General features: G+C 55.3%; 44 protein-coding genes and 7 pseudogenes (1 of these 51 running past the window's edge). 28 read left to right on the top strand and 23 right to left on the bottom strand.

The annotated features are described in order from the left end of the window. Positions 1 to 108: 108 nt before the first annotated feature. The 8 genes and pseudogenes from SJY10_RS16120 to SJY10_RS16155 all read left to right on the top strand — a co-directional run bounded on the left by SJY10_RS16120 (position 109) and on the right by SJY10_RS16155 (position 14,325). Positions 109 to 4,926 (top strand): hypothetical protein, encoded by a 4,818-nt coding sequence (locus SJY10_RS16120; protein WP_386684810.1) that lies wholly within the window; start codon positions 109 to 111, stop codon positions 4,924 to 4,926. Between the two features lie 203 nt (positions 4,927 to 5,129). Beyond that, the gene (locus SJY10_RS16125; RefSeq protein ID WP_386684813.1) at positions 5,130 to 6,311 is read left to right on the top strand and encodes a TolC family protein; all 1,182 of its coding nucleotides are present in this window, start codon (positions 5,130 to 5,132) and stop codon (positions 6,309 to 6,311) included. Further along, positions 6,308 to 8,467: a type I secretion system permease/ATPase gene (locus SJY10_RS16130; RefSeq protein WP_386684817.1), complete on the top strand. Its 2,160-nt coding sequence runs from the start codon at positions 6,308 to 6,310 to the stop codon at positions 8,465 to 8,467. The genes SJY10_RS16125 and SJY10_RS16130 overlap by 4 nt, the downstream gene beginning before the upstream one ends. Further along, on the top strand, positions 8,464 to 9,645 hold the full coding sequence (locus SJY10_RS16135; protein WP_386684820.1) for an HlyD family efflux transporter periplasmic adaptor subunit: 1,182 nt from the start codon (positions 8,464 to 8,466) through the stop codon (positions 9,643 to 9,645). Before SJY10_RS16130 ends, SJY10_RS16135 begins: the two co-directional genes overlap by 4 nt. After that, positions 9,635 to 11,362, top strand: a complete 1,728-nt coding sequence (locus tag SJY10_RS16140) for a hypothetical protein (RefSeq protein ID WP_386684823.1) — start codon at positions 9,635 to 9,637, stop codon at positions 11,360 to 11,362. The genes SJY10_RS16135 and SJY10_RS16140 overlap by 11 nt, the downstream gene beginning before the upstream one ends. After that, positions 11,363 to 11,752 (top strand): annotated as a pseudogene (locus tag SJY10_RS16145) (IS5 family transposase); the annotation flags it as partial. A 154-nt stretch (positions 11,753 to 11,906) separates the two neighbouring features. After that, positions 11,907 to 13,097 carry an NADH:flavin oxidoreductase/NADH oxidase family protein gene (locus tag SJY10_RS16150; RefSeq protein WP_386684825.1) on the top strand — a complete coding sequence of 397 codons (1,191 nt, stop codon included), beginning with the start codon at positions 11,907 to 11,909 and terminating at the stop codon, positions 13,095 to 13,097. Between the two features lie 229 nt (positions 13,098 to 13,326). After that, positions 13,327 to 14,325: a tyrosine-type recombinase/integrase gene (locus SJY10_RS16155; protein ID WP_386684828.1), complete on the top strand. Its 999-nt coding sequence runs from the start codon at positions 13,327 to 13,329 to the stop codon at positions 14,323 to 14,325. 878 nt (positions 14,326 to 15,203) lie between these two features. Here the strand turns inward: SJY10_RS16155 and SJY10_RS16160 are convergent. Further along, positions 15,204 to 16,160, bottom strand: coding sequence for a PAS domain-containing protein (locus tag SJY10_RS16160; RefSeq protein ID WP_386684831.1), 957 nt, complete (start codon positions 16,158 to 16,160; stop codon positions 15,204 to 15,206). A 696-nt stretch (positions 16,161 to 16,856) separates the two neighbouring features. On the opposite strand from SJY10_RS16160, the gene SJY10_RS16165 reads away from it, so the two are divergent. Together SJY10_RS16165 and SJY10_RS16170 are read left to right on the top strand one after the other, a co-directional pair. Continuing rightward, positions 16,857 to 18,743 (top strand): PAS domain S-box protein, encoded by a 1,887-nt coding sequence (locus SJY10_RS16165; protein ID WP_386684834.1) that lies wholly within the window; start codon positions 16,857 to 16,859, stop codon positions 18,741 to 18,743. Between the two features lie 345 nt (positions 18,744 to 19,088). After that, the gene (locus SJY10_RS16170) at positions 19,089 to 19,340 is read left to right on the top strand and encodes a DDE-type integrase/transposase/recombinase (protein WP_386684934.1); all 252 of its coding nucleotides are present in this window, start codon (positions 19,089 to 19,091) and stop codon (positions 19,338 to 19,340) included. 183 nt (positions 19,341 to 19,523) lie between these two features. On the opposite strand, the pseudogene istB reads toward SJY10_RS16170, so the two are convergent. Next, positions 19,524 to 20,318, bottom strand: a pseudogene (gene istB, locus SJY10_RS16175) (IS21-like element helper ATPase IstB). Then, a pseudogene (gene istA / locus SJY10_RS16180) lies at positions 20,308 to 21,881 on the bottom strand (IS21 family transposase). Before istA ends, istB begins: the two co-directional pseudogenes overlap by 11 nt. A gap of 417 nt (positions 21,882 to 22,298) precedes the next feature. On the opposite strand from istA, the gene SJY10_RS16185 reads away from it, so the two are divergent. The 3 genes from SJY10_RS16185 (at position 22,299) to SJY10_RS16195 (ending at position 24,517) form a co-directional block, all read left to right on the top strand. Next, positions 22,299 to 22,478 carry an integrase core domain-containing protein gene (locus SJY10_RS16185; protein ID WP_386684936.1) on the top strand — a complete coding sequence of 60 codons (180 nt, stop codon included), beginning with the start codon at positions 22,299 to 22,301 and terminating at the stop codon, positions 22,476 to 22,478. A gap of 198 nt (positions 22,479 to 22,676) precedes the next feature. Then, the gene (locus SJY10_RS16190) at positions 22,677 to 23,150 is read left to right on the top strand and encodes a hypothetical protein (RefSeq protein ID WP_386684837.1); all 474 of its coding nucleotides are present in this window, start codon (positions 22,677 to 22,679) and stop codon (positions 23,148 to 23,150) included. After that, complete coding sequence (locus tag SJY10_RS16195; RefSeq protein WP_386684840.1) at positions 23,120 to 24,517, top strand: sensor histidine kinase; 1,398 nt, start codon at positions 23,120 to 23,122, stop codon at positions 24,515 to 24,517. Before SJY10_RS16190 ends, SJY10_RS16195 begins: the two co-directional genes overlap by 31 nt. A gap of 316 nt (positions 24,518 to 24,833) precedes the next feature. Here SJY10_RS16195 and SJY10_RS16200 read toward each other — a convergent pair. The 6 genes and pseudogenes from SJY10_RS16200 to SJY10_RS16225 form a co-directional block, all read right to left on the bottom strand. Next, positions 24,834 to 24,989, bottom strand: a pseudogene (locus tag SJY10_RS16200) (ATP-binding protein); the annotation flags it as partial. Positions 24,990 to 25,010: 21 nt separating this feature from the next. Next, positions 25,011 to 25,124: pseudogene (locus SJY10_RS16205) on the bottom strand (transposase domain-containing protein); the annotation flags it as partial. 13 nt (positions 25,125 to 25,137) lie between these two features. Then, entirely contained in the window at positions 25,138 to 25,548 is a 411-nt protein-coding gene (locus SJY10_RS16210; RefSeq protein ID WP_386684843.1) for a hypothetical protein, read from the bottom strand. Next, positions 25,545 to 27,042 (bottom strand): annotated as a pseudogene (locus SJY10_RS16215) (IS66 family transposase). The gene SJY10_RS16210 and the pseudogene SJY10_RS16215 overlap by 4 nt, the downstream one beginning before the upstream one ends. A 61-nt stretch (positions 27,043 to 27,103) precedes the next feature. Continuing rightward, positions 27,104 to 27,451 (bottom strand): IS66 family insertion sequence element accessory protein TnpB, encoded by a 348-nt coding sequence (tnpB, locus tag SJY10_RS16220; RefSeq protein ID WP_386684846.1) that lies wholly within the window; start codon positions 27,449 to 27,451, stop codon positions 27,104 to 27,106. Further along, on the bottom strand, positions 27,448 to 27,828 hold the full coding sequence (locus SJY10_RS16225) for a transposase (RefSeq protein WP_386684848.1): 381 nt from the start codon (positions 27,826 to 27,828) through the stop codon (positions 27,448 to 27,450). The genes tnpB and SJY10_RS16225 overlap by 4 nt, the downstream gene beginning before the upstream one ends. 92 nt (positions 27,829 to 27,920) lie before the next feature. Between SJY10_RS16225 and SJY10_RS16230 the strand changes: the two genes are divergently transcribed. The 5 genes from SJY10_RS16230 (at position 27,921) to SJY10_RS16250 (ending at position 33,309) form a co-directional block, all read left to right on the top strand. Beyond that, positions 27,921 to 28,412, top strand: coding sequence for an IS6 family transposase (locus tag SJY10_RS16230; protein WP_386684938.1), 492 nt, complete (start codon positions 27,921 to 27,923; stop codon positions 28,410 to 28,412). A 347-nt stretch (positions 28,413 to 28,759) separates the two neighbouring features. Next, complete coding sequence (locus SJY10_RS16235) at positions 28,760 to 29,818, top strand: LacI family DNA-binding transcriptional regulator (protein WP_386684851.1); 1,059 nt, start codon at positions 28,760 to 28,762, stop codon at positions 29,816 to 29,818. Further along, on the top strand, positions 29,815 to 31,332 hold the full coding sequence (locus tag SJY10_RS16240) for a sugar ABC transporter ATP-binding protein (protein ID WP_386684854.1): 1,518 nt from the start codon (positions 29,815 to 29,817) through the stop codon (positions 31,330 to 31,332). The genes SJY10_RS16235 and SJY10_RS16240 overlap by 4 nt, the downstream gene beginning before the upstream one ends. Beyond that, the gene (locus tag SJY10_RS16245; protein ID WP_386684856.1) at positions 31,332 to 32,333 is read left to right on the top strand and encodes an ABC transporter permease; all 1,002 of its coding nucleotides are present in this window, start codon (positions 31,332 to 31,334) and stop codon (positions 32,331 to 32,333) included. The genes SJY10_RS16240 and SJY10_RS16245 overlap by 1 nt, the downstream gene beginning before the upstream one ends. A 28-nt stretch (positions 32,334 to 32,361) precedes the next feature. After that, positions 32,362 to 33,309 (top strand): ABC transporter substrate-binding protein, encoded by a 948-nt coding sequence (locus tag SJY10_RS16250; protein ID WP_386684859.1) that lies wholly within the window; start codon positions 32,362 to 32,364, stop codon positions 33,307 to 33,309. A gap of 198 nt (positions 33,310 to 33,507) precedes the next feature. Here the strand turns inward: SJY10_RS16250 and SJY10_RS16255 are convergent, their stop codons facing one another. From SJY10_RS16255 to SJY10_RS16265, 3 genes are all read right to left on the bottom strand, one after another. Continuing rightward, positions 33,508 to 34,917 (bottom strand): hypothetical protein, encoded by a 1,410-nt coding sequence (locus tag SJY10_RS16255; protein WP_386684862.1) that lies wholly within the window; start codon positions 34,915 to 34,917, stop codon positions 33,508 to 33,510. Continuing rightward, complete coding sequence (locus SJY10_RS16260) at positions 34,914 to 36,794, bottom strand: hypothetical protein (protein WP_386684865.1); 1,881 nt, start codon at positions 36,792 to 36,794, stop codon at positions 34,914 to 34,916. The genes SJY10_RS16255 and SJY10_RS16260 overlap by 4 nt, the downstream gene beginning before the upstream one ends. A 106-nt stretch (positions 36,795 to 36,900) precedes the next feature. Beyond that, on the bottom strand, positions 36,901 to 37,359 hold the full coding sequence (locus SJY10_RS16265) for a helix-turn-helix domain-containing protein (protein ID WP_386684868.1): 459 nt from the start codon (positions 37,357 to 37,359) through the stop codon (positions 36,901 to 36,903). Positions 37,360 to 37,664: 305 nt separating this feature from the next. On the opposite strand from SJY10_RS16265, the gene SJY10_RS16270 reads away from it, so the two are divergent. Then, entirely contained in the window at positions 37,665 to 37,958 is a 294-nt protein-coding gene (locus SJY10_RS16270; protein WP_386684871.1) for a hypothetical protein, read from the top strand. A gap of 653 nt (positions 37,959 to 38,611) precedes the next feature. On the opposite strand, the gene SJY10_RS16275 is transcribed toward SJY10_RS16270, so the two are convergent. From SJY10_RS16275 to SJY10_RS16285, 3 genes are all read right to left on the bottom strand, one after another. Next, a complete protein-coding gene (locus tag SJY10_RS16275; protein ID WP_386684873.1) occupies positions 38,612 to 39,838 on the bottom strand; it encodes a hypothetical protein in 1,227 nt (408 codons plus the stop codon). A gap of 601 nt (positions 39,839 to 40,439) precedes the next feature. Then, positions 40,440 to 40,856: a hypothetical protein gene (locus SJY10_RS16280; RefSeq protein WP_386684875.1), complete on the bottom strand. Its 417-nt coding sequence runs from the start codon at positions 40,854 to 40,856 to the stop codon at positions 40,440 to 40,442. A gap of 219 nt (positions 40,857 to 41,075) precedes the next feature. Then, positions 41,076 to 43,325 (bottom strand): hypothetical protein, encoded by a 2,250-nt coding sequence (locus tag SJY10_RS16285; protein ID WP_386684877.1) that lies wholly within the window; start codon positions 43,323 to 43,325, stop codon positions 41,076 to 41,078. A gap of 953 nt (positions 43,326 to 44,278) precedes the next feature. Here SJY10_RS16285 and SJY10_RS16290 point away from each other — a divergent pair. Together SJY10_RS16290 and SJY10_RS16295 are read left to right on the top strand one after the other, a co-directional pair. Continuing rightward, positions 44,279 to 44,788 carry a hypothetical protein gene (locus SJY10_RS16290; protein ID WP_386684879.1) on the top strand — a complete coding sequence of 170 codons (510 nt, stop codon included), beginning with the start codon at positions 44,279 to 44,281 and terminating at the stop codon, positions 44,786 to 44,788. A gap of 202 nt (positions 44,789 to 44,990) precedes the next feature. Further along, positions 44,991 to 45,491: a hypothetical protein gene (locus tag SJY10_RS16295; protein ID WP_386684881.1), complete on the top strand. Its 501-nt coding sequence runs from the start codon at positions 44,991 to 44,993 to the stop codon at positions 45,489 to 45,491. Between the two features lie 115 nt (positions 45,492 to 45,606). Here SJY10_RS16295 and SJY10_RS16300 read toward each other — a convergent pair whose 3' ends face one another. Continuing rightward, positions 45,607 to 46,017, bottom strand: coding sequence for a hypothetical protein (locus SJY10_RS16300; RefSeq protein ID WP_386684883.1), 411 nt, complete (start codon positions 46,015 to 46,017; stop codon positions 45,607 to 45,609). A gap of 316 nt (positions 46,018 to 46,333) precedes the next feature. Between SJY10_RS16300 and SJY10_RS16305 the strand changes: the two genes are divergently transcribed. After that, positions 46,334 to 46,696 (top strand): hypothetical protein, encoded by a 363-nt coding sequence (locus SJY10_RS16305; RefSeq protein ID WP_386684885.1) that lies wholly within the window; start codon positions 46,334 to 46,336, stop codon positions 46,694 to 46,696. A gap of 122 nt (positions 46,697 to 46,818) precedes the next feature. On the opposite strand, the gene SJY10_RS16310 is transcribed toward SJY10_RS16305, so the two are convergent. From SJY10_RS16310 to SJY10_RS16320, 3 genes are all read right to left on the bottom strand, one after another. After that, entirely contained in the window at positions 46,819 to 47,142 is a 324-nt protein-coding gene (locus SJY10_RS16310) for an H-NS family nucleoid-associated regulatory protein (RefSeq protein ID WP_386684887.1), read from the bottom strand. Between the two features lie 236 nt (positions 47,143 to 47,378). After that, positions 47,379 to 47,555 (bottom strand): hypothetical protein, encoded by a 177-nt coding sequence (locus tag SJY10_RS16315; RefSeq protein WP_386684889.1) that lies wholly within the window; start codon positions 47,553 to 47,555, stop codon positions 47,379 to 47,381. Between the two features lie 264 nt (positions 47,556 to 47,819). Next, complete coding sequence (locus SJY10_RS16320) at positions 47,820 to 49,361, bottom strand: phospholipase D-like domain-containing protein (RefSeq protein ID WP_386684890.1); 1,542 nt, start codon at positions 49,359 to 49,361, stop codon at positions 47,820 to 47,822. Positions 49,362 to 49,756: 395 nt separating this feature from the next. On the opposite strand from SJY10_RS16320, the gene SJY10_RS16325 reads away from it, so the two are divergent. Continuing rightward, positions 49,757 to 50,467 carry an IS6 family transposase gene (locus SJY10_RS16325; protein WP_386684892.1) on the top strand — a complete coding sequence of 237 codons (711 nt, stop codon included), beginning with the start codon at positions 49,757 to 49,759 and terminating at the stop codon, positions 50,465 to 50,467. A gap of 55 nt (positions 50,468 to 50,522) precedes the next feature. Here SJY10_RS16325 and SJY10_RS16330 read toward each other — a convergent pair. After that, a pseudogene (locus SJY10_RS16330) lies at positions 50,523 to 50,860 on the bottom strand (transposase); the annotation flags it as partial. A gap of 184 nt (positions 50,861 to 51,044) precedes the next feature. On the opposite strand from SJY10_RS16330, the gene SJY10_RS16335 reads away from it, so the two are divergent. Genes SJY10_RS16335 through SJY10_RS16345 form a run of 3 tightly spaced genes read left to right on the top strand, consistent with a single transcriptional unit; the run spans position 51,045 to position 53,298 of the window. Continuing rightward, complete coding sequence (locus SJY10_RS16335; protein WP_386684894.1) at positions 51,045 to 52,022, top strand: YHYH protein; 978 nt, start codon at positions 51,045 to 51,047, stop codon at positions 52,020 to 52,022. Further along, complete coding sequence (locus SJY10_RS16340) at positions 52,010 to 52,618, top strand: YbhB/YbcL family Raf kinase inhibitor-like protein (protein ID WP_386684896.1); 609 nt, start codon at positions 52,010 to 52,012, stop codon at positions 52,616 to 52,618. Before SJY10_RS16335 ends, SJY10_RS16340 begins: the two co-directional genes overlap by 13 nt. Before the next feature lie 32 nt (positions 52,619 to 52,650). Beyond that, positions 52,651 to 53,298 (top strand): PEBP family protein, encoded by a 648-nt coding sequence (locus tag SJY10_RS16345; protein WP_386684898.1) that lies wholly within the window; start codon positions 52,651 to 52,653, stop codon positions 53,296 to 53,298. Positions 53,299 to 53,509: 211 nt separating this feature from the next. Here the strand turns inward: SJY10_RS16345 and SJY10_RS16350 are convergent, their stop codons facing one another. Both SJY10_RS16350 and SJY10_RS16355 read right to left on the bottom strand, forming a co-directional pair. Continuing rightward, on the bottom strand, positions 53,510 to 54,220 hold the full coding sequence (locus SJY10_RS16350) for an IS6 family transposase (protein ID WP_386684900.1): 711 nt from the start codon (positions 54,218 to 54,220) through the stop codon (positions 53,510 to 53,512). 187 nt (positions 54,221 to 54,407) lie between these two features. Continuing rightward, complete coding sequence (locus SJY10_RS16355) at positions 54,408 to 55,337, bottom strand: LysR family transcriptional regulator (protein ID WP_386684902.1); 930 nt, start codon at positions 55,335 to 55,337, stop codon at positions 54,408 to 54,410. A gap of 118 nt (positions 55,338 to 55,455) precedes the next feature. Between SJY10_RS16355 and speB the strand changes: the two genes are divergently transcribed. Together speB and SJY10_RS16365 are read left to right on the top strand one after the other, a co-directional pair. Then, positions 55,456 to 56,514: an agmatinase gene (speB, locus tag SJY10_RS16360; protein ID WP_386684904.1), complete on the top strand. Its 1,059-nt coding sequence runs from the start codon at positions 55,456 to 55,458 to the stop codon at positions 56,512 to 56,514. Positions 56,515 to 56,519: 5 nt separating this feature from the next. After that, on the top strand, positions 56,520 to 56,864 hold the full coding sequence (locus SJY10_RS16365) for a RidA family protein (protein WP_386684906.1): 345 nt from the start codon (positions 56,520 to 56,522) through the stop codon (positions 56,862 to 56,864). Positions 56,865 to 56,934: 70 nt separating this feature from the next. Here the strand turns inward: SJY10_RS16365 and SJY10_RS16370 are convergent, their stop codons facing one another. Then, positions 56,935 to 57,671, bottom strand: partial view of an ABC transporter ATP-binding protein gene (locus tag SJY10_RS16370; RefSeq protein WP_386684908.1) — the 3' portion only. The gene runs 322 nt beyond the window's last position; the window shows 737 of its 1,059 coding nt (coding positions 323-1,059); its start codon lies beyond the right edge, outside the window; it ends in the stop codon at positions 56,935 to 56,937.

Consider the following 57,671-nt stretch of genomic DNA (forward strand, 5'->3'; position numbering starts at 1 on the left):
TCTGCAAAGTCTTTGCTGAAAATATTCGCTTGATTCACAGAAAATGTTCTCAATACTAGAGGCGAGTTGTATAGTTAGTTTAACCTACAGGTTGCAAAGGACATTGTTATGGCAGTCTTCACACGCACTCCCGACACCGTGAATATCTCCGAGCAAGGCAGTGTAACCACTGTCGTTGTTAGCGGGCAGGGGGACGTCATAGTCCAAGGTAGTTCCGTGTCGATTGGTAGCGTTGAGCGCCAGGGCAACGACCTCATAGTCGGCCTTTTGAACGGCGAAACCTTCCGGATCGTTGGCTACTTCGGCAATGAAGAGAGCATCACGGTATTTTTCGAGGACCCGGACGGGGCAGTGGCGGTGCTGTCAGATGTGCGCGGCGGCGGTGATGATCCACTTTTGCTGTATCTCGTGGATGCCAGTGAGGTGACGGGATCGATGGTCGGCGACGTCGGGGCGTTAGGTATTCTTGGTGCACTCGGCGGTGTCGGCGCCGCGGCAGCGTTTGCCGCTGGCGGGTCCGCGGACGCCGACGCAGATGGCGATGCTGACGCGGATGCTGACGCCGACGCAGATGCCGATGCCGATGCCGATGCTGACGCGGATGCGGACGCGGATGCTGACGCAGATGCCGACGCGGACGCCGATGCAGATGCCGACGCGGATGCGGATGCCGATGCAGACGCCGACGCAGATGCCGATGCAGATGCCGATGCTGACGCGGATGCGGACGCGGATGCTGACGCAGATGCCGACGCGGATGCGGATGCCGATGCAGATGCCGACGCGGATGCGGATGCAGATGCAGATGCAGATGCCGACGCGGACGCCGATGCAGATGCTGACGCGGATGCGGACGCGGATGCTGACGCAGATGCCGACGCGGACGCCGATGCAGATGCCGACGCGGATGCGGATGCCGATGCAGATGCAGATGCCGACGCGGACGCCGATGCAGATGCTGACGCGGATGCGGACGCGGACGCCGATGCAGATGCCGACGCGGATGCGGATGCCGATGCAGACGCCGACGCAGATGCCGATGCTGACGCGGATGCTGACGCAGATGCCGACGCGGACGCCGATGCAGATGCCGACGCGGATGCGGATGCCGATGCCGACGCGGATGCCGATGCAGATGCCGACGCGGATGCCGATGCAGATGCCGACGCGGACGCCGATGCAGATGCTGACGCGGATGCGGATGCCGACGCTGACGCCGACGCGGATGCGGATGCCGACGCTGACGCCGACGCCGACGCGGATGCAGACGCTGACGCCGATGCTGACGCGGATGCTGGTCCCACGGTAACCATCGGTACGGTGACCTCGGATGCGGCAGGCTTCGTGACAGTTGCGGGAACCGCCTCCGAGCCTAGGGCATCTGTTGCAGTGACCTTCCCGGACGGCACGACAGGAACGGTAACGGCGGATGCTGCGGATGGTAGCTTCAGCCTGACCTCGCAGGCCGGTGGCCAGCCCGATGCTGAAGCGAACGAGATTTCAGTTGTTGCGACGGATACAAACGACGTCGCCGGCGCGCCGGTCACGGCCGACTACATTGATGCAACCGGTCCTACGGTCACCATCGCGGCGGTAACCTCGGATGCGGCAGGCTTCGTGACAGTTGCGGGAACCGCCTCCGAGCCTGGGGCATCTGTTGCAGTGACCTTCCCGGACGGCACGACAGGAACGGTAAGGGCGGATGCTGCGGATGGTAGCTTCAGCCTGACCTCGCAGGCCGGTGGCCAGCCCGATGCTGAAGCGAACGAGATTTCAGTTGTTGCGACGGATACAAACGACGTCGCCGGCGCGCCGGTCACGGCCGACTACATTGATGCAACCGGTCCTACGGTCACCATCGCGGCGGTAACCTCGGATGCGGCGGGCTTCGTGACAGTTGCGGGAACCGCCTCCGAGCCTGGGGCATCTGTTGCAGTGACCTTCCCGGACGGCACGACAGGAACGGTAACGGCGGATGCTGCGGATGGTAGCTTCAGCCTGACCTCGCAGGCCGGTGGCCAGCCCGATGCTGAAGCGAACGAGATTTCAGTTGTTGCGACGGATACAAACGACGTCGCCGGCGCGCCGGTCACGGCCGACTACATTGATGCAACCGGTCCTACGGTCACCATCGCGGCGGTAACCTCGGATGCGGCGGGCTTCGTGACAGTTGCGGGAACCGCCTCCGAGCCTGGGGCATCTGTTGCAGTGACCTTCCCGGACGGCACGACAGGAACGGTAACGGCGGATGCTGCGGATGGTAGCTTCAGCCTGACCTCGCAGGCCGGTGGCCAGCCCGATGCTGAAGCGAACGAGATTTCAGTTGTTGCGACGGATACAAACGACGTCGCCGGCGCGCCGGTCACGGCCGACTACATTGATGCAACCGGTCCTACGGTCACCATCGCGGCGGTAACCTCGGATGCGGCGGGCTTCGTGACAGTTGCGGGAACCGCCTCCGAGCCTGGGGCATCTGTTGCAGTGACCTTCCCGGACGGCACGACAGGAACGGTAACGGCGGATGCTGCGGATGGTAGCTTCAGCCTGACCTCGCAGGCCGGTGGCCAGCCCGATGCTGAAGCGAACGAGATTTCAGTTGTTGCGACGGATACAAACGACGTCGCCGGCGCGCCGGTCACGGCCGACTACATTGATGCAACCGGTCCTACGGTCACCATCGCGGCGGTAACCTCGGATGCGGCGGGCTTCGTGACAGTTGCGGGAACCGCCTCCGAGCCTGGGGCATCTGTTGCAGTGACCTTCCCGGACGGCACGACTGGAACGGTAACGGCGGATGCTGCGGATGGTAGCTTCAGCCTGACCTCGCAGGCCGGTGGCCAGCCCGATGCTGAAGCGAACGAGATTTCAGTTGTTGCGACGGATACAAACGACGTCGCCGGCGCGCCGGTCACGGCCGACTACATTGATGCAACCGGTCCTACGGTCACCATCGCGGCGGTAACCTCGGATGCGGCGGGCTTCGTGACAGTTGCGGGAACCGCCTCCGAGCCTGGGGCATCTGTTGCAGTGACCTTCCCGGACGGCACGACTGGAACGGTAACGGCGGATGCTGCGGATGGTAGCTTCAGCCTGACCTCGCAGGCCGGTGGCCAGCCCGATGCTGAAGCGAACGAGATTTCAGTTGTTGCGACGGATACAAACGACGTCGCCGGCGCGCCGGTCACGGCCGACTACATTGATGCAACCGGTCCTACGGTCACCATCGCGGCGGTAACCTCGGATGCGGCGGGCTTCGTGACAGTTGCGGGAACCGCCTCCGAGCCTGGGGCATCTGTTGCAGTGACCTTCCCGGACGGCACGACTGGAACGGTAACGGCGGATGCTGCGGATGGTAGCTTCAGCCTGACCTCGCAGGCCGGTGGCCAGCCCGATGCTGAAGCGAACGAGATTTCAGTTGTTGCGACGGATACAAACGACGTCGCCGGCGCGCCGGTCACGGCCGACTACATTGATGCAACCGGTCCTACGGTCACCATCGCGGCGGTAACCTCGGATGCGGCGGGCTTCGTGACAGTTGCGGGAACCGCCTCCGAGCCTGGGGCATCTGTTGCAGTGACCTTCCCGGACGGCACGACTGGAACGGTGACGGCGAATGCTGCGGATGGGAGTTATAGCGCGACATCTGTTGAAGGTAATCAACCTTTTGCCGAGATTAATGAACTACAGGCTATAGCAACCGATCTGAATGGTGTCATAGGGGTTCCAACAGTTGCCGATTATAGCGGCCCTGCCATTCAAGCGGTCGACGATCAGGCTTCTGTTGGCTTGGAGGTTACGCCAGTCCCGACACCTCAAGATTCGTTGAATGGATCAGTCGGTAGCTTGCTGAGCCTTGGTGTGCTGGGGAATACCGTGCAAGTCAGCGTACTATCCAGTGTAACAGCATTTGTTGTGGAAGATATTCCCGCTGATGCGACGCAACAAATCAGTGTAACTGGAGGTGGTGGCCAAATTCTTGGCGTTGATCTGATCGGCGATGCCGACCTTGATTTGTTTGTCTTCCGTCAAGAGGCAGGCAGTTCCGAAGCAACGCTAGTTTTTGTTGAGAAAGATTGGCTTCAATACACTGCGGGTTTCACTATTCCTGTCACGGGTATTTCTGTCGCAGGAAGTTGGAATGGCGCAGAGCTCGCGTTGCCGGAACTGCCCGGTGGGGCAAGCTACATCGTTGCTGTAGGCAACAATGGCGGCTTGCTTAATGTCGGCCTTGCGGGAGGCATTGAGGTGCAAACGACGTCCAATGTCCTCAATGACTTTGGGACCCCGGCAGAGGTCAGCGGTACTGTAACTGGCAATGTCATTGATGGTGGTCCGAACGGCGGCGGGGATACCGTGCCAGAAGGAACACTCGTCACGGCGGTCAACTTCGACATTGTCAATGGGGCGACCGATATCGATGGTTTGTATGGAACTTTGACGATCAACCCGGATGGCAGTTATAGCTATGTCGCTGACGAAACGTTCACGGGTAACTATGGCGACACCGATGATTTCGCCTATACGATCACTGCGCCGGGCGGTGAAACAGGTATGGCCAATCTGAGTATTTCCCTTGATTTCGAGGTGGGTACGATTGATCCGATTTCGGATACTGCGGGAAGTCAGGATTACGACTTTGGAATTGGTCTTGATGTGCTGAACTATGATATTCTTGATGTGAGTGTGGACACGGTTAACAACTTTAACCTTCCAGAGGGCGATGCGATAAATCTGTCCGCGCTTATTCCCGAAGCGACGTCGGCGGATCTGGATTTGTTCGTTGAGGTTGAGGTTCTTGATGGCGATACGGTCATCTCTGTCGATCTGACGGGCAGCGGTAGTTTTGAACCGCTTGTGACGTTGACCGACGTTAGCCATACGCTGGACGAACTTCAGGAAGGCATACTAGGGACCTCATTGGTGTAGCGTTGACTGCTTTCATCGTCCGCCCCGCGGGCTCCAGGGTCGCAGGCTTTGCCTGCGGCCTTTGGGTCGCCTCAGTTTTAACAGCCTGTAGCACACAATCGCCGCAGGAATTGGTTGCCATATCGCCGGGATTGAATGTGCAGCAGACCGATACGGCCATCCCTGCCGGGGACGTAGCGCAGGCCACTGATGTCGCACCAATTGTGCTGGCAACGCTGAAAAATCAGGCCTCGATCGCAGGCGCGGCAGAGCGGGTCAAATCGCGGTTTGCCACTGTCAAAGTACAACAGTCAGGTTTTTATCCTCAGATTTCTGCCGGGATCGGTTCTAACCTCGTCGGAAACGACGATCCCACACCACAATTGCGTCTGACCGGCTCACAATTGCTGTATGACTTTGGCCGGACTGGGCGCGGAGTGTCGCGTGAGGTCCTGCTCGCCCAGAAGGCACACCTTGATTTTCTTGAGGTCGTCGACGACGATCTGACAGAAATGCTGCGTTTGATGGTGGAATACGACAGCCAGTCAGAGCAGGTCAGTCTTGCCCGTGACAGGCTGACGCGCATGCGGGAATTGCGTAGTCTGGTCGAGAACCAAATCATTGAAGGAGCCACGACCGGCAGCAGCCTGATCGAAGCGGAGCGCCGCGTACAGACTGCGGAAACGTTGTTGCTGCGCACCGAACTTGCACAGGCCGGCATTCGCCGTGCCATTGAAGCCGAAACCGGCGTCGCAAACGCTGGAACAGGTCCGGGGCTGAACCTTGACAGCTTAAGCTGCGGCAACACGCCTTTTGACGTAGGTCTAGTCGCAGCAGTCCGGATGGCGCAGGTTGATATCGCAGTAGCGCAGCTTGACTTACAAACTGCACAAACCACACGGCTACCCGCAATTTCCTTGGAAGCAGCGTCAAACCACGACTTTTCAAACCTGTCGGACACCAGCAATGTCGGCATAAATGTCAACGTCGACACGACTGTGTTCAATGGTGGCGCAATGCAGTCGCGCAATGCGGCCGCAGCCCGTAACGCGGCGGCTGCCGAAGCCACGTTCAATGGAGAACAGCAAATGGCTCTGCGCAGTTTCAATAACGCGCAGGATGCTGTCAGGTCGCAGATGGTTTTGGCGGACGCGCTGCGCGATCAGTCGGATCTGCTGGACGAAACCCGAACGCTCTATCTTCAGCAATTTGTTGAACTAGGAACCAAGACGCTCGATGACGTTTTGGATGTTGAAGAAGAATACCACCAAAACCTGCTCGATATCGCACTTGCGCGTCAAAATACAAAGCTGGAACAGGTCACTTGTCTGGCTGCCCAAGGGCTGCCGCGGCGTTTTGTTGGGGTCGATGACACCCTACTTTATGGATTGGCATTGGGGCCATGAAAACAAAGCTTGTTGACCTGAAGACAGTTGAACCGCAAGGCAAGACTGCCGGAAGTAAAGGCTCGCTGTTGCAAGCCTTACTGTCAGTTGGCCGCAGCTATGGCCTGAAGTCGTCGCACGAAACGGTCCGGATTGCTTTGGAGTGGGCTGACAATCAGGGAACGCCGCTCGGACCAGAAGAAGTTGCTGAACGGTTGGGGCTGGATATGCACGCGGTCCGTATGAACCCGGCAAAGTTCGATCATCTGGATCCGCCAATCCTTATCGTACCACACACTGCCGAACCTATGGTGATCGATACTATTACACAAACTGGAATTGCGGCATTCCGGCGGTTCGAAGGGGATCGCGTGTATCCCAATGAACGTCGCATTGAGGATCTGATCGAAGCAAATTCCAGGGTCTTCCTTGTGCGGCCCCGGCGCGGACTGTCGGATGCACGGATTGACAGCTATATCGCGCCGGTCAAGGAAAACTGGCTACGCAAGACGCTGTTCCCGAAGCTGACACCATATTGGTCTGTGATCGCGGCGTCGTTTATGACTAATGTTCTAGCGCTGACCGGTATCGTGTTTTCAATGCAGGTCTATGACCGCGTCATTCCGGCGCAATCCTATCCCACACTTGCGGTATTATTTAGTGGTGTCGTGCTGGCCTTCGTTTTCGAGTTCTTTCTAAAGCAATCGCGGATCGTGTTGCTGGATGCTTTAGGCCGAAAGGCGGGGTTACGGTTGTCGGAAACAGTGTTCGGACGCGCATTGCGGGTGCGATCCGATCACCGCCCGACATCAACCGGGAGTTTTATTGCGCAAATCCGGGACATCGACACGATGCGAGAGGCCATGACATCAACTTCTGTTGGTGTGCTGATGGATTTGCCATTCTTTCTTATGTTTACGGCCATCTTTTGGTGGATTGCCGGTCCACTGGTGCTGATCCCGCTTTGCGCGTTGATCGCTATCATTCTGCCAGGTCTGCTGGTTCAGCCGAAACTTCGAAAAGTAGCGCAAAGTGCGCAACGCGAGGCAGCATTACGCAATGCTATTCTGGTCGAAACGATCCAGGGGGTGGATGATATTAAAGCCATGCAAGCTGAACATCGGTTCGAGGGGATTTGGCAGCAGACGTCGGCCAGCACGGCAGCGGCGCAATCTTCGGAACGGAGGATCGTTGGGGGGCTGACATCATGGACCCAAATTGTCCAGCAAAGCGTTTATGCGATCACAGTAGCGATTGGCGCACCGATGGTCATGAATGGTGATATCACGACCGGAACACTAGTCGGCGCATCCATTCTCGGATCGCGAATGATCGCCCCCATGAGTCAGGTTTCTGGTGTGCTGTCGCGTTTGCAACAGGCGCGCAGCGGGGCGCAGGGGTTGAATAACATTATGAAGATGCCGATCGATCACCCGGATGCGGAAAGTCGTGTGTCCTGTGCTCGGCTTGGCGGCAACTTTGCGTTCGAGGATGCGATCTTCAAACACAGGGTCGATACCGCTAATGCCCTGATGGTCAGAAGACTGCAGATCTCACCTGGGGAACGGATCGGGCTGATTGGCCGGAATGGGGCCGGAAAATCAACCTTGCTGCAAGCCCTGTCAGGCCAGTTATTTCCGACCACCGGACAAATGCGGGTCGATTCCCTATCGATCGATGTCATCGACCCGTCTGACCTGCGGCGCGACATAGCCTTGTTGTCGCAAAACGCGCGTTTGTTCTATGGCACCCTGCGGGACAACCTGATGCTGGGCAAACCCTCTGCCACGGAAAAGGAGCTGCTGGCGGCCTTGGATATGGCCGGCGGAAACGCTTTCCTTAGCCGGTTTGAGCGCGGATGGGACTATCAGATTATGGAAGGTGGTGGGGGACTGTCGGGCGGTCAGAAGCAGTCGATCCTGTTGGCCAGATTGATGCTGCGTCGCCCCTCTGTCCTGCTGCTGGATGAGCCGACATCTGCAATGGATGATATGACTGAAAAGCGGTTTATCGAAAAGCTAGGGAAATTGACCATCGGTCGCACGCTAATCGTCGCAACGCATCGGCATCGGATCTTGCAACTGGTGGATCGGTTAATCGTTTTGGACAAGGGTCAGATCATTCTGGACGGGCCGCGCGACGACATTCTGGCAAAAATGCGCGGGGGCAACTCATGACTTGGCAAGCAATACAAGACGGATCGTTCTATGAGGACGATCGTGACCTTCGGCAGCAACGCAGGATCATCTGGTTAATCGGATTGGTGTTTCTGGTCGGCTTTCCGTGGGCCTACTTCGCAATTCTTGATGAAGTCACAACCGCCGACGGTGTCGTAATTCCAATCCGCAATGAGCAGGTAATCCAGTCACTGGAGGGGGGACTGGTGCGAGAGCTGAATGTCCGCGCCGATCAAGTTGTTGAAGCGAACGAGGTTCTCGTCCGGCTAGATCCAACGCGCATTGAGGCCGCCGTCGAGGAAACCGCTGTTAATCTTTTGGCCCACAGTGCCCGTATCACTCGGTTGCGGGCAGAGGTTGCGGATCTGCCGCTGCAGTTTCCGCAGGAGCTTGAAGGACAAAACGATCTAATTGCGGCAGAGACTGCGCTGTACGAGGCGCGACGCCAGAGCTTTTTAAGTTCTATCTCCCTCATTGAAGAGTCCCGAGCCCTGATGGAGGATGAGCTGGCAACGATGACACGACTTGCCGAAGCTGGGGCGTCGTCACGAATGGAAGTTGTGCGCCTAAACCGTCAAATCGTCGATCTGAACATGAGGGAAGATAATACGCGTCACGACTATTACGTCATTGCCCGCGAAGAACTAAGTGGGGCCGAGTCTGAAGCTAATGCGTTACGAGCGGAACTGCGCGGACGGCAGGACCAGTTGACGCGTGTAACGCTGCGGTCGCCGGTGCGGGGTATCGTCAAGGACATTGCCGTTTCCACCGTCGGTGGCGTAGTACCGCCAAATGGGCAGCTGATGACGATCGTGCCGCTGGATGACGAGCTTTTGGTTGAAGCGCGCGTTCAGCCGCGCGACATCGCCTTTATCCGTCCAGGGATGCGCGCCACGGTCAAAGTTACGGCCTATGATTACTCGGTTTACGGCACATTACAGGGCGAGGTGATGTCGATCTCCCCTGATTCCATTCGCGATGAAATTGACCCGCAACGGTTATACTACCGGGTTTTTGTGCGCAGCGACAGGTTCGAGCTGACCAATAAAACGGGCCAGTCGTTTCCGATCACGCCCGGCATGGTGACCGCTGTCGACATCCACACTGGTGCCAAGACTGTGCTGCAATACCTGATCAAACCCTTCAACCGTGCGGCGGAGGCTCTGCGTGAAAGATGAGGAGTTGAACGAGATCGCGGAGCCAGTTGCGGCAACCGTTCGCACAATGCTGGACCAACTACGCGACAGAATCGTGAGGCTTCCGGCACCTTATCCGCGGTACGTGATCTTTCTCTCCGCGAGCGATGGGACTGCACGGGCGCGGGTCACTACGGTTACTGCCGACAGCCTGGATGATCTGGAGGTGCAACTGACTGGACAGCCATTACGGCCGCAGATGTCGGCCGGCTATTTGCGGCTGGATTGGGCAACCTCGGTCCGGGCGCTTGCGTTTGGGGATTACTGTGCTGCCCTGCGAGTTGTTAAGCGCAATTACAGTCGCAAGGGTCTGGCGTTCGATCCTAAATTTCAACATGCGGTGACAGAAGCAGAGATTAATGCCAGCGCCTTGCTGTATCGGGGGGCAGCGGTGCCGCATTGCGCTATAAACCAAAAGAATTTTCAGGTGTTCTGGAAGCGACGCTTTGGTCAGGTGGTTCAGATGCCAGCGGCATCCGATATCATCTATTTGTTCAGTAGCGAAGGCCTGTTTCGGGACCGCGCCGAACCAACCGTTCACCGCCTGCTGCCAACCGGAAAGGATACTGGAAGACGGGCGTTTGACATGACCGACACCGATCAGGTTGAAAGCCTAATCCGGAACGGGGCGGATTATCTTGCAAAAGAGATTCATCCGGACGGCACGTTCAATTACGGCTGGCACCCCAGCTTTGATCGTCCGATCCAACATTATAACACCCTCCGCCACGCTAGCAGTACGTATGCCCTGAGCGAGGCCTATGGTCTTTTAAAGTCGCCGCATTTGCGCAACGGGGTTGAACGGTCGCTGGCGTATTTGAAAGCTGAGCGGATTATCACGCCAGACGGAACAAATGGTCCAGCCTATCTGACCGACCTTGCGAATGAGATCAAACTGGGTGGTAATGCTGTCGCGATCCTCGCAATCTGCAAACACGCAGAAACGACAGGTCATTGCGGAGACCTGCAGTTGGCCGTGCAGCTGGGCGAAGGTATAATTGCGATGCGCCGGGTCAGCGGCGATTTCAACCATGTCCTTCATGCGGATAGTCTGCAGGTCAAAGATGCGCGGCGCACGGTCTATTACGACGGTGAGGCCGCATTTGCCTTGATGCGGCTATATAAGGCCACGGGTGATCCCCATTGGCTGAACGCAGTACGGCAGGCGGTAGATCGCTTTATTGTTCAGGATTATTGGACGAATAATGACCACTGGCTGGCCTATTGCACCTCTGAACTAGCCCGGCATGATCCGAACCCGGCCTATATCCGGTTCGGGGTACAGAACGTCAAAGGTTATCTGAATTTTATAGCCAATCGGATCACGACTTTTCCGACGCTGCTTGAGCTCTGCTGCGCGACACGTTTGTTGCTGCAGCAGGCACTGACTGATCCAACCTTGCGCCCGGCGTTGGAAGGCTTGGACATTCCGGCCTTTGTGGACGCGATGGAAACCCGCGCGCAATATCTGGCAAACGGCGTGTTCTTCCCAGAAGTCGCGATGCATTTCCGCAATCCTAATCGGATTGTCGGCAGCTTCTTTATTCGGCACCATGGGTTCCGGGTGCGGATTGATGATGTAGAACACTACCTATCCGGCTTGATTGCCTACCGGGCCTATCTGAATGAACGCAACGCGTTTTTTAAATTAATCGAAAACAACGGTATGCCAAACCAGACAGAAGAGCTTAAAAAATGATTGAACACCAAGCTGCATGCTGTGACCGACGCACTAGGGCGACCTATCCGGTTCTTCATGACGGCCGGTCAGGTCAGTGACTATACCGGGGCGAGGGCATTGCTGAGCAACCTTCCGACCGCTGACTGGCTCTTGGGCGACCGGGGATATGACGCGGACTGGTTCCGCGAGGCCCTTGTAGACAAGAAGATAACGCCCTGCATTCCAGGACGGAAGTCACGCGAGAAGCCCGTCAAATACGACAAGCGCCGCTACAGAAAGCGCAACCGGATCGAAATCATGTTCGGACGTTTAAAAGACTGGCGGCGCGTGGCCACGCGCTACGACCGAAGTCCAAATGTCTTTCTCTCAGCCATCGCTCTCGCCGCAACCGTGATCTTCTGGTTATGAGTCCTGAGCCTAACCGTTCAGAAACGCTGGTTTTTGGAACGGTTTGTGCTGGCGCAGCGAAGGTCCGGTTCGAGCCCAAACCTACACAAGGTTGCCCCGCCATGCTTTTTCATGAAGGTGTCGTCAGTAGCCAAAATTTGAAGGGGCCATTCTAATGCAACAAGATCATGCTCTGTTTGATCCGTTGGAACTGCCTTGCGGTGTGATCCTGAAAAACCGGATTGCCAAATCTGCAATGTCCGACTCATTGGGCGACGGCACAGGCATCCCCACCGCTGAACAAAATCGACTCTACCAACGCTGGGCCGAAGGTGGTCTGGCCGTGTCGATTATCGGGGAGGTGCAACCCTCGCCCCACTTTGCCGAAAAGCCCGGAAATCTTGTGCTGGACGCTAACTCTGACATGTCAAAATTCGAGTCTCTTGCAGAACACGGCAGCAGAAACGGCGCGCTGTTATGGCTGCAACTTGGACATGCTGGTGCGCTTGCGTATCGCCCAATCAGTAATCCGAAAGGGCCAAGCGAACTCGACTTGCCCGACCTGCAATGTGAAGGGATGTCGCTGGACGAAATTCAACAACTTCCTTTGGACTTCGCCAAGACCGCAAAGTTGGCGCAACAAGCAGGGTTTGGTGGCGTGCAAATCCACGCGGCACATGGTTTTCTCCTCAGTCAATTCCTGTCGCCGTTATTTAACAAACGCAGGGACGAATACGGCGGGACAATCGCCAACCGTATGAAATTATTGCTCCAATCCATTGAAGAAGTGCGTAGGGAAGTCGGTCCCGACTTTCCTATTGCGGTAAAACTCAACTCCTCGGATCAATTGGTCGGCGGACTTGATGAAGATGATGCTCTTGAGGTTGTCGCAGCTTTAGACGGCTCCTCCGTTGACCTTATCGACATCAGCGGTGGGACCTACTTTCCCGGCGCGAAAGCTGCCTCAGATGGAGCGGGGCGCGGGCCGTATTTTATCGAGTTTGCCAAACGTGCACGAACCAAAACATCCAAGCCTCTTATGCTGACCGGCGGTTTCAAAACACGAGCGCAAGCAGAAGACGCAGTGAGGAGCGGTGTGGTTGATGTTGTGGGGCTCGCCCGTGCGCTTGTTCTTGAGCCGAGCCTTCCCAATCTGTGGATGGAAAACCAGATGCCAGAACCATCCTTTCCAAGATTTTCGGATGCGCCAGAGGGCGGGATAACTGCCTGGTATACTATGCGGCTAACACACATAGCGGCTGACAAAGAAACAGACGAAGTTGGCGACCTTACCCGCGCGATACGCGAATACGAAGTGCGCGACGCGAAACGCACAGAAATCTGGTCACGCCACTTCGAGGGCTGAAGTTGATTGAGAGGCTGAATGTTGGGCGGCATCAGTGGCGCTTTGTCCGCTCAGCCGCCGTTCGTCGTCCGGTTCAGCATGGATTTTGTTCGCGACCGCAACGAACGGCAGGTCCGAGCCCACTTCGCTGAATGTTATAATTCGGACATGTTGTCATCAATCAAGGCCAAGGTTGTGTATAATAAACTTGCCGACTGCATGAAATCGCTCGAACATTGGGAGACATTCAATGCCACGTAAGTTTGACCGCCACAACGAACGCGTCGAAGCCTTATCAGTAATTTCACGACTGCCTTCCTCGCGACGACATCAACTCATAGAAGAGTATCGCCAGCGGTCAGAGAACGCATTTGCTCCTGCAACCTTGCGGAACTACCACATGGTTATTCGGCTTTTTGGTAAATGGTGTGTGGATCACGGATACTCACCAGAGCCTCCAGTTAGCCCTGAAATTTTGGCCTCTTGGGTTGATGATATGGGCGGCAAACTGGCCTCAAACACGATCGAAACGAGGCTTTGGGGTATTGCAGAGCTACATCGATCTCGTTTCCTGCCATCTCCAACGCGGCATCGGCTTGTCGATTTGGCTTTGAAGGGCGTTAAGCGCAAGTATGGCACAACGCAGCGCCAAGCGCCTGCTCTTGGCAAAAAGGATGTGATAGATGCGATTGATCGTCTGGGTTCAAGTCGCTTGGAGCTACGTGACAAAGCGATGCTCTGGATTATGACTGACACTTGGTGCCGTTCTTCGGAAGTTTCTGCTTTCAAAGTAAAGAACCTATTGCGGCAAGACGATGGGAGCAGCCTGCTCTACGTCAGCCGGTCAAAAACAGATCAATACGGTGAAGGTGCCTACGCCTATCTCTCCGCAAAAGGCACCTTGGCTGTTCTTGCTTGGATTGAAGAAGCTAAGCTGAAGGCAGACGATCCGATCCTGACTAAGTCTCAAAAAGGTGCACAACATCTTCCTCTTGATCCCGCCACAATTTCACGGATTTTAAGACGCTGCACCGGACGAAAGGATGTATCGGCGCACAGCACGCGCATCGGAGGTGTGCATGACGCGTTTCGAATTGGGTGCGATCTGTCATCCATCATGGTCGCCGGCCGTTGGACGTCGCCTGAAATGCCAGCGCGATACGGACGCAAGATTAGTGCACAGCAATCGGCCGCGGCCAAGGTGTCAGAAGCTTTCAACCAAGTCGCGTTAGAAAGCGACGATAAGTAGCATTGAGCTTTCACTTGGTATCGCCGCTAGGATTGTTCGTAGCTGTGCGCATCATCCACATAAAATCGGACGATATCGTCGTAGATATTTTTGTATGGATTGGTGACCTGCTTCTACGCAACGACTGCCTGACGACGGACACTGAGGACCTGCTATTCGCGGTCTACTTCTGACTCGGGCTATAAAGGGAAACATCTCTTAACTGTTCTTTAACCTGTTTGCTTCAACATTGGGGGGTCAACACGAGGTATATTGTGCAAACTTCTGAAGCGAAAAAAATGTCCGACTATTTCATTGCCCTTGAAGCCGCCGCCGTAGAATACGCGTCAAAGTATGGCATATCTGAAACGTTCTCGAAGGCCTTAAATAACAAGCCGTCAGACGATGCGTTCAAGAAGTTGGATGCCTACGTCAAGCAGCGGCGATATTAGTCTGACGAGCGGTTCAGTAAGGCTGTTCATCGCGTCGGGCAACGGCACCCATTTATTCATGGATGAGAGGTCAAGCTCACACGCGAGCACTACAAAGCCCCACTGTCATAGGCAGACGCCAGCAACTCCGCGGACCCTAAGGCTAAGGCGGCTTTGTCCGCTGACCGACGTTTCATCCAGAAAATTGCTGCGCGATGCACGAATGGCCGCTCTGACGGGCTTCGCTGCAGCATCTTAAGAGGCGGTGAATGGCCGGTTCGGGCCGGAAGCGTAGGGCAAGTTTTTCTGCTATCGCAAAATGCTGCGGGACGGCATTCAGTAAAGAGGGCTCGAAGCCGCCGTTCGTTGCATCTGCACGGCCTCCCAAAAATCACCCTTTGTGAACGTTCGGAAACCAGCGTATTTGGTGCGATCTGAGATCCTGCGAGCGGACTTTTCAACTTTTGCTCAGAATAGTGTCAGCGGAAAATTCGCTCTCGCGACTAAGCCGGACTTCGCCCAATCCAGCGTCAGCGTGCCACCGACCGATTCGATCAGATCAGATACGATCTTGGACCCGCTGGAACGCTCTGGCTTGGTGACCTCCGGCCCGTCCAATTCACACCAGACCAATTCTAGCATTTCGACATCTTTGTCAGCAAAGATTTGCCAGTTTAGGTCGACATGCCCCGTTTCCGCACCAAGCGAGCCGTGCTTAACAGAGTTGGTAGCCAGCTCGTGCAAGACCAACGCCATGCACGACAGCAGATGGCTCGGCAGTATAATATCAGATCCGTTAAGGCTGAACTGTTTTTGACCTTTTGGTGCGTATGCAAGCAATGTCGACTGTGCGACTTCCGTCATGCTGGCGCTGTAATCGTAAGGATGGTGAATTGTATGCAGATGGGCATCGCTTAAAGCGCGGAGCCGTTCAGCGGTAATGGATCCTACGACCTTGGGATCGGCCTCCTCGCGTGCCGTCATCTTGATCACGACTTCCATTACATTGACGATGTTCCGTAATCTGTGAACAAGCTCGACATCCGCCAATTCACGCGCCCTGCGCTCTAAAGCACGCTTTTCGGTCACGTCAAGTTGGGATCCGAAGTAGAACACTAAGTTTCCGCTGTCATCCAAGATCGGGCCAATTTGCAGGGCATTCGTAAAGCGCGATCCGTCTTTGCGGTAATTAACGATCTCTATTGTCTCGACAGATTGGTTCTGAATGGCGGACCGCAAAGCGGTCAGACTATCTTCTGTCGTGTCCTTGCCCTGCAGAAAACGACAGTTCCGACCGACGACCTCATCCTCGGTATATCCGGTCAGGTCGAGGAATGCCGTATTGGTGAAAACAATAGGATTGTCCGGTTGATTGGGATCGGAAATGCATAATGGAATGCGCGAGTGCCGCACTGCCTGGGCCATAGCCCTGTCCGTGCTTAAGTCCCACCGGACACGTCCTCGCGTGATGTCCACTTCACAATCCCCGTCTGCTAAAGGCGAGACTATGACCTACCACAGAAAAAAACTCCACGCCAAGGGACCTCGACGGAACCAGATTCTAGATAGTTTGAGGCTCTTAGTTGCCGTTTGCTGCGGTGTCCATGAAGGTCCGCTCAGGGCCGTTCACGCAGGGTAAGTCTTTCTGCACTCGCAAAATGCTGCGGGACGGCATTCGGTAAAGAGGGCTCATTGCCGACATTCGCTGCAGATGCTCCCAGAAAAAAACTGGGTCGTGGCCCTGAGCGTCTGCTTTCTTAGGACATGCCCATTTAGTTTGCAGGCGCAGCGAATGTCGGCAAACCGCCCTTGTTGTCGGCGGTGGTTTTCAAGCCAATCCAATTTCGCGGGTGCAGCGAAAGTCGGAAAAGTCCGCATATAGAAGCTCCCGAAAATTTCTTTGGGAGCTTCATGTCGCCAGTGACCCTTGCAACATGACTGCACCATGCGCTTTGCACCATTTACTGCAAAGGGCTGGTGTCGTTTGTAGGCACCCCAATTCCTAGGACTTTCTACTGGCGTGGTGTCCGCCTTGGATACACCCTAAGGTTGCCTTTCATTTGACAAAAAATATTGCAACCTTGAGGGGACGCTTCAGTATTTAGTGTGAAAAACCCTGTCATGCCGAACGAACCAGTTCTTAAAGCCTTCAGGCACATCAGAGTGCCAGTGATGACCATTGATGCGTCGGGCAAGATTTCGCATAGCAATGCCGCGGCCGACAGTTTATTTGGCTATACGCAAAGCATGATGGGTTTGACCGTTTCAGAGGTCATAGACGTCCAATCTGTAGACGCGCTCAATAGCTACATCCACCCGCCTGAGATTGATGCAAATATCCAATTGATCATGGGCAAGACAAGTGCTGGTGGAGAGGTTCCTCTTGCCATTCATCTTACGGCTTGGCGTGATGAAGACGGCTTGCAGCATGCGATGATCCTTCGAAATTTGACTGAAATCGTAAAGAAAGAAAAAGCGACAAGCATCGAGCTGAAGCGTGCCAATACCGCTATTAATTCAGCCCAGATTGGTGTGTTCGAGTATTTCCCGATCGAGGATCGCGCCGTTGTTTCTGGCATGTGGCGTAAGCTGATGGAGCTGGATAGAGAGGACCCGGTTGATACTCAGGTGGAGTGGCGCTCTCGTGTGCATCCTGATGATCTTTCCACTGCATTAAAGGCGGTACGAATCTGCGTCGATGGAGAGCAAGAAAAAGCCTCGAGCGAGTACCGGATTTTATCAAAGGATGGAAAACAATGGCGTTGGATGCAAGTCAATGTCGCTGGAACAACCAAGAATAACGCGGGGCAAATCACCTCTGTTATTGGTTCGATGAGTGATATTTCAAAACGCAAAGAGATCGAATTTTCACTGCGTGACAGTAATGAACAATTCAGATCGGCCTTTGAAAACTCGCCAATCGGTCATGTCATCTTTGGTATTGATGGTACGTGGTGGCGTGTGAACACAGCGCTATGCGAGGCCTTGGGATATACTAAAGAAGAAATTGTTCTTAAAACCGCCGCAGACTTAACCCACCCCGAAAGCATGCAAAGATCATCTGAACAATTTGCAAAGCTCGGCAGGGGTGAAATTGACAATTATATCGAGGATCGAGGCTATATACGTAGCGACGGCTCAACGATGTGGGCGAAAGTAACGGTTAGCCTTGTCAGGGATACATCTGGGCGACCCAATCACATCCTTTGCCAGGTCATGGATCTGACCGAGCAGCGCCGGCTAAGCGCAATGAAGGGTGAATTCGTTGCAACCATTAGCCACGAACTTAGGACGCCCCTTACATCGGTTCTTGGCTCGATTCAGTTAATTCGTGCGCTAAAAGACGAAAACTTGTCGGACAAGGTGCAGCGCTTGCTCGCGATAGCGCACCAAAATGGTGATCGCCTTTATAGCTTAATCAACGATATTCTGGATTTCGAGAAGTTTTCAGTGAACCAAATGGATTTGTCACTTGATGGCTATGATATTATATCGCAAACCAAAGATGCGATATTGGCGAATACGCACATCGCAAACAGCTTTAACGTTCAGTATCAACTTGTTTCAGACATGGGCGATGCTTTCGGTAAAATTGATCCGAAACGCTTCCAACAGGTCATGAATAACTTGCTGACCAATGCTGCCAAATTTGCCTATCCAAATACCAATATCTTGATCCGGATCGACGATTTTGAGGCCTTCCACAAAGTGTCAGTGACCAATGAGGGCGAAGGTGTACCGCACGCGTTTAGAGACCAAATCTTTTTACCGTTTTCTCAGGCGAAAGAAGCCGATACAAGATCAAGAGGAGGCAGCGGATTGGGACTCGCGATCTCTAAACAGATTGTAGAGCTTTCAGGAGGCACAATCGGTTTTTACAGCACCATCGCCGACAAGACATCCTTTTGGTTTACAGTATTAAAGGAACCGTCGTTGGAACATAAGCCTGTTGATCATTCAGATCGTATGCCAAAGTCCCTAACCGAGCGCCAGCGAATCACATTTTAGCGCGCGTCCAGGCGCGCCCGCTTCCACTGCGCCGGTCACAATACGGCTGAACCGTCAGCCGAGAAACCGCTGCAGGCTCATCATATGAGACTGCTGCATGAGCCATACGGCTTGGCCACGATCCTACTTTTGAGGTCGAGCATGCCGCGTAGATCACCGTTCAAACACCATCGCTTTGCGCGTGAGATCATTCTGGGTGCTGTCCGTTAGTATCTGCGTTACCCGCTGTCCTATCAGGACGTGGTGGACCTGCTCGTAGAACGCGGGATCACTGTTGACCTGTCGACCGTGTATCTGTGGGTGATCAAGTTTGGCCCGGAGATTACCTAATGAACGGAGAAGCATCTGCGCCGGGCGAGTGTCGATTGGCATGCGGACGAAACCTACATCCGCGTTGGCGGCAAGTGGCGTTACTTGTGGCAGGGCGTTGATGCCAACGGCCAGATGATCGACTTTCGCCTGACGGCCCGGCGGGATGCAACGGCAGCGAAGGCCATTCTAAACAATGCGATCGAGCGCGTAAGGCTGCATCGGCCGGTCACCATCGTCACAGACAAAGCGCAAAGCTATCGACGCGTTATTCGCGAGATCAATTAGCACTACGATCCGCATTTCGATGGCATCCGACACGTCGACAAGAAGTGGAGCAATAACCGCATCGAGAGCGATCACGTTGCCATGAAGCGACTACTTGGATACCATCAGAGTGTTGATTTCCACCCAGAAGTGACCCGGGTTTTCCATCGAGAACTGACCCACCTTGATGTTATGTTTCGGTGGTCAGGCTTGGGTCAAGACATCGTTGCCCTCCCTCTTTTTCTGGGCCGCTACTGCGGCGCTGGCTTTGAAGCGGAAGCTGTCGTTGCCGGTCTCCAGGATGTGGCAGCGATGAGTCAGGCGATCGAGGAGCGCCGTCGTCATCTTGGGGTCTCCAAAGACGGTCGCCCATTCGCTGAAGCTCAGGTTCGTGGTGATGACGACACTGGTGCGCTCGTAGAGTTTGCTCAGCAGATGGAAGAGCAGCGCGCCGCCTGATGCACTGAACGGCAGGTAGCCAAGTTCGTCCAGGATCACGAGATCGAGGCGGACGAGACTTTCGGCAAGCTGTCCGGCTTTGCCTTTGGCCTTCTCCTGCTCGAGCGTATTGACGAGCTAAATGGTCGAGAAGAAGCGAACCTTGCGGCGGTGATGCTCGACAGCCTGCACGCCGAGGGCTGTTGCGACATGCGTATTGCCTGTCCCCGGGCCCCCGATCAGCACGACGTTCTGAGCACCGTCCATGAAGTCGCCGCGATGAAGTTGGCGCACCGTGGCCTCGTTGATCTCGCTGGCCGCGAAGTCGAAGCCGGACAGGTCCTTGTAAGCCAGGAAGCGGGCAGCCTTCATATGGTAGGCAATGGACCGGACCTCCCGCTCGGCCACTTCGACCTTCAGCAACTGGGCGAGCATTGCCACCGCGGCGTCGAATGCCGGAGCGCCCTGTTCCATGAGGTCGGTGACGGCCTGGGCCATCCCGTGCATCTTCAGGCTGCGGAGCATGATGATGATGGCACCGCTGGCAGGATCATGACGCATGGCGGCCTCCGGCGGTCCGGGCCCGCAGGCCATCATAGCGTTCGACATTGGCCTTTGGCTCACTGCGCAGAGCGAGTGCCTGTGGTGTGTCGATGTCCGGCCCACCGATCGTCTTTCCGTCGATCAGACGGTGCAGAAGGTTCAGCACATGGGTTTTGGTTGCGACGCCCTCAGCCAGCGCCATCTCCACAGCGACCAGCACGGCCTATTCGTCGTGGTGCAGAACCAGCGCAAGGATGTCGACCATCTCCCGGTCACCGCCGGGGCGACGCAACATGATGTCTTGTAGCTGCTTGAAGGCCGAAGGGAATCCCGCGAAGGGGGCGCCGTTCCTGAGCGCACCCGGCTTACGCTGAAGGACGGCCAGGTAATGCCGCCAATCGTAGATCGTGCGTGGTGGTAATTGATGGCTGCGCTCGATCACCCGCACATGCTCACACAGAATCTGTCCTTCGGCAGCGATCACCAGACGTTCTGGATAAACCCGCAGGCTGACCGGGCGATTGGCGAAGGACGCCGGAACACTGTAGCGTTCGTCGGGGAAACGATCCCCCGGATCGTTTCCTGATCCTCCTCATGCTCGAAGCTGATCAGGCAGGTCGGGGACACCCTCTTGCTCAGTTCGACAAAGCCATCGAAGGCGGGGGGCAATGGCATCAGCGCAGCTTGTTCTGTGGCCCAGACGTCAGCAACGCTCCCCGGTAATGATGCGTGCGGGATCTCGCCCCATAATGCCACACACTGCTGTTCCAGCCAGTCGTTCAGGGCCGCCAGATCGGGGAAGTCCGGCATGGGTTGCCACAGTCGGTGTCGGGAATCCTGCACGTTCTTCTCGACCTGTCCCTTCTCCCAGCCTGCGGCCGGATTGCAGAACGCTGGCTCAAATACATAGTAGTTTGCCATCGCAAGGAACCGCATGTTGACCTGCCGGTCCTTCCCACGACCGACGCGATCGACCGCCGTCTTCATGTTGTCGTAGATGCCGCGCTCCGGAACCCCACCGAAGACCCGGAATCCGTGCCAGTGAGCACTGAATAGCATCTCGTGCGTTTGCAGCAGATACGCCCGGACCAGAAAGGCCCGGCTGTGCGACAGCTTGATGTGGGCAACCTGGAGCTTCGTGCGCTCGCCACCAAGAACTGCAAAATCCTCGCTCCAATCGAACTGGAACGCCTCGCCTGGGCTAAACGACAGTGGCACGAAGGTGCCGCGCCCTGTCGTCTGCTGATCTCGCTGCCGATCGGCGCGCCAGTCACGCGCAAAAGCCGCAACCCGGTTGTAAGACCCGTCAAAGCCCAGAACCACCAGATCGGCATACATCTGCTTCAACGTCCGCCGCTGCTTGCGCGACTTGCCGGCCTCCGTCTTTAGCCAGCCGGCCAACTTCTCAGCGAACGGATCGAGCTTGCTCTGCCGCTCCGGCGTCGCGAACTGCGGCTCGATCGTGCTTGCGTTCAGATACTTCTTGATCGTGTTGCGCGACATGCCGGTCCGCCGCGCAATCTCGCGCAGGGGCAACTTCTCGCGCAAAGCCATACGTCGGATGATATTCAAAAGTCCCATGTGTATCACTCCAATGTCCCCCGTTGCGCATGCCGCTGGGGGAAGGGTCACATGGGTCAATTCTCAATGGAAATTATGCCGCTACCCGGGTCACTTCTGGGTGGAAATCAACACATCAGAGCTGTCGGTCACTACGATCAGCCAAAGCAACCCTGAGCAGAATAGAGACAATTCGAACCATCAAACGCGGCCACATCCATCACAAGCAGCCATGCGTTCAAGGTAAAGTCCTATTAATCAGCCAACTACTCTCTGCCGCGTAATCCACAACGTTCGCGCGGCGCTAACCTGTACTCAGCAAGTTAATCCAACAGTCCCACATAGACAGATCGCCTGAGGCGGTCAGGCATCCGCATCTCAGTGGACGGCAAAGGTCGCTATCTGGACAATATTTTCATCGAGTGGCTGTGACGCGCCCTGAAATACGAGTGCATCTACCTGCACGCTTTGGAGACTGGGTCACAGGCCCGCGCGGGTGTCCGGCAATCAATGGAGATCTACAATTGCCGCCGACCGCACAAAGCCCTTCGCGGCCAACCACCAGCAACGGTCTACTTGCTGGAAATCGAAGCACCGCATCCCGATCAGCAGGATTAGATCAAAGCTTAAAATGTGCCAGAACCTGACCAAAAGATGGGGAGCACCTCGTTTTACAGCGTATATACAATCTAAATGATATCAATTTGATCTACGTCAACCTACTGCATACCTTATTTGTACAGTAAGTAGTGGATCAATCTGTAAATGGTCGCAAACTACCTAGGGTAGATTAACTGATTCGGAGGGACTGCGGCTATGCATACGAAGAGGATGCTCGGAACTACCGTCGCTTGTCTGTCACTTGCTCTACCAACGGTAAGTGTCGCACAAGACATCTTGACTGTCACAAATGGCGAGGAAACAAAATCTTACAAATTTGAAGACTTGCTCGCTTTCGAGCAGGAAACTGTCGAGACGACAAATGATTATGTTGACGAGCTGACGACCTTCCAAGGCCCTAGCTTGCAGTCTCTCCTTGAAGCCTCTGACATCGATAGAGATGCTGAGATACAGTTGTCGGCTATCAATGACTTCACAATTTCAGTGCCTGCGGAAGATGCGTTTCTGTATGGCGTCATCTTAGCATTGCTTCGCGATGGCGAGGAAATGTCTGTCCGCGATAAGGGTCCGATTTGGGTCATCTATCCCATGGATGACAACCCGGAGCTTCGAGACGATCTGTATAACGGTCGCTTGGTTTGGCAACTAAAGAGCATCGCTGTCGAGTGACATACCGTAGCCTATTGCTTCGCGCGATTATTCTTCTGCCCCTTTGCGGGGCCGTCGCGTTCGGCGTTCGGCTAGTATCGAAACTCGGCATTGAAGTTCAAAATATCCAGACCGCAGAGCAAAGCGAACCTGTTTGGATTGCGTCGCAGCTTCAGTATGAACTGCTTCGCTTTGAGAACACCCTTGGCCGGGTCGCGTTAGGATACGATGACATTTCGGAACTGATGCCAAGATTTGATGTGGCTTGGAGCCGGATCAATGTCCTCCAAGAGGGTAAGCTGTTACGATTGATGTCTGAATATGACGTTGATCAAGCAGTCGTAATAGAATTGGAGCTGGCGTTTACAACAATTGAGCCGTCGATCGAAAACATTTCCTCGCTCGAAACATCTCAAGCAGTTCGTTTGCAAGAGATTGAGCAAATAATTATGGCACTCGATGGCTATGACATGAGATTGCGTGAATTTCTTATGGCTCTTGCTCAGTCAAATAACGAGGCGATGGCTAACTTTAGAACCGGCCTGCTCTACCTTTCGTCGTTGATCGCATACCTCGGCGCTATATTAGTCAGCGTTTTCGTTATCATCATAGCCCTAGTCCTACTGGAACTTAGATCGTCTAAAAAGACTAGCAATGCTATGCGTCTTTTGGCTCAGGAGGCGACTTCAGCATCCCAAATGAAGATGAACTTTATGAGTGTCGTCAGTCATGAGCTGCGAACACCTATGACATCGATTTTAGGTGGCTTGGCGCTCCTGAAGGTGCGTGTCGAAAAGACGACACAAGACGCCCCCACGCTCAAACTGCTTGAGGTGGCTCGGCGGAACGGGGATCGGCTTTTGATGTTGGTCAACGATATTATCGATGCTCAAGCACTTACCGAGGGGAAGGTCACTATTAATCGTAATGCTGTGGATCTGAATGATGTGGTCAACACCGCGGTCGAGAATTGTTGTGCCTACGCTGAAAAGCTTGGGGTTTCCTACCAAGTGACTACATCAAGCGATAAGATGGTTGCCTATACAGATGGTGCTCGCGTTTCACAGGTATTGGTTAATCTGCTCTCAAACGCAGCAAAGTTCACTGCGACCGGCGATGTGGTGCAAATAAAGGCGACACAGTTGAAGGGGGTGGCACGGGTTGAGGTCACCGACCATGGTATCGGTATCTCTGAAGAAGAGCAGAAAAATATCTTCACGCCGTTCCATCAAACCAACCCAGGTTCGACAGCAGGCAATAAGAGCAGCGGGTTGGGGCTAAGTATTTCTAAACAGTTGATCAATCTACTAGGCGGCCGAATGGGTGTCCACTCGATTGAAGGGAACGGGACGACATTTTGGATCGAGTTGGAGCTCATGGCTAGATAAGGTGGCACAAAGAATTGAGCGCGCCAGAACGTTGAGGGGCATTGCCAACTTATTTGCACCCGCCTAAATACGGCCTGACCCACGCCCGTTACGCTGTCATTTCGAGCGTTTAGGCTCTCTTAAGATCGAAGGCATCGGCTCTGAAGTGGCGATAAAACGGTAGCGACGAGGACGGAAAATCGTGCTAATCTGGTCTTGTGCAGCCAGAAATTTCCGCGCCTGTTCAAGTAAATTGACCCGTCTATAGATTTCCACGCGGAAGTGAGCCGGGTTTTTTCATCGAGAAGTGAGCCACCTTTAAGTTATGCTTCGGGTGTCAGGCTTTGGTCAATGCATGATTGTCCTCCCTCTTTTTCTGCGCCGCTACGGCTGCACTGGCTTTGAAGCGGAAGCTGTCGTTTCCGGTTTCCAAGATGTGGCAACGGTGGGTTAGGCGGTCGAGTAGTGCGGTCGTCATCTTAGGATCGCCGTAACCGCTCGATTGAGACCGCGGTTATGCAGCCTGGCTGTTTTGCAAAGTCATCGGCGTCCAATTCCACGGCAGTAGTTCATCCAGCCGGTTGATCTTGTGATCATGGATGCGTTCGAGGATGTCAGCGAGATAGGCCGTAAGCGTCTGGTCAGGGCGCCTTTGACCTATCCAAGGTTTTGATCCATGTCAGCGTGACGATGCTCGCGGCCATTGCGATCATTACGATTGTGGTAAGGTAGGGCGCGGTCATGCATCTCTCGCTGATGGCGAAACGGGTGATGTCATCTGCCTCGCGCCAAGTGCTAACGTTGAGCGCAACCATGAGCATCAAGATCACGATTGCGACCGCAGAGAACCAGGCTGACCTTAAGAGGAAGGCTCCCACCGTTAGTCCGATCGCAATCAGGCCGATGGGCTCGAACAAGAACAAGGCGAGGTCGTCGAGTTGTCCGACAGGACCGTGCTGCGGGGTCCAGGCAGGCCTTACCTTGTCACAGACTTCCGCTGCCGCTGGCGTCGAGGCGATCAAGCAGAGTAGGATTACCACGGCACGATTCATCGGCCGTGGCTCCAAGGCAAAAGTTCATTGACGCGTGTGATCTTATAGTCTGGAATGCAGGCAAGCGTGTCGGCGAGCCAGGCTTGCGGATCGACAGCATTCAGCTTTGCGGTCTCGATCAGGGTATAGGCGATGGCGGCGGCACGGCCTCCAGCCTGAGAGCCCACGAACAGATATTTTTTCCGCCCGATTGCCACCGGCCGCATCGCGCGTTCCGCTGTGTTGTTATCTAGCTCCAAAATGCCGTGGTTGAGATAGGGCTTGAGCCGCTTCATGCGGGTCAAGGCGTAACGGATCGCTACGGCCAGCGGCGACTTGCCGGATATGCTGGGCAGCTGGGCATGCAGCCAGGCTTCGAGATCATGGAAGATCGGTTTTGCGAAGGCTTGTCTGATCTCGACGCGCCTGTCAGGCGGCGATCCTCGGGTAATCCTCAACCGCATAGAGCTGTGCGATGCGCCGGATCGCCTCATCGGCGATGGCCGAGCCTTGCGCTCGGTGGACGTCGACGAACTTGCGTCGCACGTGAGCCATGCAGGCGACTTCGTGGATGTTGCCAGAGCGGTAGAGGTCCTCGAAGCCGGCGTAGCCATCCGCATGCATCCAGCCTTGATACCCTGTCAGGTGGTCCTTCGGATGCTGGCCCTTCCGGTCGGGTGAGATCTGATACCAGCTGGCGGGTGGGGCATCACCGCCCCATGGCCGTTCGTCCCGCCCGTAGGCCCAGAGCCGCGCAGTCGCCGTCTTCCTGGTGCCGGGTGCCAGCATGTTCACCGGAGTATCATCTGCGAAGATGGCCTGTCCGGCCAGCACGTGGCGACCGATGGCATCTGCCAGCGGTTCCAGCAGGGCGGTGGATTTGCCCATCCAATCCGCCAGCGTCGAGCGGTCCAGATCCAGTCCGTCACGCTCAAAGATCTGGCTCTGCCGATACAGCGGCAGGTGATCGCCGTATTTTGAGATGAGCACATGCGCCAGCAGGCCGGGACCGGGGCGCCCGCGCTCGATCGGGCGGGATGGCAATGGGGCCTGCGTGAAGGCCTCGCAACCGGAACAGGCAGAGCGTGGCCGCACGATGCGGTTCACGATGAACCGACCCGGCACATACTCCAGCTCCTCGGTTACATCTTCGCCCAGGCGGCGCAGCGTGCCACCGCATTGGGCACAAGCGTCGTCGCCAGTGGTCAGTTCGACCTCCTGACGCGGGATATGATCGGGGATCGGCCGGCGCTTCGGTTTGTCCCTTGGCTCCTCATCCGGAAGCCGCAATTTTGCAGTCATCCTGTCGATGGCAATCTCGCTGGTCTCGAGCGCCAGCTGAAGCTGCTCAATGCTCTCGGACGAAGAGCCAAAACGATGGTTGCGGTGGCCCGCTAGTTGGTGACGCAACTTCTCGATCAGCATGGCCTGCGACTTGACCTCGGCGAGCAGAAGCGCCGTGAACTGCCTCAGTTCATCAGGATCTTCCGGCAGAGATTTGACCACGTCCAGCATGGTTTGATGATACCCGATTTGACGCCTTCGGGGAATCCCGGACGTGTCATTCCGGGCCTGTTTATCCTGCCTTGAGCGGCTTCCAGCTGCGTTGCGGCAGGCGCCAGTCTATGCCTTCCAAGAGCATCGCCAGCTGGGCCGGCGTCAGGGATATCTTTCCCTCCGTCGCCGAGGGCCAGACGAACCGGCCCTTCTCAAGCCGCTTCGAGAACAGGCAGGCTCCTTGGCCATCCCACCAGATGATCTTGATCAGATCGCCCCGACGACCACGAAAGACAAACATGTGGCCCACGAATGGGTCCTGCTTCAGCGTCGCCTCGGCCTGCGCTGCCAGGGTCGTGAAGCCGCGGCGCATATCGGTCACGCCTGCTGCCAGCCACACGCGCGTATTTACCGGCACCGGGATCATGCTGACAAACCGCGGATCAGTCGCGCCAGTGCTTCAGGATCGTAAACACCGCTGATCCGCAGCCGGTGGCCACCCGCGATGTCGATCTCGATGATGCCGACGGCAGGTACAGGATCAATGGCCACAGCATCAGCAACGTCGCGGGTGCGATCGACGATCTCTACCGGCAGGAAAAAAGCACCCTCTGCTGCGCTGCCGTCCAAAGCTGGCGCGATATCCGGCGCAAAACGGGGATCACGTAGCCATTTGAAGACGACGTTCGCATTCAGGGCGTAACGCCGTGCGACCTGTGCCACCGAAACGTCTGGTGCCGTCGTCTGCAAGCAGATCGACCGCTTCTCTTCGTCCGTCCAAAGTCGCTTGGTCCGCCGTGCCATCAATCGCCCCAGAGTGTCCGCTATCCATAGCGGACACTATCGAACACTCTCTACGCGCGTCAGAGCAGCCACGCCGGACGCTTACTTAGTATCTGCGTTACCCGCTGTCCTATCAGGACGTGGTGGACCTGCTCGCAGAACGCGGGAACTCTGTTGATCGGTCGACCGTGTATCGGTGGGTGATCAAGTTTGGCCCGGAGATCACCAAACGAACGGAGAGGCATCTGCGCCGGGCGAGTGTCGATTGGCATGTGGACGAGACCTACATCCGCGTTGGCGGCAAGTGGTGTTATTTGTGGCGGGCCGTTGATGCCAACGGCCAGATGATCGACTTTCGCCTGACTACCCGGCGGGATGCAAAGGCAGCAAAGGCCTTTCTGAACAAAGCCATCGAACGCGTAAGGCTGCATCGGCTGGTCACCATCGTCACAGACAAAGCACAAAGCGATCGACGCGTTATTCGCGAGATCAATCAGCGCTACGATCCGTATTTCGATGGCATCCGACACATCGACAAAAAGTGGCGCAACAACCGCATCAAGAGCGATCACGCTGCCATGAAGCGGCTACTTGGATACCATTAGAGCTTTCGGTCGCTGTGATCCACCAAAGCAACCCTGAGCGGGATAGAGACAATTCGAACCATCAAACGCGGTCACGTCCATCACAAGCAGCCGGGCGTTCAAGGTGAAATCCTGTTTATCAGCCAACTCTTCGCTGCCGCCTGATCCACAACGTTCGCGCAGCGCTAACCTGTACTCAGCGAGTTGATGCAACAGTCCCCCTCAGCGCATGGCCAGCTATCACCCATTATGGCGGCTGGACGCGTTTAACTAAGAGGCTGATAGGTCTGAAAATGAAAGACGTCTATCAAAAATCATTTGACGTAGTGATAATGCGATGATCCTTTACAACTGGGAGGAATTTTATCGTGAAGCGGGCACCGACTCTGGTTGATGTGGCGTCGCAGGCTGGCGTCAGCTATGCGACCGTTGATCGCGTCATAAACGGGCGCGGAGCCGTGGCCGAGAAGTCACGCGCTTCTGTGCTGAAGGCGGTCGCCGACCTTGGCTATGTGCGCAATGTTGCGGCTGCCAATCTGGCACAACGCCGAATTTACTGGTTTTGTTTTGTCATTCCCGAAGGCACGAACACCTTTTTCGACAGCGTCTGCACCATTCTACGCAACGCACATCCACCCGCCGGAACCGACCGCGTCCAAATCGTAATCGAACGCGTTGCGGCTTTTGATCCGGCGGCGCTGGTCCACTGCCTGACCAATCTGGCACAAATCGACGTAGACGGCGTCGCCCTTGTTGGCATCAGTGGCGCAGGTGTTGATGACGCCATCGCTGCCCTGCGGGCGAAAGGGGTTGCGGTGCTTGCGATGATCTCTGACATGCCCGCATCACAGCGCGACGCCTATATCGGGATCGACAACGCCACGGCTGGGCGGACCGCAGGCGGGCTCATCGTGCTGGCGCACGGTGGCCGGGCTGGCAGAGTGCTGCCGATCATCGGCGCAATCACGGCCCGTGACCATGCTGAACGTTTAGCCGGCCTGCGCGAGACACTTGCCCCGACCATGTTGACGACAGCGCCGCTGGTCGAAGGGCGCGACCGCCACGATGTGGTCGAAGCTCGCCTGCGCGCCGTCCTTGCCGCCGACCCGCAGATTACAGCAATTTACAGCGCCGGGGCGGGCAACGCCGGCTTGATCAGGGCCATCGCTGCGCTGCCTGCAGATCGCCCGCGCCCGGTCATCGTTCTGCACGAACTTGTCGCCCAAAACCGCGCGGCGCTCGAGGCGGGCCTGATTGATATCGTCATTGATCAACGGCCAGAGGAAGAGATCACGCGCGCGCTTGCATTGCTACGCAGCCTTGCTGACCGGCACCCCCTGCCCGACGCACCCCCGATTGTGCCCGCAATTTACATCCGCGAAAACTTGCCGGACACCCGCGCCCCTTCGAAAGGCCCTGCCACATGACTGCAGACGCCACCCTCGCCCTAAGGGGCGTCCATAAAAGCTTTGGCCCCGTCGAAGTCCTGTCAGGCATTGATGTGTCATTGCGTGGCGGCGAAGTGCTCGCCCTGATCGGAGAGAACGGGGCAGGCAAATCAACCACTATGAAGATCCTTGCTGGCTATCAGCCCGCCACCGCGGGCCGCATCATGCTGGACGGCAAAGAAGTCCGCTTTGACTCTTTGCACGACGGCGAAGCTGCGGGGATCGTGTTGATCCACCAGGAATTCAACCTTGCTGAACAGCTCACCGTTGAGCAGAATATCTTTCTCGGGCGAGAGCTACGGCGCGGCCTGCTGTTGGACAAGCGGCGGATGCGGGACCTGACGCGACAGTTCCTTGGCCGCCTTAAATGCCGCATCGACCCGGACACCCCCGTGTCCCGCCTGTCAAATTCAGACAAGCAAATGGTCGAAATCGCTAAGGCGCTTAGCCGCGATGCGCGCGTTCTTATCATGGACGAACCGACAGCCGTGCTGACCGGACCAGAGGTAGAGGTGCTGTTCGAACAGGTCCGCGCCTTGCGCGCGGCGGGCACAGCCATCCTTATCACCTCTCACAAACTGGGCGAAGTTGCCGCGATCGCTGACCGCGTGACGATCATGCGCGACGGGGCCGTTGTGCGCAGCGCCATGGTCGCGGCCATGACAGAGGATGACATGGCGACGGCGATGGTAGGGCGTGACGTATCCGCCCTTTATCCACCAAAGCCGGGCGTGACGCACGATGCCAGTATTGCGATGCAGGTACAGGGGCTGACGGCGCCGGGCTACGCACAAGACATCAGCTTTACCCTGCATCAAGGAGAGATCCTTGGCGTCGCAGGCCTGATTGGCTCTGGCCGGACGGAAGCGATGGAAGGCCTGTGCGGCCTGCGCCCGGCGACAATATCTGCGCTGCAGATCGACGGGCAGCCCTTGGCCATACGCAACACGGCCGACGCGATAGACAATGGACTGTGCTATATGACAGAGGATCGCAAATTGCGCGGCCTGCTGCTGGACAAGGGGATGCGGGTCAATCTGACGCTTCAGGCACTGGCCCGCTTTGGCCGCATCTTAATTGATCGGTGTGCAGAGGATGTGGCACTTGCGCAGGCGGTCAAGGATTTCGATATCCGCGCAGGCAGCGCTGATGTTCTGGTCGGCAATCTGTCGGGCGGGAACCAGCAAAAGCTGTTGCTGGCCAAGATCATGCAATCCGAACCCCGCATCTTGATCGTCGACGAGCCAACACGCGGCATCGACATTGGCACGAAACAGCAAATTTACACCTTTCTTCGCGCGCTCGCCGCCTCTGGAAAAGCAATCATCGTCGTGTCGTCAGAGATGCAAGAAATCATCGGCTTGTCCGACCGCGTTCTGGTTATGCGGCAGGGCAAGCTTGCTGGCACGCTGAACGGCGACGCCATCACCGAAGACGCAATTGTGCGCTGCGCCATGGGCGTGGGCGCTGACCCAGACGAAAGGGCCGCCTGATGGCAACCAAAACGGCAAATCCCCCGCGCAAACGCAGCCGGATACCGTCAATGAGCGTGCTTGGTCCGATCTTGGCGCTGGTGATCTTGATCATCATTGGCGCTGCGTTGAACGGCAATTTCCTAAGTGCGGGCAATATCAACAACGTGCTGTCACGCTCTGCCTTTATCGGGATCATCGCGGTTGGCATGACCTTCGTTATCACAGCGGGCGGGCTGGACCTGTCGGTAGGCTCTATGGCGGCTTTTATCGCGGGCATGATGATCCTTGTAATGAACGCCGCCCTGCCCACAATGGGCGTTGGCATCCCGATCATTCTACTGGGGATGCTGGTGGCTCTGATCGCCGGGTTTGCAGCGGGCATGTTAAACGGTTTTCTGATCACCACTTTGGGGATCGAAGCCTTCATCGTGACGCTGGGCACGATGGGCATCTACCGCAGCCTTGTGACATGGCTCTCCAATGGCGGCACCCTGTCGCTTAATTTCGATCTGCGCACCTTTTACCGCCCCGTCTATTTTGACGGCATTCTTGGCGTGTCTTGGCCGATCATCGTCTTTGCCGTCGTCGTTATCGTGGGCGAAATCCTGATGAGCCGCGCTCGCTTTGGCCGTCACTGCGCGGCGACCGGATCGAACGAGCATGTCGCCCATTATTCATCCGTCAACGTGGGTCGCACGCGGATGCTAACCTATATCATGCTTGGCCTGCTCGTGGGCGTCGCCACGATCATGTATGTCCCCCGCCTTGGCTCTGCCTCTGCATCCACTGGCGTTCTGTGGGAACTTGAAGCCATCGCCGCGGTGATAATCGGTGGCACAGTCCTAAAGGGCGGCTTTGGCCGGGTCTGGGGCACGGTGATCGGTGTGCTGATCCTCAGCTTGATCGACAACATTTTGAATCTGACCGACCTCGTCTCGCCCTATCTGAATGGTGCGATTCAAGGCGTCATCATCGTACTGGCTGTCATTTTACAGCGAGAAGCCAAGGCGAAGGGCTGACAGCTTCGCTACTCTGGGAGGAGAAACAATGTCTTATTTAAAAACAATACTTGCCGGGACCGCCGCAATTGCCATCGGTACCGCGGCCATGGCGCAAGATACCAAAGTGATCGGCGTGTCGATCCCGGCGGCGACCCACGGCTGGGCGGGCGGCATGAACTTTCACGCGCAAGAGGCCATCAAGCGTTTGGAAGAAGTCTATCCCGACCTTGATTTTGTGCTGGCCACGGCGTCCGACGCGGGCAAGCAGGTCAACGACATCGAGGACATGGTCGCAACCCGCAACATCAGCGCGTTGGTGGTGCTGCCCTTTGAATCTGATCCGATTACACCGCCCGTCCAATCCGTTGCCAACAGCGGTGTCTGGGTCACGGTCGTCGATCGCGGGCTGGCGATCCCGGGGATTGAGGATCTGTATGTCGCCGGCGACAACCCGGGCTTTGGCATAGTATCGGGCGAATTCATGCGGTCCCAAATGCCCGATGGCGGCAAGATCGTCGTGCTGCGCGGCATCCCGACGACCATCGACAACGAGCGCGTTGCAGGGTTTGAGGCCGCCATTGAAGGATCAGGGATCGAGATTGTCGGCATGGAGCACGGCAACTGGAACCGCGACGACAGCTTCAACGTCATGCAGGATTTCCTGTCAAAGCATGACCAGATCGACGCGGTCTGGGCCTCTGACGATGATATGGCGGTCGGCGTGCTTGCCGCAATCGAAGCGGCGGACCGGCAAGACGTCAAATTTGTGCTGGGCGGCGCGGGCATGAAGGAGATGGTCAAGCGCGTGATGGACGGTGATGCGATGATCCCCGCGGACGTCACCTATCCACCCTCAATGGTCGCGACGGCAATCGAACTCACGGCCGTCGGTATGACCTCTACCGCGCCTGTGTCCGGCATCTTTACTATCGGGTCCGTGCTTGTCACCCCGGACAACGCCGAACAATTCTACTTTCCCGACAGCCCATTCTAAACGCATCCGGAAGCCAGCTTAAAACGGGCTGGCTTCCCTTGCTTGCTTTAATGCAACAATCAAAACGCTGTGGCATCATCGCGCCAATATAATGTCGCCCTAGATTTGCAGTCGCTTTGCTCAGCAAGTTTAGAACCAAGGAGAAACGGAGAAAAAGAAGGGAATTTCGTTCACAGAAAAGTAATTCCTCAAGCACCCTCACCTCCCCGCGTGCACTTCGCCGATGCGCTGGTCCATCGCGCGAACCGCACCGCTCTCGGCAAAGTCACTCCGGTATGTTTCCTGCATATAGCGACCTGAATGGCCCAGCATATGCTGTGCAGCCCAGCTGGCATTTGGCTGCTCGCGGCGTATGAGGTCGGTCAATAGCGTCCGGACCAGATGCCCGTGAATGCCAAAATCCTCTTTTAGCCGCCGATTGATAAAGCCTGCATTGAGTAAATGGTTCGTCAAGGTCAGCAAATTCATGCCTTGCAGCTCTGCAACACGTCGCTCAATCATCCAGGCTGGCCTATCGCCCAGCACATGCGCATCAATCAGCGCCGAGGTGCCTGGCCAGACCGCGCCGATGTCCTTGACCCGCCCTGTCTTCGACTGCCGAATGCCGTGGTGCCAGTTGCCGTCGCTGTCCTTCGTGAGGTCGGAGCCGATCATGAGGTGACGCAGATCTCCCTGCCGGTCTGCGGTGTTGACCAATAGCGCGTAGGCAACGGCCTTTTGCCGTAAGCGCAGAGCGGCGGTGCTATGACCCGCAAGCGCCGCCGCCTGCTCTGCGGCCTCTGTCGCCTTGTGCAAAATATCCGCCAAGGTGAAGCGCTTGCGGAACTCCCGCAGTTTCGCCCACTTCCCGGGATCGGCATCTGTCGCTTCTTCAGCCAGCGCACCGATCAGACCAGCCAGTGCCGCGTAACTTTCGCGGCCGAGCAGGCCTGCGCGCAGAAAAAACATCCTCAGCCGCGCGCAATAATCAGCCGCCGTGCGGAAAGAGACATCACGCTCCGCGATCAGGAACCGCAGAAAAGCTTCGAACAAATCGGCCGATGGATCAGGCGAGAGCACAACACCCCGCGCCGCAGCCCAGTCCCGGCTTTTTGCAAGCAGGCCCACAGCAGAGATTACAGAGCTTCGCGTCTTTGGCGCCAAGCGCGGCAGCCGCGCGCCATAAGGACGCACGGTCCGGTCCAGCGCAGGGATCGCCGCAGACCAAGCCTCTGGCCAGTCTTGCGGCGCTGTGCCGATCCTTCGGCACACGCCCTGTTTTGGAGGCTTTGCATTGTAGCGCGCATTGAGCCATCGGTTCCAATGCCGGGTTACCGGCGCTGCTGGACTAAGCGGCACGTCAGGAGCAAACATCCGCAGACCCTTGGTCAGTGCCCGCAACCGTGAGCGCGATGTGGCCACGGCCGCATAGATCTCTTCCGTGACAAGATCAGGAGGCACGTTGGCCTGCGCCAAGCGGTAATAAAAGTCGTTCATGGCCGCAGGAATGCCCCGCTCCGGGAATGTCCCACCGCGCAAATGGGCCTGCATGCGCGCCATAACGTCAGATGGGATGTGCGGCGCGCGCGCGGCGAGGGCAGCAACCTTTTGATCAGTGGAGGTAATCATGCATGGCTCCTCTTGAGAAACGCGTTCAACGTTGGATCGAGACTTTCGATCACGCCAGCAAAAAGCTTGGCTGCCGCAGCGCCCTCTCCGCGGGCATAAAACTTTTCGACTGTATCGATCTTATCCCCCAAGAAGGCCGCAACTGTGGCATAGTCGCCGGGATTAGCCGCAAGCCAGAGCGTGGCAGCGACATGCCGCATCATATGTGGCTGCAAGCCCGGCACCCCTAGCCGCTCAACGCAGCGGTTCCAGATTTTGTTAAAACTCTGACGCCCGAGCACACCATTCGGCCCCGGCACCAGCAGCTGATTGGCTTCAAAGTCGATGCCTTTGGCTGCGCACCACCGTGGCAGGCCTTCATCAAGCCAAGATACGATCACCCGCCACTGCCGGTCTGGAATCTCCCCCTCAATGGGCTGACGGTTTTTGATCCGCGATCGGTGGATATCGAGCCATGGACGGCTTTCCCGCAGGGGCCGGATCAGCTCTGCATCCGTGCCATCAATGATCATTCCATTGAGATTGCGGCTACGCACCGAGCGCGCCAATTGTAGCGCTAGAAGCGCCGCCCCCATCGACAGATGCAATGCTTCACCACGGGCGCGCACGCCCGAATCATCCCAAATTGCAAAGGCAGCTTCGGCTTCAGCTTGCAGCAGCCGTGGCCCTGACACGATGGCACGGGCAATCGCCGGGTTACGCTCGATCATTTTCACGAAGGCCTCGCGCTCGACAGACATCTCGCGCGCCTGATAGCTGTTGACGCGGTCGAAGCGGGCGTCTTCGATCGCCCAGATCACGTCCTCATTCCAATCGTTACGCCGCGCTAGGGTTTCGAGTGCAGAGAGGATGGAGGTCCCGCTCGATGTTTTATCCGCGTCCAGCATCACCGGTGACGCCTGTGCGCGGGCCACATAGCATTCGGTTGCACGCGTGACTGTTTCAGGCGTGACGAGCGCTTCAACCGTCGCAATCTCGTATGCATCAGCGCGATCCGGATAGGCATGTCGCACGAGCCAGCTCAGTGCATTGATATGTCGTTTACGCGCGGCCTCCGCATTGCGCACCGGACGCCTGCGATGTGTCCTGTCGCGTACACGTCCGGCCAAAGGGTCGGCACCGAGTTTGTTTCCAAATGGATCTTTTTGCCGGCTGTCATTGCGGATTGCGATTTTGATCGCGCGGTCCCGCGACGCCAAGAACTCAGAGCTAAACTGTGACCAGTCCAGTGGGGTGTCCCGCAGACACGGTAGATCGCCGATCGGCACGTTTGGCAGTAAGTCGGCGATAGCCGGGTGACGGTTTTGAGAGCGGATCAGCTTATTAAAGGCCGCAATTGAACGGCGCAGTGTGGGTGCTTTGTCAGCGCGGCAGGTCTGCAAAGCATGGGTTGCAGCTTCTGTGTCGAGGGCTGCGGGATGCGTCGCCCGGCACTGCGCACGCAGATTTGCGATGGAGAGAGAGAACATATTCGGCAGCAGCACTTGTCCGTCGGCATCGCGCGTGGCCTCGACTTCAGCAGCATATGACTGCAGCCGGCCCCAAGCTGCGTCCTCGGACGCGCGGGTGACAGGTGCCGCAACATGAGACCGGGCCCGCCGGATCGCGGCACTCACCTTTTTGACCCAAATCTTGAATGCCGCTTCCTGGGCACCGGGCGTTGTGCCACCGAATGCGCCAGCCCAGACGATTTGCCGGGCTACGTCAGTCCAGGCATGATCATCAGCCGCGATATGCGACAAGGGCTTGCCTGTAAGCTGTGCCGCCTTGTTTAGCGCAGCGGAATATACCTTCGCGGAGGCTTCGGAGTAGAGCACCGGCAGCAGGAGCTGCACATCGCGCAAAGAGGTAAGTGTTATAGGTGTTTGCAATGTCATCGGTCATTCCTTGGTTTGAGTGTTCATTCGGTCGCCGGAGCGTTCATCCACGTGCACGTGAACGGAACGGGGCGCGAAGTTTGGACCATAAACCTCGCCCCCCGTTTCATTCATCGGAGGTAAATGGCGTTGTTTTGCGAGGTTTTGCGTTCATCCGGCCTGCGCAAACCGCCCATCTGTCGCTCTGCCAGCGCGCAACTTCTGCGGCCACAAAACGCCGTGCGCGTCCGATCATACGATGGGGTATGTCGCCGGCCTTGGCGCATTTGGCGATATACGCGGGTTTGCATCGGCAGAGGGCGGCTGCTTCATCGGGGAGCATCAGATCGGCGGTGTAGGCTGCAACCATTTCTTCGGATGGCAGTCCGCCTTCAAAACGTAAGACGTCCTCAAAGCGGTAGCGCAGCAGCCCGTCATGCCGGACCGGCAGCAACCGCCCTGCCCGCTCCTGACGCCAAAAAAACGCATCGCTGCCGTGTTGCCAGCGCTTGATCAGCGCGGCGCGATCCAGCAGGAGTGACGGTATAAGCGGCACATCGCACGCTTGGTCAGGGTATTTGTCCATGATGGGTTATCCTCTTGTCGTCGTGACGAGAGGGAAAAAGGGAAAACTTTCCATCATTCCAAATTTGGCGGTGGTTTATTTACGAATTAACCTTACTGGAAACCACATCATATCAATCACCCATAGGCGGAAAAAACAAACAGAATTGTATATATCAGATCATCGGCAGACTGAACAATAAGGGTAATTTGGTATATAAAAATTATGCTATAGTTAATTTTGCTTTTTGCAAATCATAACCAAATAATTTTTAGCGATACAGACAAAATTTTATGTCGCAAATAACCCTCTAGGAGACAAGCAACATGACAAATTATTACGAGACTGTGAAATCAATATCGGATGTAAAAACCGCCGCCGGTGATTGCAGGGTGCAATTCGAACTCGACACAACAGATTTGATTATTCTGACGACTATCGAAGACGCTTGGGAGGATACGATGGAAACATGGAATGCTCGCGCCGTCGATCCTGAGGGAGATGAATGGATGATCGAGTGGGATTTTTCCGAGTGCGAGTGCGTACCGGATGAAGATGGCTTCACCGACGCCAGTGAACTGCCGTGGCATGATATTTCAAAGATTACGGCTCATTGCTGATTGCAGCTTTGAAGTAACCAACGGATGGTTCTCTCCATAAGTGATGTAGTCAATGAGCAATCCTCCATTTTGAAGTGACGTGGTTGAAAATTTTACGCAGCCAAGTCACTTGAGCCGTGAGGTAAATTCGACTGGGGAAAATTATATTTTTATCGGCTGAATCATGTAACAGTTTCCTATTATTGGTGAAAGGCACGTCTGCTTAGCGCCATTATCCATAGTGAATTGTTTTCACGTTGTAATGGCGATATTGACGAGAAAGGACCTCCCATTATTCCGAAATTGTCAGCTATATTTCTGTTATTGCGCGCTCAAAACGACAGCGCCGCTAATTTTGGCACTTGATATAACAAACGACAGGCAAGGTTGTTTGTGACGGCATGGCCTGCTCTACCAGATCAAAGTAGGAGAAACACCACGGTGCCGGTCGTCGCGCAGATAATGAGACGCACGCAGTCACATTGGTGTTTCTGCCCGAGCGTCAGGTCCAGGAACCGCGTTCCCGGACCGCTGTGATCTTGTCGTAGCGCCGCAGATTACGCGGCCACCAATCACGTTTCGATCGAAACCTGACAGCTCCATAGGCGCCTCAGGAACTGTCAGATTGACCTTATACGGTGACATACGCCTGCAGCGCTGCACCTTGGGAGAATTTAGGGTGCAATGTTGAGCAATCTCAAAACGCGTTTGCCATAGCCGCGCACAGTAGATCGCAATGGCGTATTGTACGGAGCTGCATCGTTCGCTGGCGGCCTCCCAACGGCCTGCTCGGCGGGAAGCTTAACCCCTGCTTTCTCCAAAGCAGCATCCGGCGTGTCGAGATCGACAATCCAGTCGCTTTGCACGGCTTCCGGCTCAAATTCAGGATCGTGGTCCGGTGCGGTATCGCTGCCTGTTTGGGTGCCGGAGGCCTGAGAGGCCGTTACTTGGGTTTTGATGTCTTGCAGCATGTCCGCATGCGCGCTCTTCGGCGCTTCGTGATGTGTAAGCACAAAACCGGTCAACATATCCTGGCTCTGAACCGTAGCAGGAACGTCAGCCTCATGCGCGGCAGCAATGTGTGCAGTATAGAGCTTGACGATATCCGGCTTGGAAATCGTTGGAACTGCAGCACACTGGTTTCTGACCTCCGCGAAGTCCAAGGACTTGAGCCGCGCTTTGAGCGCCGCTGGCGTGCAATTCACCGCTTTGATGAAGTAGTTCGACTCCGATGAAAGGCCTTTTTTGTTACATGCTTCGGGCGTGATTTCGATGATGGCACCCGCTACGCCGCCAACGCGCCGCATGGCAAAGTCGGCCTCCTCTTTGGTCGCGACAAAGGCAAAGTCGCTATGTTTCGTCGCAGATTTTACAGCAACCCGCGGGGTCGCGCTGCGGCGCCAAACTTGGAACACCGCGTTCACGCGGTGGGGCTTCCCGTCCACAAGAAACGCTTCCTTTTGGAGGCGCATCTCGCTCACCAGCACAAAGTCCATGCTCAAGCGGTTTTGCATTGAATCCTTGGAGAACGATGCTGGCATGATCATTGCGATGACATCAGCAAACCCCGCAGAGTGATTGAAAAATCTAACCGCCGCAGCGCCGTTACGGCCAAAAGGTGGATTACCAACAACAGCAATCGTCCCTGTTTCGGTTTCCGGCCACCAGGTGAGATAGTCAGCGGTTTCGATCCCCGAGGCCATCGGCTGTGTGTCCATGCCAAGCTTCGGCGACGGCATTTGTTGAAAAAACGCACCTGCCCCGGCGGAGGGCTCGAGGAACAGGTCAACGCCGTCCAGCGGCAGGCTCTCGCGCAGATGCGCCAGGCAGCGTGATACAGTCTGGGGTTGCGTGTAATACATATCCGCAGCGCGGGCAGCAGTGTGAGTGGTCTTCGACATTTTTTATCTTTCATGTTAAGGTATGAAAGATGTCTGGTCGTTGGAAATTTTTCATAACCGGTTTGATGAAGTTTTTTATCTCTTATTTTATTTCGTTTCATAACAGTTGCTTAACTCAAGTAATTATGCGATATTTCTATCAAACCTCGGCGCTGCATGACCTTAGGCGAGCGCCCACCGGCACCTCTGGAAGCGCATAGGTGCCTTGTGACGAGATGGGTTTTCCAGTCGGCCGTTCGACTGCGCTCGACCTCGTCAATTTGGCTCAATTCAAAAACAACGCCATACAACCTTTACCTTGTATTTCAGCCTCCGGAGGCGTCGCCATGAACCCCAGTCAAAAACAGGCAGATCTGCAGTGCTTCACTGCCGCGCATTTTCGGAACCGGTCATTAACAGGCAGCACGATCGCCTAGCCTCAAAAGCCCTAGATCAAAGGTGAACAGAAACCTTCGAGCGTATTGTTCACGGCCGAGCAGAAGGCTTTGGATCTGCTTTTGCCAAGAGCCATGATGGCACGACCGGGTGCTATCAGCACCCGGGTCTCCGGCAAACGCTTCTGCGCTATCGAACCGGCCCGCGGCAGGGCCGGCCCCACCGATCAATAGCGGGGTTTGGCAATCAGCGACACGATCTGACGCAGAGTGTCATCCGTATGCGCACGCTCCAGTTTTGCTAGATGCGCGCCAAGGGCGGGATCGTGACGCGCTGCTAGCGTTAAAAACCCGTCAAGCGCCTGCATTGCGCTGATTGCGCCGCCAAGATCAGTGAACGTCACGCCGTGCGATGCCATGGAAAACGCGTAACGGCTAAGGTGAAGCGCGATGATGTTGCGTAGGGCCGCCTCGGCCATATCAGGGCGCAACGCCGTCTGAGGTGAGCGGGCGCACTCGCCCAGCCAGGCGCGAAGAGGCTCTTCCCAGAGCGGCTCATCGACAGAGCCAGACAGTATAGATTCGAGGAAGTTTGTCGTGGTTTCGACGTAAGTGCTAAATGCGTTGGCTAGTTTGGGTGTCATGCGGGCTTGTCCTTTTTTGGGTTCATCGGCCCTGCCCACTCCCCTGTTTTTTGTATCAGGAGAGATTGTATTTGCAGGTGCCACCCCGGACGGCTGCAAATACACTCACATTCTGCTTCCAAGAGGTTTCTGCACGGCGCGAAGCGCAAGAGCTGTTCGGCTACGCTTCTGCCCTCAACGCGCATAAAATCTGACCGCGATCCGCGCTGACCCGCAGGTTTAAGCACACAGCTTTTGGGCCTCGCAGCTCAGCACACAACACTGCTTGAGCGGCCCCCAGAGGCGCTCTGCCACTTGCAGAGCCGTTCTCTCGCATGTCGCAACCACGAGAGCCTGCCCCGTGCGGGCATGGGGCCGCGCCTGCCGCAGTTCGATTTGGTAAATATGGGCCGTCAACCACTCAGGAATGCTGACCTGCCAATCCGCCATGCGGATCTTGTAACGCTTAATATACGCTTTTGCCGCATCGATGGTCTGGAAGACACGCGGTGCATCTGCAGCCAGGCCCGACGCAGACGCGCGAATGCCGCCATGCACGGTAAGGCCCTCGATGATGGCGGCAGTCAAGCGCGACGGCTTGAAGGCCTCCCAAGCGATGAGCTCAGTAACGGGAAGCCCTGGGATAGGGATGTTGCATCCCAAGATAACGCGCTTTGGCACGGTAGCCCGCGCAAGCCGCAAGCGCTCGACGAGTTGCCGCGTCGCAAACTCCCGCGTTTGACGCTGCACCCTTCGGATCATAGGATCGGGATGACAAGGCACCTGCACAGCCCAAGCTTCGCCATTGCTCATCTCATATCCCACCTCCATGTCGACCATTCGGAAAATTCCATCCGGTCCCGGAGTCAGAAAGGTCAGATCAGCATCCTGCCGGTCGCCCCATATCGCCCGCCCGTAGTCTTCCAGTGCGAATACGGGCAACTCTTCACGACCGATTGCAATAACCGTAGAGCATGCCGCATAGCGGTTTGATCCGAGCGATCTGCCGCCATACCACAGCCACTGTGCACCATGCAGCCGCGTATTAAGCATGAATTTGGAGACATCATCGTTCGATTTGCCGGCAAAGTTGTAACCCGCGTCTTCAAAAAATGCCTGCACCACTTTGCGGCTGGCACCGACCAGAACACCGGTATTTTGGGCGTATCGGTCTCGAAGCACCTCGCGCACGATGACCCGTCGCCAGTCTTCTCGTAGTTCTTTGCCGCCCATAAGGCTGCCATGCGTCATGCGCCGGTCATGGATTTGGACAATCTCGGCATGTGGCCTCAACGTCATGCTGCTTGTGTGACGGATGTCACATCCAAGCGCGGTCAGGATTTCGGTGTCAGCATCTGCATCAAGCAGTAGCATCGGTTCACGGTGCTGCAGTTCGCGCTTGCAGCTCACTCGTAAGGTCAAACACTCAGGCATCTGCCGCAGCGTGAGCCGCTCGACCGTATCTCGCCCTTTTTCCTTCGCATCAGCAAGGCATGTCCAGATTGCGCTATATTGCGCTGCGGACCGTGCGCTCTGCTCGGCAGAGGCCAAAAGCGAATCCTGCTGCGCCGACGATTGATCGGGGCGGACATCAGGCGAGGCTGTCTGCAATTGGACTTCGAGTTCCGCAAAGGCTCTGTAATCCGCCGCAGTATAGCAAAGCACCAATGGCGATTTTCCGGCAGTCATCTGATCGACGACGGCCCTGGCGGCCTTAAGCAAGTCGGACAGCTGTTTAGCGCGCGCACTATCACCTTTACAGCTCTGAGTGCCGCGGGGCCGCGAAGGTCTCGGCAGCGTAAAATCTGCGGCTGCAATACTCATGGTGGATAGCTGCCCGGCCCAAAACGTCTCATCGACAATGCGCAAGGCAGGTTTGGTGTCAGACGGATTAGGCAGGCTCAGGTGTGCCGTCGCCATATATTGGTGGCCTTCCGGCACGGTCTCGCTCTGCTGACGCAGGTAGGCGCAATTGTCAAAATGTGCGCAGCGCTGCGCGGGATTTGTCGAGCTCTGACAGAACGTCTCCCGGACGCTAAGCCCCAATGCGATGCCACGGCTCACCAGCGGTGCTTTTTGGCACATCGTGCAGCCAGGTTGTTCGGGATCGGGAGCCGCGCGTCCGCGCAAGACTTGCGGCTCGGTGCCAAGCTCTGCAGCATGCGCCGCAGCATCTTCTATCAGCGACAGCGTTGGAGCGTGATAGACCACAGCATCGTTCTTATAACGCTCGTTGCATAACTTTCGCGCAACTGTGCTCTTGCCGGCGCTAGGGCTGGCTGCAAGCACAGCGACCGGCACACCCTCACCTTCCGCAGTTGGCGTGCAAGCCGCCAACACATCGAAGGCCTCTCCAAGCTTGGCAAGAAGCTGATCGATTGCACTCAAAAGGGGCATAAAAAGTGTGGTCGGTGCTGGAGATTTTGCACGGCAAGTGCCGCGCCCGCCAAAACGGCCTGCGGCATCGCGCTGTTGAGATACATCTGTCATTTTCGATCCTCTAAGTTTGACACTCAGGAGATCGGTCGTGAGTCTAATTCGAGAAATTCCCCGGCAAAATGGTGTCACGCGGGTTATGATCTCTATGACCCGCGTGACACGCTTTCAGCGGATGGTCGCAATATCATTGGTGAATTTGCGCCGAAATGTGACCAAGGGCCCAGCCTTCGGCGCAACCATGCTAAGTAAGATCTTCCCTGGCAGTAGCAGCAGCAGCGGGAGTCTGTGAGCGCGAAATCGGTCGCCAAAGCCTCAACGCGTGGCGCGCAAGGCAGCTGGGCCAGCGCTGCCATTAGCGTCGAAACTACTTCTGCCTGCCTGCACGGTTACTCAGGACAGCACCTCACAGCTTTTAATAGGACCAAGCGGACCGCTATATGCCCGACAAATCTGAAACCTGTGAGTTTAAGTTGACACCAGAAGCATAGGATACATGCCTAAAACCACCCCTCAACAAAGTGTCACGCCGGATATAGTCTCTATAACCCGCATGACACTCTTTAGACGCAGAGCGCTGATTGTATAAATCACGCCCCCCCCCCTCCCCCCGTTTGCAAAACGCCGCCCGTTTGTGACAGTCCAACGCCAATCATTTTTTTGATGCGACATTCATACATCGTTGGACTTAAATCCAAGCCCTAACGATGGTGCCCAATCACAGTAAGGAGACGACCATTACATCCATAAAATTCTCGAAGAATCGTAAATCTATCCTATCCGCGAAATCGCATTCGCAAAAATATCATAAGTTTAAGCGACAGGCTGCATAAAAAATTATTACTGCCCCCACCTCAGACCCACAACCTTAAGAGCAAACCTCCATAGTCAGCGATAAGTGTCGATCACTTTTTAAATAGATACAAACCGTCTTTGTGAAAATATTTTTAAACCAACCTTCCCTTCAGAGGCAGAATAACCTGGCTTGTTTTGAAGAGGAAAAATACATGATCTATCGTTCCAATGAATGCTACAATCTCATCAAAGTTGACGGAACCCCCGCACGCATTCGTGCATTCAAAGATGCCGTCTCCAAATCGGACAGTGAATTTTCGTTCTGTAAAATTTTACCGATCCCCACACTGCTCCATAATATCTACCAATACACCAATGCATATCACTTCGCGGGTAAGGTGACGAATGAAACACATCGCTTTGTTACCCTAAATAAGCGAGGTGCTATAGATTCGATCAGAAACCTCACACCCAAAGAGATGGCCAAGTTAGAGACTATTACGCCTAAGTTTGGACCCGATTGGTGCGTAGAAAACTGGGGTTGTAATGCGGAGGCGATCGATATTGATCTCCAAGATTATGAGCACCAGCTGGCATATGACTTTATTACTCCCCATTCACCACCTCGCGGCATTATCAAAGCTCTGCGGGCAAAGTTTCCCGATCTCCATATTAGCGCGTTTTTTGACAACGACCAAGATGAGATCGCGGGATACTACTAAATCAGCTATGTATGCTTCTTAATATCGCACTTGCAGGGGAAACTGCCTCCTGTAAGCCGGCCAAGCTTAATTGCGATAGGCAGCTAATCCGGTTAAAAAAAAATGAAAAAAATTTCCATAAATCTCTTCTTAAAATAAAAATCAAACCAACCTTCCTTGTAGAGACAGAACAATCTGCCTCGTAACATAAGGAACTTACACAATGGAATACGAATGCCACAATTATATCGAGATAAAAGGATGCCAAGAAAGTGTGTGCCGCCTAAAGGAATATGTTGCTACGCCAGAAAGCCCATTCTCCTTCTCTAAAATCTTGCCACCGCCAGTGGTATCCGACATCGGTAAATCGAGATTACAGGCCTTCATGTATGTAGGTAGGACAACGAGTGATACATTCTTATTGGCTGCCATAGACGCTGAAGGGTTTATCAAATTTACACGGGAGATCATGCCTGATGAGGAATTTGATCTGATTGATCCCGAACCCGACAACTCTGAAAACTGGTTTCTCGAGCACTGGGGGTGTAGATGGCAACCTGGCTGTATTGATATGGAGCAAAATGCAAGCGCGTTAAGCTATGTTTTCACGACCCTATCTTTTCCGCCAAAAGGAGTTATCGAGAAACTACGAGATGAGTTCCCCGAACTCGATATCTCAGGATTTTTCTACAATACGAAAACAGACGAAAACGGGTATTATTAATATACCTTACATTGGCTACCCATAACTCAACCTGGGTAGCATTAGCTGCGAGACAATCGCCTCACTTGCTAAAAGGTTACCACTGCCATTTTTCAATGGCAGCGGTAAATCGTTTCTATGTTTTGAAAAGTAGTGACTTAACCTCCTCGAGCTGCTGGTCTGCGTATTGACGCGCATCAGATGTGAGCCGAGCACTGAGGTCGCGATCGTATTCAGCAATTAACGCCAAGGCATGACAGAGCATCAGAAAACATGATCTGCCACCCCCCAGGTCTGTTGTCTTGAGTTTTCCATCTTTGACCGAAAACCCGTAGCAGGAGATGCGGAGTGCTACCATATCGCACATCGCAATCTTCGCACGTTCAGGATCAACGGCTTTGAGATGGCATTTGGAGCAATCGTCTAGCCACGTTAGCAGCCGATCACCAAAACCAGGCTCTGAGTTGAGCCGCGACATGATGGTTTTGACAGATCGCGCGTGAACCTGGCCGTAGTTAAAAAATGCAGTGCTAAGATCGGGTGTCATAGGCGTTTATCCGTGTATTTGGGTTGACGATACGCCCGTCTTTTTTTCTAGCTGGAAGTGAATTTATCCGCGGGCGCTAAGCCAGATGCCCGCGGATAAAATCACCCTCCAGCTCTACAGATATTACTCTTGGTGCCGCAGCCACATTATCATATTAATTTTTCAGTTGGAGAGGCATGGACGCGACGCACTTCCGTGCGGCATAAAATAATTCATATTACTAATTTAATTCCTTTGGCATTTACTGAGATGAACCGACTTCCCTATTAGGGATGTATTTTGCATCACTTTCAGACACCAATTATAAGGAAATGCCATGGGTCTTGATTTTAGTTTTTATATCTCGGGTGCGGATGAACCTATTCTAGAAATGCGCCACCATTTGGATTTTTTAGATACATTTGATTCATCGATGGCAGCAATAGTCTATGAGGGTTACGACGACTTCTGGGTTGATCAAGGTATTCTTGACGTCGTCGAAATTGGGCTCGCAGCGCAAGCTGGAAGCAGTGTGGTATCGCATGACGACATGCCCGATGATGAATTTGAAGCTCTCTGCTTTGAGTGGCCCGATGACATTCCACCCGCCACCCTTACACGATTTTACCAGCGAGCTTTCACAATCCTGCAGAAGGCTGTCAGCGAACACGACCGACTGATCTGTTCTTGGTCTGCCTGACCGCTATAGCGAATTCAGACAGGCGCTGGTCTGGCATCCCCTCGGCTCATGGGGCCGAGGGGACACGATATGTTAGGCGAGAAACTGCTGAAATTTAGCAAAGCTACAATGCCAATCTTGCATTACGCGTTGATCAGGAAATCGTCTTTCGACTTTCCCGCAGCCAAAGCTTCCTTCATCCAATCAGGTTGGCGACCTCTGCCCGACCAGGTTTGATCTGCATTTTCCGGATGACGATACATTGGCACAGATGCGGATTTGAACTTCTTCTTTGATGCTTCAGTGAGCTCAGCGAGCGTATATCCCATTTCGCGTGCAGCGGCTTCTGCAGCAGCGAATGCATCTTGACGCTTCCGAACTTCATAGCCCTCGACGGCTTTGTTCACGTCTTTCTGCAAGCGCTTAAGCTCATCGAGCGAGAGGCTGTTCAGGTCGATATCAATCATACATTCGGCTTTCATTTAAATTTGGAAAAGTCACACTCGGTTCAGCGCAATCAATACGTTCATAGATACAAAACGCAAATAAGGTATTTTCATGGACTGATAACGTCAATCTCATCGTGCCCTGAGAACGACAGTTCTCCTTCAATTAGCAATACCAGATATGAGCCCCATCGAATGCAATCTATGGTTGCCTGCACTTATATCAGAACGATATCGTCTTTAAGTCAAATATCGCTTCAGGCACCACGTCTTTTAGGTGCTGCATCTAATAGTGTGAAAACATCTTCGGAAGGTTTACAACTGAGCGCATAAGAAAATGCTTCAGATATGCCGTATTTTTCGGCATAGGTGACTGCTGCTGCTTCAAGGGCGACAACATATTCCGATATTTGCTCAGCTTCCGTTTTGGTCAAGATGCACCTCCAGATATGACCTCATTCATAGGCAGGAAGTATTAAGATAGCGTTAATCCGTTTGGTTGATTTGAGCAGGAGCATGCCTGACATCGGCACCCATGGGGCAGGTTTGAGGTTTTGAATAGTGGAGGATTTCTGGCGCATCGGACTAGGACTTGTGAGGATATCCGTGTCCTGCGTCACGATTTGGCATCGGAGCCTATTGGGCAGAAATTGTCTCGATCATTGAGACATGCGTCCAGAACGCCGCATCACGATTGCTCAAGCCTTTCGTTCCCAATGCTTCCACAGCTTCACCGCAAGGTAACCCGCGGCGATACCGGCCGCTGCAACGGCAATATGGCGCGGGCGGAGACCTTTGCCCGTATTGGTACTTTCGTGGGCTACATAACGCGGGTCCATCAGGCGCGTATCAGCAAGAGTTTTGCCAAGCCAAGTTTCGGGCAATGCTATGATCGGCTTGAGACGGCGACCCTTCGCGGCATTCAGACGCGTAATAGTTGCGATCACAGACCCTTCTCGGTCCAGCGTTTCCCTAAAGTGGAGCTGCGATACGCCGAGATGTTCGGATAGGAGCCTTTCCCTAAAACTGGAAATGAGATGGGCATGGCCGTGAATGGCGACATCGCATTCTGTATCGAACCCCATGGACCGGTCATCAAGGTTGCTAGAGCCGATGTGCAGAACGGCGTCATCCACGATCATAATCTTGGCGTGCACATAGATCGGCTCACCAGCGCTGTTCACAGGACTGTAGATATGGAAGCGGTCCAAATGATCCGCTTTCTGAAGGCGGTCGATGACGCGGCCGCGCAGCACGTGCATCGACTGATCCTCGAACCCGGATAGGGCCGCTTCGGGGTTAATAATGATGAGTTCCGGAGGATCTTTTTCAGCTAGCCGGTCACACAGCGCATCACAGATTGTCTGTGTTGTGAGATACTGGGACTCGATGTAAATTGTGCCCTGCGCCATGCGAATGCTGTCCAAGAACAGACACTCGATCTCGTTGATAAGTGGGGCACCGTCATAGGGTGGTTCCGTGCGGGCAATCGCTACATCGACCTGCGTTGCCGCGACTTCCAAATTCTCAGGCCAAATGTCGCGCGCACCATCGCCCGGCGGTGTCAGGGTCTCGCCAGTCGCGCGAAACCAACGAGCGCGAGCAAGCTCACCGAGGGCTGCGGCGACAGGGCCAGTGAGTGCGGTAGTCGCATCGTGCCACGGGCCCAGCAGCGCGCCATCTTTGCCGACCCGGCGCGTGTCACTAGGAAGATGTTCCGCCGTGTCCCAGCGGTTTTCTGTCACATCAATGCCGCCGCAGAACGCAAAGGCGTTATCGGCAACGATGATCTTCTGATGATGACAGGCACCGAAAGGGTGATGCCCATCGAGAGCGAAGTGGATGCGGTCGTGACTGAAGACATAGACTGCTGCTGATGACAACAGGCGGCCAGGTGCTGCCACGACGGCGCCGTTCCACTTCAGAATATAGACATTGAGATTGGGTGACTGCTCCACGACAGCCTCCAGAAAGGCACCCACTTGGTTGGGCAGACCATCGGGTGCGTTACCGTCACCGTCGCTTTCACCCGGCAGCATCTCGATCTCAAAATCGAAATCCCAACCGATCAAGAGCAACTCGTGCTGGGCCTGGGAAACGATCTGTCGCAAAGCCGGAAAGTAGTCTTCACCGTCAACGACGAGCGCCAACCGATCGGCCTGGTTCACACGCCAGCAATTTTGATCTGGATCAAAGAAGCCAGCAGCAGTTTGTGCCTCTTCGCGTTTTTTCTGATCCATGACATTGTCCTTCGATCGTTCGCGACACCAGAGACGAGTTCGCTGCGCCTTTGCCGGCTCCAGCAAACCTGCGGATGATTGCGATTAAATTCCGCAGGGCAGTGCCACCAACCGCTGCTGTTCACCTAGATCGGATGATCGTTCAAAAAAGGCGCGACCCACGCTTTCGACCTAAAATGCCTTGAGGTCGATCAGTTCGAGAAAGCAGATTTAGGCTGAAACAACATCGCCGCAGCTCTGCGTAAGTCATACCAAAACACAGGCAATCAGTTTCGGTGCGGTGACGCCGCATGAAGGTCTGCTTTTGTCTGCTTTAATATGCACGTTAGGGATTTAGCGCGCCAACAGGCATTGCCAAGTTGTTTGGCCGGACCGATTTGGCTACGGGGTGGAACATGAAATTACCAGCGTCAATGCCGCGCCTGAAGGGCTTTCGCCACCCTCGTGAGATCATCGCCTACGCGGTCTGGACTTATCACCGGTTCGCGCTGAGCACGGCAGATGTCGAGGATCTGCTTGCCGAGCGTGGCGTGATTGTAAGCCGGGAAACAATCCGGCTTTGGGTCAATCGTTTCGGCGCGCATTTCGCCGACTTTATTCGTCGCGATCGGCCAAGTGCCGCGGACAAGTGGCATCTCGACGAGGTGGTGATCCCGATCAATGGCATAAAATACTGGCTCTGGCGCGCTGTTGACGCAGATGGCGACGTTCTGGACATTCTCATCCAGCCGCGCCGGAACGCGAAGGCGGCGAAGCGTTTCCTGAAGCGTTTGATCGCTCAGTTTGGCGCTCCTCGCGTTGTCGTCACCGATAAGCTGCGCAGCTATTTCAAGCCGATCCGCGATCTTGCGCCGAACGCGGATCACCGGGCACACAAAGGGCTGAATAATCGGATCGAGGGGTCACATCGACCGACCCGAAAGCGGGAGAAAATCATGGGACGGTTTAAATCTCCGCGGCAGGGGCAGAGATTTCTTGCTACCCACGACCAGATCAACACAATCTTCAGACCCCGCCGCTACCGAATTTCCACCATCTCATACCGCCATTCCAGATCAGATGCTTTCCAACTGTGGGCCGACTACGCACTCGAGATGACAGCCTGATCGTTGCGTACAGCACCTCTTGCTATCCACATCAAACAACTTGGCAATGCCCCTCCATGACATGACACAAGCGCTCTGTCGGAAACTGGCCTCGGTGTTCTTCCACAAACCTGAACCTCACGGCTTTTGGCTCGCGAAGAAAACCGTGGCTTTTTTTAAGATGTCCCGCTCCTCCTTGAGAATGCGGTTCTCACGCCGAAGCCGGTCATTCTCTCGGGCGAGGCTCAAATCCTCCTTCGAAACCACATCTGTGTCTCGATGCGCAGTGATCCACTTGTTCAGCGTCGACATGCCGACACCCAGATCGCCAGCCACCTGCTTGCGCGGCAGCCCACTGGTCAACGCGATCCGCACAGCGTCCTTGCGGAATTCGTCCGTCCGTTTCAGTCCCATAGTCAGTCTCCTTTGGTGCAGTAAATGCTATCAAAGGGGCGGCATCAAACCGTGACAGGTCCACATGCCTTAAAATGTCGGCCGCACTTTTCCTCGTCAAATTTCAAGACAAAGATACGACGGAAACATCCAAGCGCAACGTATAACCCCACATAGCGTCATTCATTCTATAAAAGGCACCCACATGCGTCATTTACTCCTTCCGCCCGGCTTCGCCGTGCTTGCCTGTCTTTACGCCACGACAGGGCAAGCGCATGAAGACTCCTTTCACTGCGAGGCGGTAACGGAGTCGGTGGCCGAGGCGGGCTTTGACGATGTGGTCACGGTGACCTGCACCGACAATCAAGCTTTGATCGCAGGCGATACCTATCCCGACCACGAGATGATGACCGGTATCATCGGCACGAACGAACAAGTTCCAGTGCCTGCGGTGAATTATGCCTCACCCATCACATTGGAACCCGTGAGCGGGACAGAACCGCATACTCGCGATGCCGCCCTTGGTGTCGCGGTGAACGGCGTGCCAATCTATGACTACACGGCCGGCGGAGAGATGTCGCAAGCGGATCTAGGGACATATCAGGCTAATCTGGACACTGTCGCGACGGGCCAGCTTGATGCTTGTGGTGGTCATGCAGGACGCGGCGACGACTATCACTATCACGCCGCACCCACCTGCATGATTGACCAGATGGCGAACAAGGGCCCGGATGCGATCATCGGCTGGGCCTTTGATGGCTTTCCGATCTATGCAGACACCAATCCTGACGGCTCCGCCATCGCCACAGGTGTTCTGGATGTGTGTAACGGGCAAGCCGACGATGTTTTTGGCTATCGCTACCACACGTCCGAAGGTGCGCCTTACATCATCCAATGTCTGATGGGTGAAGTGCCTGACATCGACGCCCTGCCACGCGTGCGTCCATTGGGTGCAGCAGAGGGTGGACAGGGGCCAGAGGCAGGTCAGCCACCACGCGGCGGAGTTGATGATCTGGTATTCGTGCAGGATGACGACGGCACGCGGACGATGACCTATCGTTATCAGGGCGGCGACTATTACATCAAATACGCCCCGTCCGGGACCGAGAATTGCTATAACTTCGAAACACGCACCGTGACGAACGGTGGGGCGCTATTCGAACAGGAGCTATGCCGCGAATGACCCGGTTTCCTGCATTGATCATAGCCCTGCTATGCTGCACGACCGCATTGCCCGCCGCTGCGCAGCAAACGCCGCCACCAAAGCCCGGCGAAGCCGCCCATGCAGAGGCCGCCAACTTCACCGTCACCAGTTCCGCATTTATTGATGGTGCCCCCTTGCCTGATGATCTGCGCTGCACGCGCAGCGGTGGGGATGGCGTTTCGCCGCCGCTGTCATGGGACAATGCACCTGTTGATACGCAAGCCTATGCCATTGTCATGCAACATTATCCGGTTGGCACCTATCCGGGTGTAAACGAGCCGAGCCACTATTGGCTGGTCTGGAATATTCCCGCAGGTGCAGACGGCGTGGCGAGAGGCAATCCGGAGTCCTTGGGGGTAGAGGGCAGCGACAAAGATGTTCGCGCGACGGGCTATACGCCGCCCTGTTCACCATCCGGTGCCGGTACCCATGAGTATACGATCTGGGTCTATGCTCTTGATGCGCCGCTTACTGATCTGCCGGATCAAGACGACATTAGTATTGTTTGGGCTGATGTCATGGCCGCGCTGAAGGGCCACGTGCTTACCGGCGACTCCATCACTTTCCTGAACTAAATCACGACACCTTTGACACGATTGGACACATTATGCGCTTTATATTCGCGACAGTAGCAGCCCTAACAGCCTGCGCCGCTCAGGCCGAAACCCGGGACATCACCGCCGACGTTTGGGTTGATAACTGGTTCACTATGTCCGCCAACGGCGAGGTGGTCCTTGAAGACTCCGTGCCGATCACGACAGAGCGGTCTTTCAACAAAGAAACGGCGACCTTCTCGGTCGATTTGCCAGCAGTGATCGCTATTGAGGCAAAAGACTTTAAGGAAAACGACACTGGTCTGGAATATATCGGCACGGATCACCAGCAAATGGGCGACGGCGGTATGATTGCCCAGTTCAAGGACGCGGTGTCGGGCGAAACGCTCGCCGTGACTGATGCGGATATGAAGTGCCTTGTCGTGCACTTCGCTCCGGTAGAGCCGTCTTGCGCCGATGCAGCAAACCCCGTCGCAGGGGAAGGAGCTTGCGGATTTGTTGCCACTGACATTCCCGCAGACTGGACTGCACCCGATTTCGATGACAGCGATTGGCCCGCCGCAATCGTCCATTCCGCCGCCGACGTCAGCCCGAAGGACGGATATGACGAAGTCACATGGAACGACAGCGCAGAACTGGTTTGGGGCGAAAGCCTGAAGCAAGACAATACCTTGCTATGCCGTTTGACGATCACCGAATAGTCGGTCGATTCCTGAAGGATGTGGCGGATGACGCGCCATGCCCTTCAGAATTACATTTCGGTAGCATGACATCGAAATTGGAAGAACGAGCTCGGAGCCGCCATTCGCCGCGTCATGTTTCACACCAGATAGCTGCTACGATGACCGGATCAACTCTGCGGGCATTGCCAAGTTGTTTGATGTGGATAGCAAGAGGTGCTGTACGCAACGATCAGGCTGTCATCTCGAGTGCGTAGTCGGCCCACAGTTGGAAAGCATCTGATCTGGAATGGCGGTATGAAATGGTGGAAATTCGGTAGCGGCGGGGTCTGAAGATTGTGTTGATCTGGTCGTGGGTAGCAAGAAATCTCTGCCCCTGCCGCGGAGATTTAAACCGTCCCATGATTTTCTCCCGCTTTCGGGTCGGTCGATGTGGCCCCTCGATTCGATTATTCAGCCCTTTGTGTGCCCGGTGATCCGCGTTCGGCGCAAGATCGCGGATCGGCTTGAAATAGCTGCGCAGCTTATCGGTGACGACAACGCGAGGAGCGCCAAACTGAGCGATCAAACGCTTCAGGAAACGCTTCGCCGCCTTCGCGTTCCGGCGCGGCTGGATGAGAATGTCCAGAACGTCGCCATCTGCGTCAACGGCGCGCCAGAGCCAGTATTTTATGCCATTGATCGGGATCACCACCTCGTCGAGATGCCACTTGTCCGCGGCACTTGGCCGATCGCGACGAATAAAGTCGGCGAAATGCGCGCCGAAACGATTGACCCAAAGCCGGATTGTTTCCCGGCTTACAATCACGCCACGCTCGGCAAGCAGATCCTCGACATCTGCCGTGCTCAGCGCGAACCGGTGATAAGTCCAGACCGCGTAGGCGATGATCTCACGAGGGTGGCGAAAGCCCTTCAGGCGCGGCATTGACGCTGGTAATTTCATGTTCCACCCCGTAGCCAAATCGGTCCGGCCAAACAACTTGGCAATTCCGCCTGATCACTTCAAGTTTGCAATGCCCTATCTGCTTCAAGTGCCTCGATTTGATCAAAATCGGCCATGAGTGCCTTAAACTGAACCAAGATGCTTTTGAAATTACCGCCAGCCGTCACATTCAAGGCACTAAAGCAGATTATATTGCAGGACGTTCTTGGCTGAGTAATTGAAGGAAATCCTGTAGGATAAGAGAGTGTTTTCTATCAGCCCGCCAGAGAGCACATATTGGAGTGGAGTATCCGAAAACGTCAGGCAGAAGTTCAAAAAATTCACCGCGCATCAGGTCCTGACAGTGCCTAGGGAAGTAGCCCAAGTATACTCCGCTGCGCACAAGGGCGAGCACTGCCTCTGTCTGATAGACGGTGCTGCCCACTGGAAACTTCTGTTTGCGCTGCCGCAGGGGTTCACTTTCAAAATATGCTCTGTGGACCAGCTTGTGTTTGCAGATCATGTCTGCGGTCAACGTGACGTTTTGCTCGATCGCTTTCACCAACGGATGTCGGCCACCGCAAAAAAGCCCGACATCTTCGTCGTAGAGCGTGATGTAGTCCAAGCTGGGATGACGCTGATAATCGGGAATAATTCCGATGTGCAGCTTGCCGTCGATAATGCCCCGTTCAACTTCGTTGGGTGAACCCGTCATCAGATTAATTGACACGTCCGGGGCAATTTCCTGAAACTTCTGCATCGCGGAAATGAGCGGGTTCTTAATATCCGACATTGTGAAGTCGATCATACCAATTTCAATATTTCCAACCATCTTATTGCTGATACTGGCAATCCCGGACGCAAAATCATCCGTTGAGATAAGAAACTTATCTATATAATCAATCGCTTGCCGCCCTTGTTGGGTCAGGTAGAAGCCGCTTCTTCCACGGTGGCACAAGCGCAGACCTAGTCTCGTCTCCAGATCGGAAATTTGCCGGGAAATCGTTGATCGTCCTACACCCAATTCGGTCTGGGCTGCGGACAAGCCACCGCATTCGATGACGGCCTTAAAGACACGCATCAACCGCAGATCGACATCGTTTATCCTGCCAGAAAAGGCGTTTTTGCGGCGTGCCAACTACGATGCTCCTTTGGTCGCGTAAGTTGTATCAATATGAAACAGAAGTTCCGAATGTTCAAATTTAATATCACACAAATAGCGAGGTAATATCAGGTGAAAAACAAAAAGGTGTAGTATGACTTGGTCCGAAAACAGACTTGCTGAGTTGCGGGAAACATTTGCCGATGCAACGGGCGGCGAGTTGCAAAACCCAAATTTTCAAAGGATCGCGGACAAGATATTTTCCGAAGGCGGCCGTAGACCAGCGCCATATTCTGGGATGCCGACGCTGCTGGATGCGCCGCACCGAAATTGGGCTGAGGGGGTAAGCATATCGGACCTTGATGTCGCACTTTACGGCGTGCCGATGGACCTTGGCGTAACCAATCGCAACGGATCACGGTTCGGCCCGCGTGCCCTGCGTTCTATTGAAAGGGTTGGCCCTTATAATGACGCGCTCGATTGCGCACCGATACATGAAATGGTGGTTGCCGACATTGGTGACGTCCCTTTCCAAAGCAGGTTTGACCTTGCGCAAAGTCACGCTGACATCGAAAAATTTGTAACGGGCATCGTGGCGCAGGGCGTCATTCCGATGGCTGTTGGCGGCGATCATTCCATCAGTCATCCAATTCTAAAGGCTGTCGGTGCCAATGGTCCGGTCGGCATGATCCACATTGATGCCCATTGCGATACGGGCGGTTCTTATGAGGGCGAAAAATTCCATCATGGTGGCCCGTTTCGCAATGCGGTGCTTGACGGTGTTTTAGACCCCGAACGGACGATCCAGATCGGCATTCGCGGCGCTGCAAAATACATTTGGGAGTTTTCGGAGATGTCCGGGATGACCGTGATTGAAGGCGGCAATATCACAGAAGCCGCAATTCCCGATATTATCAGACAGGCGCGCGCCGTGATCGGCGACGGGCCTACATATTTCTCGTTCGATATCGACAGCCTAGATCCCGCGTTTGCCCCGGGCACTGGCACGCCAGAGGTCGGCGGGCTGACGACCCGCGAAGCGATGAAAATCATTCGCGGTATGAAAGGTGCCAACCTTGTCGGCGGTGATGTGGTCGAGGTGGCCCCCGCTTATGATCCAACCACAAACACCGCTCAAAATGGTGCACAAATGCTGTTCGAGATTCTGAGCTTGATGCAGTTTTCCCCCTTCAGAACAAATCAAAAAGGTTAACAAAAATGTCAATTACACGCAGTGAACTAAGCAGCCGCATGAGCCAAGCGGTCGTACATGGCGACACTATCTATCTTGCCGGACAGGTCGGGACGGGGGCAGATGTAACCGCCCAAACGATTGATATGCTGTCAGAGGTTGACCGGTTGCTGGCATCTGTTGGCAGCAGCAAATCGCACATTTTGTCCGCTACGATCTGGATTGCGGATCTGGCGCATGTTAGTGACATGAACGCCGTTTGGGACGACTGGATTGACCCAGCCAATCCGCCTGCGCGTGCTTGCGTCGAATCCCGTCTTGTTGCACCAGAATATATGGTCGAAGTTATGATTATTGCTGCAAAAGCATAGCGCCCCGCCGCTGATTTGTCAACACCATCGGCGGCCAACAGGTGTTTGGCCGCCGATTAGATGTTCGTCGTTACGCCGCGCTGAATAGCGACATTTGTGCCGGGTCGACCGCGATAGCGACCTGCGATCCAATCTCAAGCCCCTGACATTCGGCATTGGCGCAACGGACACGCAGCCGCTCTCCATTCACGTCAACGATCAGTTCGGTCGATGGACCAAGGTCACGCATAAACGCGATGGTCCCGATTGGCGCGTGCTGCGTCGAAGACGCTGGCCGCAGCTTAATATGCTCGGCCCGCACAGCGGCTAGTAGCTTTGTGCCTTGGGGGTGATGGGCCTTAACTTTCGTCGTGGTGCCAAGCAGTTGTATTTCGCCGCCTTTATAGATCCCCGCGTCGATCAAGTTGGCCGCCCCCAGAAAGTCGGCAACAAAGCTGTCAGCTGGCTGCTGATAGACGACCGAAGGTGCTGCAGCCTGCCTTACAGCGCCATCCTTCAACACAACCAATTCATCCGCCAACATCATCGCCTCATGCTGGTCATGTGTAACCAAAATTGTGGTCACACCAAATTTCTGCTGCAATTGGCGCAGCTCGATCTGCATGTTGTCGCGAAGCTTGGCATCCAGCGCTGACAACGGCTCGTCGAGCAAAAACAGTTTGGGTTGGATAGCTAAAGCGCGGGCAATTGCGACCCGCTGACGTTGTCCACCGGACAACGCCGACACAGGCCGATCAGAAATTGACGGCAATTGGATCACGTTCAGCAACTCTTCTACCCGGTCACGTTGCTCTTTGCGGCTGACAC

Source organism: Loktanella sp. R86503 (assembly GCF_042466455.1).
In the GTDB taxonomy this organism is placed as follows: domain Bacteria; phylum Pseudomonadota; class Alphaproteobacteria; order Rhodobacterales; family Rhodobacteraceae; genus Loktanella.

Bases quoted from the DNA above. Each gene is read 5' to 3' on its own strand.
- SJY10_RS16120 (WP_386684810.1), top strand. From the start codon at position 109: ATGGCAGTCTTCACACGCACTCCCGACACCGTGAATATCTCCGAGCAA.
- SJY10_RS16130 (WP_386684817.1), top strand. From the start codon at position 6,308: ATGAAAACAAAGCTTGTTGACCTGAAGACAGTTGAACCGCAAGGCAAG.
- SJY10_RS16135 (WP_386684820.1), top strand. From the start codon at position 8,464: ATGACTTGGCAAGCAATACAAGACGGATCGTTCTATGAGGACGATCGT.
- SJY10_RS16150 (WP_386684825.1), top strand. From the start codon at position 11,907: ATGCAACAAGATCATGCTCTGTTTGATCCGTTGGAACTGCCTTGCGGT.
- SJY10_RS16155 (WP_386684828.1), top strand. From the start codon at position 13,327: ATGCCACGTAAGTTTGACCGCCACAACGAACGCGTCGAAGCCTTATCA.
- SJY10_RS16160 (WP_386684831.1), bottom strand. From the start codon at position 16,160: ATGGCCCAGGCAGTGCGGCACTCGCGCATTCCATTATGCATTTCCGAT.
- SJY10_RS16165 (WP_386684834.1), top strand. From the start codon at position 16,857: ATGCCGAACGAACCAGTTCTTAAAGCCTTCAGGCACATCAGAGTGCCA.
- SJY10_RS16190 (WP_386684837.1), top strand. From the start codon at position 22,677: ATGCATACGAAGAGGATGCTCGGAACTACCGTCGCTTGTCTGTCACTT.
- SJY10_RS16210 (WP_386684843.1), bottom strand. From the start codon at position 25,548: ATGAATCGTGCCGTGGTAATCCTACTCTGCTTGATCGCCTCGACGCCA.
- tnpB (WP_386684846.1), bottom strand. From the start codon at position 27,451: ATGATCCCGGTGCCGGTAAATACGCGCGTGTGGCTGGCAGCAGGCGTG.
- SJY10_RS16225 (WP_386684848.1), bottom strand. From the start codon at position 27,828: ATGGCACGGCGGACCAAGCGACTTTGGACGGACGAAGAGAAGCGGTCG.
- SJY10_RS16240 (WP_386684854.1), top strand. From the start codon at position 29,815: ATGACTGCAGACGCCACCCTCGCCCTAAGGGGCGTCCATAAAAGCTTT.
- SJY10_RS16245 (WP_386684856.1), top strand. From the start codon at position 31,332: ATGGCAACCAAAACGGCAAATCCCCCGCGCAAACGCAGCCGGATACCG.
- SJY10_RS16250 (WP_386684859.1), top strand. From the start codon at position 32,362: ATGTCTTATTTAAAAACAATACTTGCCGGGACCGCCGCAATTGCCATC.
- SJY10_RS16255 (WP_386684862.1), bottom strand. From the start codon at position 34,917: ATGATTACCTCCACTGATCAAAAGGTTGCTGCCCTCGCCGCGCGCGCG.
- SJY10_RS16260 (WP_386684865.1), bottom strand. From the start codon at position 36,794: ATGACATTGCAAACACCTATAACACTTACCTCTTTGCGCGATGTGCAG.
- SJY10_RS16265 (WP_386684868.1), bottom strand. From the start codon at position 37,359: ATGGACAAATACCCTGACCAAGCGTGCGATGTGCCGCTTATACCGTCA.
- SJY10_RS16270 (WP_386684871.1), top strand. From the start codon at position 37,665: ATGACAAATTATTACGAGACTGTGAAATCAATATCGGATGTAAAAACC.
- SJY10_RS16275 (WP_386684873.1), bottom strand. From the start codon at position 39,838: ATGTCGAAGACCACTCACACTGCTGCCCGCGCTGCGGATATGTATTAC.
- SJY10_RS16280 (WP_386684875.1), bottom strand. From the start codon at position 40,856: ATGACACCCAAACTAGCCAACGCATTTAGCACTTACGTCGAAACCACG.
- SJY10_RS16285 (WP_386684877.1), bottom strand. From the start codon at position 43,325: ATGACAGATGTATCTCAACAGCGCGATGCCGCAGGCCGTTTTGGCGGG.
- SJY10_RS16290 (WP_386684879.1), top strand. From the start codon at position 44,279: ATGATCTATCGTTCCAATGAATGCTACAATCTCATCAAAGTTGACGGA.
- SJY10_RS16295 (WP_386684881.1), top strand. From the start codon at position 44,991: ATGGAATACGAATGCCACAATTATATCGAGATAAAAGGATGCCAAGAA.
- SJY10_RS16300 (WP_386684883.1), bottom strand. From the start codon at position 46,017: ATGACACCCGATCTTAGCACTGCATTTTTTAACTACGGCCAGGTTCAC.
- SJY10_RS16305 (WP_386684885.1), top strand. From the start codon at position 46,334: ATGGGTCTTGATTTTAGTTTTTATATCTCGGGTGCGGATGAACCTATT.
- SJY10_RS16310 (WP_386684887.1), bottom strand. From the start codon at position 47,142: ATGATTGATATCGACCTGAACAGCCTCTCGCTCGATGAGCTTAAGCGC.
- SJY10_RS16320 (WP_386684890.1), bottom strand. From the start codon at position 49,361: ATGGATCAGAAAAAACGCGAAGAGGCACAAACTGCTGCTGGCTTCTTT.
- SJY10_RS16325 (WP_386684892.1), top strand. From the start codon at position 49,757: ATGAAATTACCAGCGTCAATGCCGCGCCTGAAGGGCTTTCGCCACCCT.
- SJY10_RS16335 (WP_386684894.1), top strand. From the start codon at position 51,045: ATGCGTCATTTACTCCTTCCGCCCGGCTTCGCCGTGCTTGCCTGTCTT.
- SJY10_RS16340 (WP_386684896.1), top strand. From the start codon at position 52,010: ATGCCGCGAATGACCCGGTTTCCTGCATTGATCATAGCCCTGCTATGC.
- SJY10_RS16345 (WP_386684898.1), top strand. From the start codon at position 52,651: ATGCGCTTTATATTCGCGACAGTAGCAGCCCTAACAGCCTGCGCCGCT.
- SJY10_RS16350 (WP_386684900.1), bottom strand. From the start codon at position 54,220: ATGAAATTACCAGCGTCAATGCCGCGCCTGAAGGGCTTTCGCCACCCT.
- speB (WP_386684904.1), top strand. From the start codon at position 55,456: ATGACTTGGTCCGAAAACAGACTTGCTGAGTTGCGGGAAACATTTGCC.
- SJY10_RS16365 (WP_386684906.1), top strand. From the start codon at position 56,520: ATGTCAATTACACGCAGTGAACTAAGCAGCCGCATGAGCCAAGCGGTC.